This window comes from Hymenobacter sediminis, assembly GCF_003231285.1.
GTDB lineage: Bacteria > Bacteroidota > Bacteroidia > Cytophagales > Hymenobacteraceae > Hymenobacter > Hymenobacter sediminis.
In genome coordinates this window covers 1-57671 of record NZ_QKNS01000005.1, presented here as the reverse complement: position 1 = coordinate 57671, position 57671 = coordinate 1, and the positions used below count along the sequence as shown (strand labels likewise).

At 56.2% G+C, this 57671-nt stretch carries 47 protein-coding genes and 4 tRNA genes (1 of these 51 running past the window's edge); 20 read left to right on the top strand and 31 right to left on the bottom strand.

Annotated features, from left to right (window positions below):
• On the top strand, positions 1-276 hold the end of the coding sequence (gene chrA, locus DNI29_RS14160) for a chromate efflux transporter (protein ID WP_110978780.1). The gene continues 954 nt to the left of window position 1, outside the view; 276 of the gene's 1230 nt are visible here — the last part of the coding sequence; its start codon lies off the left edge, out of view; it ends in the stop codon at positions 274-276.
• A gap of 82 nt (positions 277-358) precedes the next feature.
• Here the strand turns inward: chrA and rfbA are convergent, their stop codons facing one another.
• From rfbA to prmC, 7 genes are all read right to left on the bottom strand, one after another.
• Positions 359-1237: a glucose-1-phosphate thymidylyltransferase RfbA gene (gene rfbA, locus DNI29_RS14155; protein WP_110978779.1), complete on the bottom strand. Its 879-nt coding sequence runs from the start codon at positions 1235-1237 to the stop codon at positions 359-361.
• Positions 1238-1284: 47 nt separating this feature from the next.
• Positions 1285-2292, bottom strand: coding sequence for an SDR family oxidoreductase (locus DNI29_RS14150; RefSeq protein ID WP_110978778.1), 1008 nt, complete (start codon positions 2290-2292; stop codon positions 1285-1287).
• Between the two features lie 101 nt (positions 2293-2393).
• Positions 2394-3446, bottom strand: a complete 1053-nt coding sequence (gene rfbB, locus DNI29_RS14145) for a dTDP-glucose 4,6-dehydratase (RefSeq protein ID WP_110978777.1) — start codon at positions 3444-3446, stop codon at positions 2394-2396.
• 83 nt (positions 3447-3529) lie between these two features.
• Positions 3530-4567 carry a UDP-glucose 4-epimerase GalE gene (gene galE, locus DNI29_RS14140; protein ID WP_110978776.1) on the bottom strand — a complete coding sequence of 346 codons (1038 nt, stop codon included), beginning with the start codon at positions 4565-4567 and terminating at the stop codon, positions 3530-3532.
• Between the two features lie 86 nt (positions 4568-4653).
• Complete coding sequence (locus DNI29_RS14135; protein ID WP_110978775.1) at positions 4654-5952, bottom strand: nucleotide sugar dehydrogenase; 1299 nt, start codon at positions 5950-5952, stop codon at positions 4654-4656.
• Positions 5953-6027: 75 nt separating this feature from the next.
• Complete coding sequence (locus DNI29_RS14130) at positions 6028-6660, bottom strand: acyltransferase (protein ID WP_317048757.1); 633 nt, start codon at positions 6658-6660, stop codon at positions 6028-6030.
• A 94-nt stretch (positions 6661-6754) separates the two neighbouring features.
• A complete protein-coding gene (gene prmC / locus DNI29_RS14125) occupies positions 6755-7612 on the bottom strand; it encodes a peptide chain release factor N(5)-glutamine methyltransferase (RefSeq protein WP_162303614.1) in 858 nt (285 codons plus the stop codon).
• A gap of 104 nt (positions 7613-7716) precedes the next feature.
• Here prmC and ribD point away from each other — a divergent pair, with 104 nt between their 5' ends.
• From ribD to DNI29_RS14110, 3 genes are all read left to right on the top strand, one after another.
• Positions 7717-8760: a bifunctional diaminohydroxyphosphoribosylaminopyrimidine deaminase/5-amino-6-(5-phosphoribosylamino)uracil reductase RibD gene (gene ribD / locus DNI29_RS14120; protein WP_110978773.1), complete on the top strand. Its 1044-nt coding sequence runs from the start codon at positions 7717-7719 to the stop codon at positions 8758-8760.
• A 177-nt stretch (positions 8761-8937) separates the two neighbouring features.
• Positions 8938-9420 (top strand): free L-methionine (R)-S-oxide reductase MsrC, encoded by a 483-nt coding sequence (locus DNI29_RS14115; protein ID WP_110978772.1) that lies wholly within the window; start codon positions 8938-8940, stop codon positions 9418-9420.
• 108 nt (positions 9421-9528) lie between these two features.
• Positions 9529-10107 (top strand): dihydrofolate reductase family protein, encoded by a 579-nt coding sequence (locus DNI29_RS14110; RefSeq protein WP_110978771.1) that lies wholly within the window; start codon positions 9529-9531, stop codon positions 10105-10107.
• Between the two features lie 84 nt (positions 10108-10191).
• Here the strand turns inward: DNI29_RS14110 and DNI29_RS14105 are convergent, their stop codons facing one another.
• The 4 genes from DNI29_RS14105 to DNI29_RS14090 all read right to left on the bottom strand — a co-directional run bounded on the left by DNI29_RS14105 (position 10192) and on the right by DNI29_RS14090 (position 14792).
• Positions 10192-10872 (bottom strand): phosphatidylserine decarboxylase family protein, encoded by a 681-nt coding sequence (locus DNI29_RS14105; protein ID WP_110978770.1) that lies wholly within the window; start codon positions 10870-10872, stop codon positions 10192-10194.
• A 264-nt stretch (positions 10873-11136) separates the two neighbouring features.
• A complete protein-coding gene (locus DNI29_RS14100) occupies positions 11137-12426 on the bottom strand; it encodes a Glu/Leu/Phe/Val family dehydrogenase (RefSeq protein ID WP_110978769.1) in 1290 nt (429 codons plus the stop codon).
• Positions 12427-12766: 340 nt separating this feature from the next.
• On the bottom strand, positions 12767-13699 hold the full coding sequence (locus DNI29_RS14095; protein ID WP_123823250.1) for a phosphatidate cytidylyltransferase: 933 nt from the start codon (positions 13697-13699) through the stop codon (positions 12767-12769).
• Positions 13700-13766: 67 nt separating this feature from the next.
• Positions 13767-14792, bottom strand: coding sequence for a CPBP family intramembrane glutamic endopeptidase (locus DNI29_RS14090; RefSeq protein WP_123823249.1), 1026 nt, complete (start codon positions 14790-14792; stop codon positions 13767-13769).
• Between the two features lie 137 nt (positions 14793-14929).
• Here DNI29_RS14090 and dusB point away from each other — a divergent pair, with 137 nt between their 5' ends.
• Both dusB and DNI29_RS14080 read left to right on the top strand, forming a co-directional pair.
• Positions 14930-15919 carry a tRNA dihydrouridine synthase DusB gene (gene dusB / locus DNI29_RS14085; RefSeq protein WP_110978766.1) on the top strand — a complete coding sequence of 330 codons (990 nt, stop codon included), beginning with the start codon at positions 14930-14932 and terminating at the stop codon, positions 15917-15919.
• Between the two features lie 162 nt (positions 15920-16081).
• On the top strand, positions 16082-17041 hold the full coding sequence (locus DNI29_RS14080) for a DMT family transporter (protein ID WP_110978765.1): 960 nt from the start codon (positions 16082-16084) through the stop codon (positions 17039-17041).
• Between the two features lie 82 nt (positions 17042-17123).
• On the opposite strand, the gene proA is transcribed toward DNI29_RS14080, so the two are convergent.
• Positions 17124-21968 carry an anti-phage protein ProA gene (gene proA, locus DNI29_RS14075; protein ID WP_110978764.1) on the bottom strand — a complete coding sequence of 1615 codons (4845 nt, stop codon included), beginning with the start codon at positions 21966-21968 and terminating at the stop codon, positions 17124-17126.
• A 155-nt stretch (positions 21969-22123) separates the two neighbouring features.
• Complete coding sequence (locus DNI29_RS14070; protein ID WP_238388096.1) at positions 22124-23902, bottom strand: amino acid permease; 1779 nt, start codon at positions 23900-23902, stop codon at positions 22124-22126.
• Between the two features lie 313 nt (positions 23903-24215).
• Between DNI29_RS14070 and DNI29_RS14065 the strand changes: the two genes are divergently transcribed.
• A complete protein-coding gene (locus tag DNI29_RS14065; RefSeq protein ID WP_162303613.1) occupies positions 24216-24827 on the top strand; it encodes a carboxypeptidase-like regulatory domain-containing protein in 612 nt (203 codons plus the stop codon).
• Positions 24828-24879: 52 nt separating this feature from the next.
• Entirely contained in the window at positions 24880-25989 is a 1110-nt protein-coding gene (locus DNI29_RS14060; protein ID WP_110978762.1) for a lipocalin-like domain-containing protein, read from the top strand.
• Position 25990: 1 nt separating this feature from the next.
• On the opposite strand, the gene DNI29_RS14055 is transcribed toward DNI29_RS14060, so the two are convergent.
• Positions 25991-27211, bottom strand: a complete 1221-nt coding sequence (locus tag DNI29_RS14055) for an ATP-binding protein (RefSeq protein ID WP_110978761.1) — start codon at positions 27209-27211, stop codon at positions 25991-25993.
• 243 nt (positions 27212-27454) lie between these two features.
• Between DNI29_RS14055 and hemA the strand changes: the two genes are divergently transcribed.
• Positions 27455-28726: a glutamyl-tRNA reductase gene (hemA, locus tag DNI29_RS14050; RefSeq protein ID WP_110978760.1), complete on the top strand. Its 1272-nt coding sequence runs from the start codon at positions 27455-27457 to the stop codon at positions 28724-28726.
• Positions 28727-28824: 98 nt separating this feature from the next.
• Here the strand turns inward: hemA and DNI29_RS14045 are convergent, their stop codons facing one another.
• Positions 28825-29133, bottom strand: coding sequence for an ArsR/SmtB family transcription factor (locus tag DNI29_RS14045; protein WP_044003755.1), 309 nt, complete (start codon positions 29131-29133; stop codon positions 28825-28827).
• A 332-nt stretch (positions 29134-29465) separates the two neighbouring features.
• Here DNI29_RS14045 and DNI29_RS14040 point away from each other — a divergent pair, with 332 nt between their 5' ends.
• Together DNI29_RS14040 and DNI29_RS14035 are read left to right on the top strand one after the other, a co-directional pair.
• Positions 29466-30695: a Glu/Leu/Phe/Val dehydrogenase dimerization domain-containing protein gene (locus tag DNI29_RS14040; protein ID WP_110978759.1), complete on the top strand. Its 1230-nt coding sequence runs from the start codon at positions 29466-29468 to the stop codon at positions 30693-30695.
• 114 nt (positions 30696-30809) lie between these two features.
• Positions 30810-31955, top strand: coding sequence for a mechanosensitive ion channel family protein (locus DNI29_RS14035; protein ID WP_123823248.1), 1146 nt, complete (start codon positions 30810-30812; stop codon positions 31953-31955).
• 93 nt (positions 31956-32048) lie between these two features.
• On the opposite strand, the gene DNI29_RS14030 is transcribed toward DNI29_RS14035, so the two are convergent.
• Positions 32049-32948 (bottom strand): TerB family tellurite resistance protein, encoded by a 900-nt coding sequence (locus tag DNI29_RS14030; RefSeq protein ID WP_110978757.1) that lies wholly within the window; start codon positions 32946-32948, stop codon positions 32049-32051.
• Between the two features lie 179 nt (positions 32949-33127).
• The gene (locus DNI29_RS14025; RefSeq protein ID WP_123823247.1) at positions 33128-35617 is read right to left on the bottom strand and encodes an AsmA-like C-terminal region-containing protein; all 2490 of its coding nucleotides are present in this window, start codon (positions 35615-35617) and stop codon (positions 33128-33130) included.
• Between the two features lie 191 nt (positions 35618-35808).
• Between DNI29_RS14025 and DNI29_RS14020 the strand changes: the two genes are divergently transcribed.
• The 3 genes from DNI29_RS14020 to DNI29_RS14010 all read left to right on the top strand — a co-directional run bounded on the left by DNI29_RS14020 (position 35809) and on the right by DNI29_RS14010 (position 37726).
• A tRNA-Val gene (locus DNI29_RS14020) sits at positions 35809-35883 on the top strand.
• A 25-nt stretch (positions 35884-35908) separates the two neighbouring features.
• Positions 35909-35983, top strand: a tRNA-Val gene (locus tag DNI29_RS14015).
• A gap of 132 nt (positions 35984-36115) precedes the next feature.
• Positions 36116-37726 carry a hypothetical protein gene (locus DNI29_RS14010; protein WP_110978755.1) on the top strand — a complete coding sequence of 537 codons (1611 nt, stop codon included), beginning with the start codon at positions 36116-36118 and terminating at the stop codon, positions 37724-37726.
• Positions 37727-37728: 2 nt separating this feature from the next.
• On the opposite strand, the gene DNI29_RS14005 is transcribed toward DNI29_RS14010, so the two are convergent.
• The gene (locus DNI29_RS14005; protein ID WP_110978754.1) at positions 37729-39030 is read right to left on the bottom strand and encodes a hypothetical protein; all 1302 of its coding nucleotides are present in this window, start codon (positions 39028-39030) and stop codon (positions 37729-37731) included.
• Positions 39031-39143: 113 nt separating this feature from the next.
• Here DNI29_RS14005 and DNI29_RS14000 point away from each other — a divergent pair, with 113 nt between their 5' ends.
• Complete coding sequence (locus DNI29_RS14000; protein WP_110978753.1) at positions 39144-40316, top strand: GNAT family N-acetyltransferase; 1173 nt, start codon at positions 39144-39146, stop codon at positions 40314-40316.
• Positions 40317-40430: 114 nt separating this feature from the next.
• Here DNI29_RS14000 and coaE read toward each other — a convergent pair whose 3' ends face one another.
• From coaE to DNI29_RS13960, 8 genes are all read right to left on the bottom strand, one after another.
• Positions 40431-41024 (bottom strand): dephospho-CoA kinase, encoded by a 594-nt coding sequence (gene coaE, locus DNI29_RS13995; protein ID WP_110978752.1) that lies wholly within the window; start codon positions 41022-41024, stop codon positions 40431-40433.
• Positions 41025-41060: 36 nt separating this feature from the next.
• Positions 41061-42026 (bottom strand): YbbR-like domain-containing protein, encoded by a 966-nt coding sequence (locus DNI29_RS13990; RefSeq protein WP_123823246.1) that lies wholly within the window; start codon positions 42024-42026, stop codon positions 41061-41063.
• A 149-nt stretch (positions 42027-42175) separates the two neighbouring features.
• Entirely contained in the window at positions 42176-42511 is a 336-nt protein-coding gene (gene yajC / locus DNI29_RS13985; RefSeq protein ID WP_110978750.1) for a preprotein translocase subunit YajC, read from the bottom strand.
• 111 nt (positions 42512-42622) lie between these two features.
• Positions 42623-43147, bottom strand: coding sequence for a DUF1573 domain-containing protein (locus DNI29_RS13980; RefSeq protein WP_110978749.1), 525 nt, complete (start codon positions 43145-43147; stop codon positions 42623-42625).
• A 170-nt stretch (positions 43148-43317) separates the two neighbouring features.
• Positions 43318-44322, bottom strand: coding sequence for an isocitrate/isopropylmalate dehydrogenase family protein (locus DNI29_RS13975; protein ID WP_110978748.1), 1005 nt, complete (start codon positions 44320-44322; stop codon positions 43318-43320).
• A 237-nt stretch (positions 44323-44559) separates the two neighbouring features.
• A complete protein-coding gene (locus DNI29_RS13970; RefSeq protein ID WP_110978747.1) occupies positions 44560-44871 on the bottom strand; it encodes a YtxH domain-containing protein in 312 nt (103 codons plus the stop codon).
• Between the two features lie 126 nt (positions 44872-44997).
• Positions 44998-46182 carry a transcription antitermination factor NusB gene (gene nusB, locus DNI29_RS13965; RefSeq protein ID WP_110978746.1) on the bottom strand — a complete coding sequence of 395 codons (1185 nt, stop codon included), beginning with the start codon at positions 46180-46182 and terminating at the stop codon, positions 44998-45000.
• 96 nt (positions 46183-46278) lie between these two features.
• Complete coding sequence (locus DNI29_RS13960; RefSeq protein ID WP_110978745.1) at positions 46279-47370, bottom strand: Glu/Leu/Phe/Val dehydrogenase dimerization domain-containing protein; 1092 nt, start codon at positions 47368-47370, stop codon at positions 46279-46281.
• Between the two features lie 471 nt (positions 47371-47841).
• Here DNI29_RS13960 and DNI29_RS13955 point away from each other — a divergent pair, with 471 nt between their 5' ends.
• On the top strand, positions 47842-49626 hold the full coding sequence (locus DNI29_RS13955; protein WP_110978744.1) for an ABC transporter ATP-binding protein: 1785 nt from the start codon (positions 47842-47844) through the stop codon (positions 49624-49626).
• Positions 49627-49731: 105 nt separating this feature from the next.
• Here the strand turns inward: DNI29_RS13955 and DNI29_RS13950 are convergent, their stop codons facing one another.
• Complete coding sequence (locus tag DNI29_RS13950) at positions 49732-50124, bottom strand: T9SS type A sorting domain-containing protein (protein WP_162303612.1); 393 nt, start codon at positions 50122-50124, stop codon at positions 49732-49734.
• A 277-nt stretch (positions 50125-50401) separates the two neighbouring features.
• Here DNI29_RS13950 and DNI29_RS13945 point away from each other — a divergent pair.
• The 3 genes from DNI29_RS13945 (at position 50402) to DNI29_RS24155 (ending at position 51522) form a co-directional block, all read left to right on the top strand.
• Positions 50402-50475 (top strand) — tRNA-Pro (locus DNI29_RS13945).
• Between the two features lie 111 nt (positions 50476-50586).
• Positions 50587-50660, top strand: a tRNA-Pro gene (locus DNI29_RS13940).
• 166 nt (positions 50661-50826) lie between these two features.
• Entirely contained in the window at positions 50827-51522 is a 696-nt protein-coding gene (locus DNI29_RS24155) for a hypothetical protein (protein ID WP_123823245.1), read from the top strand.
• Positions 51523-51599: 77 nt separating this feature from the next.
• On the opposite strand, the gene DNI29_RS13935 is transcribed toward DNI29_RS24155, so the two are convergent.
• The 4 genes from DNI29_RS13935 to DNI29_RS13920 form a co-directional block, all read right to left on the bottom strand.
• Positions 51600-52124 (bottom strand): hypothetical protein, encoded by a 525-nt coding sequence (locus DNI29_RS13935; protein WP_110978742.1) that lies wholly within the window; start codon positions 52122-52124, stop codon positions 51600-51602.
• A gap of 72 nt (positions 52125-52196) precedes the next feature.
• Positions 52197-53969: an ABC transporter ATP-binding protein gene (locus DNI29_RS13930; protein ID WP_110978741.1), complete on the bottom strand. Its 1773-nt coding sequence runs from the start codon at positions 53967-53969 to the stop codon at positions 52197-52199.
• 123 nt (positions 53970-54092) lie between these two features.
• Positions 54093-54884 (bottom strand): tRNA pseudouridine(38-40) synthase TruA, encoded by a 792-nt coding sequence (gene truA / locus DNI29_RS13925; protein WP_110978740.1) that lies wholly within the window; start codon positions 54882-54884, stop codon positions 54093-54095.
• A 426-nt stretch (positions 54885-55310) separates the two neighbouring features.
• On the bottom strand, positions 55311-56510 hold the full coding sequence (locus DNI29_RS13920) for a thiolase family protein (protein WP_110978739.1): 1200 nt from the start codon (positions 56508-56510) through the stop codon (positions 55311-55313).
• Between the two features lie 91 nt (positions 56511-56601).
• On the opposite strand from DNI29_RS13920, the gene DNI29_RS13915 reads away from it, so the two are divergent.
• Positions 56602-57078, top strand: coding sequence for a DUF4293 domain-containing protein (locus tag DNI29_RS13915; protein ID WP_110979099.1), 477 nt, complete (start codon positions 56602-56604; stop codon positions 57076-57078).
• Positions 57079-57671: the final 593 nt, after the last annotated feature.

Genomic DNA, 57671 nt, shown 5'->3' with positions numbered 1-57671 from the left:
GCCGGCATTTTTATGCCTGGCACTCTACTTATCTTTTTTCTGATCCGGTTCTGGGACCAGCTGAAGCGCTACCGGGTCATTAAAGCCTCTTTGGAAGGCATTAACGCAGTATCGGCCGGACTGGTGTGCGCCGCTACATTTTTGCTCTACCACCCGCTGCCCGACACGCCAGTGAACCTAGGGTTAATTGCCGCTACCTTTCTGGTATTGCTCTGGGACCGCATTCCTTCCTACCTGATTGTGTTGGCGGCCTTGCTAGCCGGTATTGTGTTCTGATGCCTTAACAACTAACGGCCCGCATTTCCACGAAGGAAAAGCGGGACGTTAAGTTTAAAAAGCTGATTGCGTGCTGCTTGGGCTACCCCTTCACCACAAGTTGTTCGGGCAGGTGAAGCAGGTAGTCGCCGTAGCCACTCTTGCGTAAGGGCTCAGCAATCTTGCGTAGCTGATCAGCATCGATAAAGCCCTGGCGGTAAGCTATTTCCTCAATGGAGCCTACCTTCAGTCCCTGGCGCTGCTCAATTACACGAACAAATTCGCCAGCCTGCATCAAGCTCTCGAATGTACCCGTATCAAGCCAGGCAGTACCGCGGCCCAGGATACCTACTTTCAGCTTACCCCGGCGCAGGTATTCCTGGTTTACGTCGGTAATCTCGTACTCGCCCCGAGCAGAAGGCTGCAGGTTGCGGGCAATTTCTACTACCTCGTTGTCATAGAAGTAGAGACCAGGCACCGCGTAGTTGCTTTTGGGCTGCTTGGGCTTCTCCTCAATGCTGAGGGCCTTGTTATTGGCATCGAACTCTACTACCCCGTAACGTTCCGGGTCGTGAACGTGGTAGGCATACACCACGCCACCATCAGGGTTGTTGTTTGCTTTCAGCAATTCTTCCATGCCTTCGCCGTGGAAGATGTTGTCGCCGAGCACAAGGGCTACCTTATCATCGCCGATAAAGTCGGCGCCCAGCACGAATGCCTGCGCCAGACCGTTTGGCACCTCCTGAATGGTATACTGGAAGTTACAGCCCAAATTCTTACCGTCTCCGAGCAGCTTCTGGAATTGCGCCTGGTCGTGGGGTGTCGTGATAATGAGGATATCCTTGATACCGGCCATCATCAGAATCGACAAGGGATAATAAATCATCGGCTTGTCGTAGACAGGCATGAGCTGCTTGGATACCGCCAGCGTGAGCGGATGCAACCGCGTGCCGGAGCCGCCGGCGAGGATGATACCTTTCATCAGAGTTATTGAGGTGTAGTGACGTATTCCGTTTCTAACAGAAGCGCTTAATTCCGCTCTGCAATAAACTCTTGGTTGGCCTTAAACCAAGCCAATGTCTTCTGTAACCCTTCCCGGATGCGGATTTGGGGATTGTACCCCAGCAGGTTTTGCGCTTTACTGATATCAGCCAGCGAATCGCGAATGTCGCCGGGGCGGTCCGGGCCGTATTCAGGGGTAATGTCGGAGCCAGCTTCTTCCTTCAGGATATTGAAGAGGTCGTTGAGGGAAGTGCGGTCGGCTACGGCAATGTTATACACCTGGTTTACAGCTTCCGGATTCTGAACCAGCGCTGCCCGAATGTTCGCCTGCACGCAGTTCTCTACGAAAGTAAAGTCGCGGGTCTGGCCACCATCGCCATTCATGCGGGGACGCTTGCCCTCCAGTACCGCGTCGATAAACAACGGGATAACGGCAGCGTACGCCCCATTCGGGTCCTGGCGCGGTCCGAAGATGTTGAAGTAGCGCAGCCCGATAATTTCCATACCGTAGGTTTTGCCAAACACATCGGCGTAGAGCTCGTTGGCGTACTTCGTAACGGCGTAGGGCGACAGGGGCTTGCCGATTCGGTCTTCTACCTTGGGTAGGGCTTTATGGTCGCCGTAGGTGGAGGAAGAAGCCGCATACACGAAGCGTTTCACACCGGCTTCCTTGGCTCCTACCAGCATATTCACAAAGCCTCCCACGTTCACGTCGTTGCTCGTGATGGGGTCGTTGATGGAACGGGGTACCGAGCCGAGAGCAGCCTGGTGTAGGACTACGTCAATGCCTTGGCAGGCATCAATGCAGGTTTGCCGGTCCCGGATATCGCCTTCGATGACTCGCAGAGCCGGGTTGCCTTCGAACAGCGCCACGTTTTTGCGGAACCCATTCGAATAGTTATCCAGCACGCGCACCTCTTTGGCACCGTATTTCAGTAGGTATTCAACCAGATTTGAGCCGATAAAGCCGGCTCCACCCGTTACCAGAAAAGCTAGGTTATCGAGCGGCTGGTCGTGAAAAGGAGTTTCGTACACGTTGTTTCAGGTTATGAATTTGAATTATGAGTTATGAGCTTTTTCGAGTCGGGCTTATTCGAGTAAGACCAACTCATCATTTCCAACTCATAATTAAACCATTAGCGGTTATACTGCTGCTGGTAGTAAGTTTGGTAGGCACCACTGGTTACATGGTCCAGCCACTCCTGATTTTGCAGGTACCAGTCCACCGTCTGCGAGAGGCCTTGCTCAAACGTTACGGAGGGCTTCCAGCCTAGCTCATTCATGATTTTGCTGGAATCAATAGCGTAGCGCAGATCGTGGCCGGCCCGGTCCGTCACGAAGGTGATAAGTTGGCGCGAGGTGCCTTTTTCTTTACCTGTTTTCTCGTCCAGTGTGTCGCAGAGGAGATGAATGAGGTCGAGGTTCTTCCACTCATTCACGCCACCAATGTTGTAGGTCTCACCTACCTTACCCTTGTGGAACACCGCATCGATGGCCGTAGCGTGGTCTTTCACGAACAGCCAGTCGCGCACGTTCTCGCCTTTTCCGTACACGGGTACAGGCTGGCCGGTCCGGATGCGGTGAATGGCCAGCGGAATCAACTTTTCGGGGAAGTGGTTGGGTCCGTAGTTGTTCGAGCAGTTGCTCAGCTTCACGGGCATGTGGTAGGTGTGGTGCCAAGCCCGCACGAAGTGATCCGACGACGCCTTTGAAGCCGAGTAAGGCGAACGAGGGTCGTAAGGTGTGTCTTCGGTGAACATTTCTGGACCCATCTCCAGGGAGCCGTACACCTCATCGGTGCTGACGTGATAGAAGGTCTTACCCTCGTAGCCCAGTGGCTTCCACAAGTTTTTGGCAGCATTGAGCAAATGCACCGTACCTAGCACGTTCGTTTTCACGAAGGCCAGCGGATCGGTGATGCTGCGGTCTACGTGCGATTCAGCAGCTAAGTGAATAACCGCGTCGGGCTCTTCCGTAGCAAACAACTGATCGACAAATGCTTGGTCTGTAATATCACCCTTCACCAACCGGTAGTTTGGTGCCGACTCAATATCGCGCAGGTTTTCTAGGTTGCCAGCGTAGGTCAGCGCATCCAAGTTCAGAATCTGATACTCCGGATACTTCGTCACGAACAGGCGCACCACATGGGAGCCAATGAAACCGGCTCCGCCGGTGATGATGATTTTCATAAGAGCGATGATAAGATGATGGAGGATGGAGTAAAGAAGTGTTTTGGTGATCAAAGGAGAAAAAATCTCACTTCATCACCTCATTACTTTTTCACTTCACCACCCAAAGAGAGCTGCCACTTCCAAGCACTGGCCAGCGCTTCTTCTAGGGTAGAGGTCGTCTGAAAGCCCAGCTCCTCAGTAGCCTTAGTCACATCAGCGTAAATGGCAGGCACGTCGCCGGGGCGGGGCGGCCCGATGGTATAGTTTAGCTTCTGCCCGGATGCCCGCTCAAACGCCTGTACCACTTCCAGCACTGAGTTACCCCGGCCTGTGCCTACATTAAACGTTTCTACTGCCTCTCCCTGAGCTTCCAGCAAGCGCTGTACAGCCACCACGTGGGCCTTGGCCAAGTCTACCACATGCACATAGTCGCGGATGTTGGTGCCGTCAGGCGTATCGTAGGTGTTGCCGTGAATCGTGAGTTGCTCCCGGATGCCGGCGGCGGTCTGAGTTACGTACGGAATCAGGTTCTGCGGTACGCCCAGGGGTAGCTCCCCAATTTTGGCCGAAGGGTGTGCGCCAATAGGATTAAAGTAGCGCAGCAGGATCGTCCGCAAAGTGTTGTTAGGAGCGGCGGCTACATCGCGCAGGATGTCTTCGCACATCTGCTTCGTAGCACCATAGGGAGAGTTGGCCTTCTTGGTAGGCGTCTGCTCAGTAACAGGCAAAGCATCCGGAATACCGTACACGGTGCAGGAAGAAGAAAACACCAGAGCCTCCACGCCAAACTCGCGCATTATCTGCAGCAGCGTTAGCAAAGAGCCAACATTGTTCTGGTAATATTCCAGCGGCTTCTGCGTGGATTCGCCTACGGCCTTGAAGGCGGCGAAGTGAATTACACCCCGTAGGCTGCCTTCCTCGGCAAACACCGCCCGCATAGCTTCAGCGTCGTTGCAGTCGATGTTATGGAACGGCACCTTCGTGCCTAGAATCTGCTCGATACCACTCAGCACTTTCTCCGATGAGTTGCTGAAATTATCTACCAGGACGGGCTGAAAGCCGGCATTATAGAGCTCTACTACCGCGTGGGAGCCAATATAGCCTGCACCACCCGTAACAAGAATTTTTGTCCGTTCCATCTTTAACAATCAATGAATGAGTAATGGAGCGAATGAGTGGGGTGAACGAGTGCTCTCACGGTCATCACCCATTCATTCACCCATAATTACAAGCTCCAGTAAGCCAAGTCCTGAACTTTACCGCGGAACAAGCCTTTGATATCCACCAGAACAGCGGGCTGCTTGGTAATGCTCTTGAAGTAGGCCTCATCAAGTTGAGTATACGGCTGGTGGCTCACGGCTACAATCACACCGTCGTAGTCGTTGCGCACTTCGCTTTCCGGCGTCAGGCGGAATCCGTATTCGTGGTATAGCTCTTCTGAGTCGGCATGCGGGTCAATGATGTCCACATTCACCGAAAAGTTCTTGAGCTCCTGAATGACATCGGCCACTTTGGAATTGCGGATGTCTTCCACGTTCTCTTTAAAAGTAGCTCCCATAACTAGCACCCGGCTTTTGGAAATATCCTTGCCTTGCTTAATCATGGTTTGCACCGTTTTGCGGGCAATGTAGGCACCCATGTTATCGTTGGTGGTACGCCCCGACAGAATCACTTTGGCATCGTAGCCCAGCTCTTTGGCTTTGTACGTGAGGTAGTACGGGTCAACGCCGATGCAGTGGCCGCCCACCAGACCGGGCGAAAACTTCAGGAAGTTCCACTTGGTACCGGCTGCTTCCAACACCTCGTAGGTATTGATGCTCATGCGGTCGAAAATCATCGACAGCTCGTTCATCAGCGCGATGTTCACGTCGCGCTGGGTGTTTTCGATGATTTTGGCGGCTTCGGCCACCTTGATGCTACTGGCGCGGTGCACACCGGCCTTCACCACCAACTCGTAGGTTTTGGCAATTACCTCCAGCGACTCATCGTCGCAGCCGGCTACTACCTTCACAATGCTGGAAAGGGTGTGTTCCTTGTCACCGGGGTTGATGCGCTCGGGCGAGTAGCCTACTTTGAAGTCGCCGTTGGCGAAGCTCAGGCCTGAGTGCTTTTCCATCACTGGAATGCAGTCTTCCTCAGTGCAGCCAGGGTACACGGTGCTTTCAAACACCACGTAGTCGCCTTTCTTCAGCACTTTGCCTACCGACGAAGAAGCACCTAGCAAAGGCTTCAAGTCGGGTTGGGCGTGCTCATCAATGGGGGTAGGAACGGCTACAATGTAGAATGTAGCCTCGCGCAAGACATCCAGGGAGTCGGTGAACTCAATGTTACATCCCTCAAAATCTCTAGCTTCCAACTCACCGCTTGGGTCAATGTTGTTCCGCATCATCTCCACACGCTTGGCATTGATATCAAAGCCAATAACCTGGAGTTTGCGGGCGAATTCGAGGGCGATGGGCAGGCCTACATAGCCAAGGCCGATGACGGCCAGCTTGGCCTGTTTCTGGAGAAGTTGCTCGTACACGGAAACGAAGATTAAGAACTTGGAGACGTAAGATGGGTAGGAAGCGGAAGAAAATAAACGGGAGTTACCCGCAGGCTAGCCGGGGCTGATACGGGAAACCCGCCCTTCGGTTAGCTGATAGTGCTCCTGACTTTTGGGACAGATGGCATGGCCGGCTTCATCGAAGGTAAGTCGGTGACCATGCGTGCTCATCCAGCCCTGGGCCCGTGCCGGGTTGCCGTACACCAGCGCGTATGCCGGTACATCGTGGGTCACCACGGAGCCAGCGCCCACAAAGGCATATTCCCCGAGGCTGATGCCGCACACGATGGTACTGTTGGCTCCTATGCTGACTCCCTGGGCCAGGCGGGTAGGCTGATAGTGACTGGCACCCCGCCGGGGCACTGCCGCACGCGGGTTCAGCACATTAGTGAATACTGCCGAGGGACCAATGAATACATCATCGGCACACTCAACGCCGCTGTACAGGCTCACGTTGTTCTGAACCTTGACGTTACGGCCGAGCTTTACTCCCTCAGCCACAAACACATTTTGACCAAGGGAACAATCGGGGCCCAGCTCAGCTCCGGCACTCACGTGGCAGAAATGCCAGATGCGGCACCCTGTACCAATGCGGCAGCCTTCGTCTAGGACGGCAGTTGGGTGCGCATAGTAACCAGAAACGTCGGGCATGCCGGGAAGCGTGATGGGCAGAATTCCAGCCGGCAAAGGTAGGTGTTTTGGAAGTCTGTTGAGAATTAATTGCCACACTCCCGCCTGAGTATTAAATAACCGTCGGGTTATCTTTCTGTGAACGCAACCCCTACCCCGCCCAGGTAGCCCGAACCATTCGGGCTTTCCCAAAGAAATCGAGGCGGGCGCCGGCCGCTTGGTAGCCCAGGACGTCCAGCATTTCAACGGTTTCGGCCGAAAACTGCTCATTGATTTCGAAGTACACTACCCCCCCAGTTCCCAGCATTGTTCGGCCCAGCTCAGCAATTCGCCGATAGAACAGCAACGGGTCGTGGTCAGGTACGAACAGGGCGGTGGCAGGCTCATAGTTAAGCACGTTGGGGCGCATGAGCGGGCGCTCCTGCTCCAGTACATAAGGCGGGTTACTAACCAGCACCTGCAGCGGCGCTTCGAGGCGAGGGGCTTGCCGCAGAATGTCTATCTGCTGAAAATCAACTGCGACGCCGTAGGTAGCTGCATTGCGTCGGGCTACGGCTAGCGCCTCCGCCGATACATCTACGGCCACCAAGTGCGGCGATACCAACTGTTGGGCTAAAGCCAGCGGGATACAACCGGTGCCCGTGCCTACATCCAGCACCTGCAGGTTGGGGCGGTTGCCCTGTTCAGCTACGATAAGGGCTACCAATTCTTCAGTTTCGGGGCGCGGAATCAGGGTAGCGGGGGTTACTGCCAACTCCAGCCCGGCGAAGTGCGCCACGCCCAACACATACTGCAAAGGCTCGTGGCGAAGCAGGCGCGCCCGCAGTGGCTCCAGCGTCTGTAGGGTATCGGCGGGCACGGGCTGGTTGGCCTGCATGCGGCGCTGCAGGGGGCTCAGGTTCAGCAGGTGTTCCAGCACTTGCCCGGCTATGGCCTCTGCCTCGGCAGGGGGGTAGAGGGCGGTCAGGTCAGCCGTCAGGCTGATGGTGAGCTGGCGAAGTGTGGGCATGAGCATACAACAAAAGTACGGCAGATTGATGGCTGACTTGCCCCACGCCGGTTTCCGGGGGAACTGTATCTTCACCGCCTGACCCACCGCCTACCCTCCCACCCATGTCAAACTCTTCTTCCGATTTCGATCAACTCATGATGCGCCGCGCCCTCGATCTGGCCCGGCTCGGCGCTGGCCACACCCGTCCTAACCCCATGGTTGGCTGCGTCATTACTTATGAAGGCCGCATTCTGGGGGAAGGCTGGCACCGGCAGTACGGCGGGCCGCACGCCGAGGTGAATGCTGTGGCGGCCGTGACAGAGCAGCACCTACTGCCGCAGAGCCGCGTGTACGTGACCCTGGAACCCTGCTCACACTTCGGCAAAACGCCCCCCTGTGCCGACTTATTGATTGAGAAGCAGGTAGCAGAAGTGGTGGTTTGCAATCTCGACCCCAACCCATTAGTGGCGGGCCGCGGAATTCAGAAGCTGCGCGACGCCGGCATACGGGTAGAAACCGGGGTACTGGAAGCGGAAGGCCGCTGGCTGAACCGCCGCTTTTTCACATTTCAGGAGCAGCAGCGGCCGTATGTGGTACTAAAGTGGGCCGAAACTGCCGATGGCTACCTGGCCGGCCCCTACTTTCAGCCCGTGGCTATCAGCGGCGATCTGGCGCGAGTGGCTGTGCACCAATGGCGCACTGAGGAGCACGCTATTTTGGTAGGCACGCGCACTGCCCTCCACGACAACCCGCGCCTAAACGCCCGCGAGTGGCCCGGCCTCAGCCCCATCCGCCTTGTTATTGATAAAAACCTGAGCTTGCCCCCTACCCATCACCTCTTCGATGGCAGTCAGCCTACGATTGTTTACACCTACCGCGAACGGGCCTCTAAAGATAATCTGACATTCACGACCCTTTCCGAAGCCGAAGACCTGTTCCCGCAGATTTTGCAAAGCCTTCACCAACAGCAGGTGCAGTCGGTGTTGGTAGAGGGCGGGCCCACGGTGCTCAACTCTTTGTTGAAAGATGGGCTCTGGGACGAAGCCCGCATAATCCGTAGCGCCCGGCAACTGGGTGGGGGCGTGGCAGCCCCACATATCGGCCTCAAAGGTCTACGCGAGCAATTCCGCCTGGGCGATGATCAAGTATTCGTGTATATGAAGTGATAAAGTAAATTGTGACAGGTGAAGGGAAATGCGGTTTGAGGACGACGAGGGGGTAGGGCCGGGCCAGTTCAGGAAATTGAAAGCCGGCTACCTTTGTTCACTAAGTATTTGTGGTGGTTGTAGAGCCTCTCCTCACCCTATCATCACCTTTCACCTTCTTTCCTCGCTCACCTTACCATGGCTGAAGAACTTCACCTCGATACAACTCTTACCAAGGCCGAACAATACCGCCAGCTCCTACCCCAGATTGAAGCCCTAACCTCCAGTGAACCGGACCTGATAGCTAACCTTTCCAACACAGTGGCTGCTCTGCGCCAGGCGTTCGGGTTTTTCTGGGTGGGCTTCTACCTGGTTAAGAATGATGAACTGGTGCTGGGTCCGTTTCAGGGCCCTATTGCCTGCACCCGCATCCGGCGCGGCAAGGGCGTGTGCGGCACTTCCTGGGAGCAGGCCGCCACTATTTTGGTGCCCGATGTAGAGCAGTTCCCCGGCCATATTGCCTGCAGCTCCGACTCCAAATCGGAAATTGTGGTGCCGGTGCTGAAAAATGGAGAGGTAGTAGCCGTACTGGATGTGGATAGCGACCGGCTCAACGACTTCGACCAGGACGATCAGCAGGCGTTGGAACAGCTTATGCCGCTGGTAGCCGGGTGGTTCTAGGAGGCTGAACGGGAAGTATGACGTAGCATAAAGTCGTGGGGTGTGGTGGTTCGCATTGCCAGAGCGCTTAACTTACTACGCACAACCCGTTCCATCCCACCCCCACCCATGCGTAAAGTAGTTTTATACATTGCGACGAGCCTCGACGGCTACATCGCCTCCCCCGACGGCTCCGTAGAATGGCTCCCTACCCCGCCCCCAGGCGAAGACTATGGCTATGCCAATTTCGTGGCCACGGCCGATGCTACCCTGCTCGGCCGCGCTACCTATGAGCAGGTTCTGAACTTTGGCGAGTGGCCTTACCCCACCCTCACCAACTATGTGTTCACCCGGCGGCCGCCCATAGAGCCGGCTCACTCTTCTGTTCACTTCGTAACCGAAGACCCGGCGCAGTTTGTAAGCCAGCTCAAGCAAGAAGCAGGCAGCACCATCTGGCTGATTGGGGGTAGCACCCTGGCTGCCCCCCTGCTGGCTGCCGGCCTGATTGATGAGCTGATGCTATTCATTGTGCCGCAACTGCTGGGCTCCGGCATTCCGCTGTGGCGGGAGCAGCCCCGGCCACGCACCCTGACTTTGCAAAAAACGCAGACCTGGCCCGATGGCACTACCTTGCTCCACTACCTACTGCCTACTATGGAAGGGCAGCAGCCAGTAAGCCCCGAAGCACCCGCCGCTTTGGCTAACTAACGCGAGTTCCTATCCCCGAAAAGCCAGTGAGGCCCCAGCTACCTGTAGCTGGGGCCTCACTGGCTTTTAATAGAAGAGCACTAACTAGAAGATAGAAGGAGCATCGGTTTTGAGCTGGGCAATTACGGTCTGGCCGCCTTTCACCTTCTCCCCAATCTGCACTTTCACTTCCGTATCCAGCGGCACGAAAATATCCACGCGGGAGCCGAACTTGATGAAGCCGAACTCTTCACCCTGGCTTACTTCGTCGCCTTCGTTTACATACCATACAATGCGGCGGGCCATGGCGCCGGCAATCTGGCGGAACAACACGAACGGCCCGGCTTCTGACTCCACTACTACCGTGGTACGCTCGTTCTTGGTGCTGCTTTTGGGGTGCCAAGCCACCAGATAGTTGCCGGGATGGTATTTAAAGTAGCGCACAATACCCGAAATAGGGTTCCGGGTGATGTGCACGTTAATCGGCGACATAAAAATGCTGATCTGCTTGCGCTCGTCATCGAAGTACTCAGGCTCGTGCACGTTTTCGATAACCACTACCTTCCCATCAGCCGGAGCAATAACTAGGTCTTCGTGGGTGAAAAGGCGCCGGGCCGGGCTCCGGAAAAACTGCAGCAGCGTCAGGAAGACGATAACTGAAATAACGGCGAAAACCTTGTTGAAACCGTCGTTTTCGGCATTATAACGGAACAGCAGCAGGTTCACGGCCAGCAGGGCCAGCAGTGTAAAGAACAGAATACGTCGTCCTTCTTTGTGGATCTTCATGAATCGCTGATTTGCGCTGATTACGTTGATTTCGCTGATTCAGACGCTCTTTCCTAAAAAATAATGTAGTTCCCAACTGCCCAGATCAGGCAAACTGCCGGCTAAACTACACAAAGATAGCCCGAGCCACCGGCCCGGGCTATCGAAAGCAAATATAATGAGGAGTTAGGAGACAGAAACTAGCTCCTGCCTAACCCAGCCTATTCAACCAATTGCGGCCGGAAAAAATAGCGCAATCAGTTCAGTCGGTGATAATCCGTGATCCTAGAAGCCGCCGCGGAACTTGTAGGTCTGGGCTACTTTATCAATAGCAACTACGTAGGCGGCAATACGCATCGGGATGTTATACTTCTGAGAGGTAGCGTACACTTTCTCGAAAGCTTCCGTCATGATGCGGTCGGCGCGCTCAGTCACCATGTCCTCGCTCCATTTGAAGCCCTGGCGGTTCTGCACCCACTCGAAGTACGATACCGTTACCCCACCAGAGTTGGCCAGGATATCGGGCACCACCATAATGCCCTTCTCGTTGATAATAGGGTCAGCGGAAGCCGACGTGGGGCCGTTAGCACCTTCCACAATCAGCTTGGCCTTGATTTCATGAGCGTTATGTTCGGTAATTACGTCCTCCACGGCGGCGGGCACCAGCAGGTCCACGTCGGCGAGTAGCAGGTCGTTGGCGTCGCTCATGAGGGTAGCGCCGGTGAAGCCATCGAGGCGGCCTTTGTGCGCATTCTTATAAGCTACGGCTTCATCGATGTTGATGCCGTTTTCGTTCCAGTAAGCACCGCTCACGTCGGACACGCCTTTGATTTTTACGCCCTTCTCGCTGAGCAGCTTGGCGGCCCAGGAGCCCACGTTGCCGAAGCCTTGCACGGCCGCCGAGGTCTGCGTAGGGTCCATGCCCAGCTTCTTCATGGCAGCCAGCGCCGATACCATCACACCGCGGCCGGTAGCCTCGGTGCGGCCCAACGAGCCACCCATTACCAGGGGCTTGCCCGTTACTACGGCCGGCGAGGTAGCGCCTACCGTCTTGCTGAACTCGTCCATGAGCCAAGCCATTTCGCGGGGGCCAGTACCCATGTCGGGAGCCGGAATGTCGCGGTCGGGGCCGAACACGTCCTTCATGGCCAGGGTGTAGCCACGGGTCAGGCGCTCAATTTCGCCGGCGCTCATAGTGGTCGGGTCGCAGATGATACCGCCCTTGGCACCGCCGTAGGGAATATCTACCACGGCGCACTTCCAGGTCATCCAGGCAGCCAGGGCCTTCACCTCGTCGAGGTGAACATTTTTATCGTAGCGAATACCGCCCTTCGAAGGCCCCAGAATGGTGTTGTGCACCACGCGGTAGCCCTCAAATACGCGCACCTTGCCGTTGTCCATCGTCACGGGAATGTGCACGATGATTTGTTTGTCGGGCGCCTTCAGGACGTCGTAGGTTTCATCATCAAGCCCCAGGATTTCGGTTGCCACGTTGAAACGCGACATCATAGATTCCAGGGGGTTTTCGGCATCAACGCGAGGAGCCGGTTCTTTGTACACCGTGGTGGCAGCCATACGGGTAAGGAGTTGGGTGGGTGAGAATGAATATTTGGCGACCTTAAGTGGTGGGAGCCAATAAAGCCGCGCGCAGGGAAATTTGGGTGGTCAAAGGTAGTAGGTTTATGCCATACGCAGCCTACCCCCACGAGGGTGTGCAAACCGCCTTACGAGCCTACTATCTGGGTTTATAATGCAAGCCAAAAACTGCTGTAAAACTTGCTAGCATCAAGCCCAGATTTTGCCGACGTTTATAAAATCTGCCGGTATTATTTCTGTCATAAAAAAAGCCAGGCGACTCTTGACAAGAGGTTGCCTGGCTTTTTGTGAATACATACAGCAAGGAGCCAGCGGCTGCCTACCCCATCAGGAGCTGCAAAAGTGCCAGCACGGGCAGAATAAACAGAAAAGCATCAAACCGATCCAGCAGCCCCCCATGGCCTGGCATGATGCGGCCGGAATCTTTCACATCGACACTACGCTTGAGCATGGATTCGGCTAAGTCGCCGAGTGGGCCGAATACGGCTACTACTCCAGCTACCACCAAGCGGTAAGTCAGGGGGAGTTCAGGCAGCAAGTAGCCCAGAGCCCAACCCATACCGAGTGTTAGCAGGAAGCCCCCAATAGCGCCCTCCCAGGTTTTGCCGGGAGAGATTTTTGGGGCCAGCTTGTGCTTACCGAGGGTTTTGCCCGCCGCGTACGCCCCAATATCCGAGGACCACACCAGCAGCAGCAGCGCGAAGATGCGGCGGTAGTCGTAGCCTTGCGGCGTGAAGGCCAGCACGTTCAGCAAACTCATCGGCAGACTCACATAAAGCAACCCCAGCAAGGCCACGCCTACGTTGGAGAAGGGCGAAAACTGCTGGTTCTCCCGTGGCCACGCCGCCATTTCGCGCAGAATGAGGATAATAGGTAGAAGTACTACTAAAGCAGTAGTTGCTACTGATAGTATTGTTCCATAACCTCGAAAGTCTAATGCATCAAGCTTGGTGGCGCCTTCTATCCGCATTAGAAAAAAAGTAAAAAACAAGACGAAACTCAATCCGCCACCCAGCAGTGCCGCTGGCTTGTAGCCTACCTCGCGCATCATGCGGTAAAATTCCCAGAGCATGCGCATCTGTACTACCCCAAAAAACAGCGCAAACGTCCAGGCGCTGTACCACACGCTACCCAGCAACAACACGGCCCCAATAACGCCGAATATGAGGCGCTGAGACAGGTTCGACATGGGCGGCTTACCGGCCGGCGGCTCGGTAGTGGTGGGTACAGCGGGGGCGGGAGAGGACGACACGAATGGGAGAGAATTAGGGGAGAGTTAAAGCAAAGGGCAGAGGTAGGAAAGCCCCGATTCAGCGGGGTTACTCGGCGCGGGTGGTGTCTACCCCGTCGTGGCTGAGGGTGCGGGCAACGGGAGGAGCAGCATTGGGGTGCCGAACAGCTACGCCCGCGCCACCCAGGGTGCGGAGCTGGGTAGGCAACTCATGGGCGCTTGGCTGCTGCATCTGGCGGTACAGCTGCCACAGAATAGCCGCGCAGATTGCCATAGAGCCCAGCACCAGATACCAAGGCAGAATTTCCGTCGAGTCAGGGTCGTACTCAGAAGCCGTCCACTGGTGCTGAGCATTATATAGCAAAACCAACTGGAAAGCATTCTGGGCAAAGTGGGCGGCCATAGGTACCACAATGTTGCCGCTCCACTCATACAGGTAGCCGAGTACTAGGCCCAATACAAAACGAGGCACGAAACCCAGAAACTGAAAGTGAATAGCGCTGAAGATGGCAGCAGCCAGCCAGATACCAGCGTGCCGACCAGCCCACTGCACTAGGTTGCGCTGCAGTACTCCGCGGAAAAAAAGCTCTTCGCTCACGGCCGGCACAACGGCCATTACCACTACCCCTATTACAAAGCGCAGGGGCGAGGAAAAATTGGTCAGCACCTTCAACGTTTCCTTGGCCTGCTCTTCTTTCATGAGCATCCATTCGGGCAAATCCCAGCTGGCATTCCAGGAAAGCAGCACCGACATAGCTGGCAAGCTTACAATTATCAGCAGCCCTGCTAGCAATGGCCAGCTAATTGGCACCGGACGCCGCGGCATAAAGTAGTCAGCCACTTTGTTGCCTGTGAGGGCGGCCAATGCCATAGCAGCTCCACCAAGTCCTCCTAGCAGCAGCACACCTTGGCTTAGCATAGAAACACCCCAGCCATTAGGGTAATCAGCCGGGTGCTGCGTGACGTTGCCCATTTCCTGCATTCCTACCCCAAAAAACAGGTAATTGAATACCATCACCAAGAAGCTGGTAATACAGAAGCAGGCCAACAGCAACACGAGCAGTAACCCCAAATTAGCCAGAGGATGCAACCGGCTGGAGACGAAACCTTTCATGGGGAATTTGTGCTTAGAGCGTAGGATTTGGTGCTTAGCTGCTATTTCTGCGGACACAAGGCCCAGGTGCCAGGCACCTGCCACTTCCGACTAAGGACTAAGTCGTAAATTTGCGCAAAATACTAGAATAGACTGCCGTGGTACACATCCGCAACATTGCCTTGCCCGATTTCCCTTTGCTGCTCGCGCCCATGGAGGACGTGTCGGACCCACCGTTCCGGGCCGTGTGCAAGCAGGGTGGGGCTGATTTGATGTACACCGAGTTTATTTCCTCGGAAGGCCTGATTCGGGCCGCCGCCAAGAGCCGGCAGAAGCTCGACGTGTTCGACTATGAGCGGCCCATCGGCATTCAGCTGTTTGGCTCCGATGTAGAGACGATGGGCGAGTGCGCCCGCATCAGCACTGAAGCTGGCCCCGACCTCATCGACATCAACTACGGTTGCCCCGTGAAGCAGGTAGCCTGCCGCGGCGCCGGCGCTGCCTTGCTGCGCGACATTCCTAAGATGGTGGAAATGACCTCTGCCGTGGTAAAAGCCACCCACCTGCCTGTAACGGTAAAAACCCGCCTGGGCTGGGACGACTCAACCAAGAATGTGGAGGATGTAGCTGAGCGCCTGCAGGATATTGGTATCGAGGCCCTCACGGTACACGGCCGCACCCGCGTGCAGATGTACAAGGGCGAGGCTGACTGGGAGCTGATTGGCCGCATCAAGAATAACCCGCGCATCAAAATCCCCATCTTCGGCAACGGCGACATCGATTCGCCCCAGAAGGCCGTGGAGTACCAAAACCGCTACGGCGTGGACGGCGTGATGATTGGCCGCGCCGCCATTGGCTACCCCTGGATTTTCCGGGAAGTGAAACACTACGCCGCCACCGGTCAGCTCTTGGCCCCGCCTACCGTGGAAGAGCGGGTACAGGCCTGCCGCATGCACTTTGAGAAAAGCCTGGAGTGGAAAGGCCCCCGCGCTGGCATCTTTGAGATGCGCCGCCACTACGCCCAGTATTTCCGCGGCCTGGAAGGTGCCCGCCAATGGCGCACCCGCCTCGTGGAAAGCAACGACCCGGCGGAAATCCACGCCATTATGGACGAAATCATTGCGGCCGAGCCGGTGCTGGTGGCCTAGCGTTTCTTCGGACCGTCATGCGGAACCTAATCGACGCATCTACCCCTCTGGCTAACCGAAAGGCCTAGCGATGAGGTAAAAGATGTCGGCGGTGTTTCGCATGACGGTTTTTTCGTGGGGTGTTCATCCCTCGTTCTATTCTCCCTCCTTACTTTTCCCCTCATGCCCACCGCTCCTGCCCCGGCTGTAACGGCTGCTCCCGAAACAACGCCGGTGGCCTCGCCCCCACCCCACCGTACACCAGCCTCGGCCTGGGTGCTATTGGTTACGCTGGCTACTATTTGGGGCACCTCCTTTATCCTGATGAAGAAGGGTTTGGTGGTATTTTCGGCCTTGGAGTTGGGCGCTACTCGGGTGAGCGTGGCGGCGCTGTTGCTATTACCTTTTGCGCTTCGGCACATTGGCAGGGTAGAGCGCAGCCGGTTTAAGTGGCTGGTGCTGAGCGGGGTAGTTGGCACCCTGATTCCGGCCTTCTTGTTTGCTTACGCCGAAACCCGTTTGGCCTCCGGACTGGCGGGGGTGCTCAATGCCCTCACGGCTGTATTTACCTTGGTAGTAGGCGCTGCCCTGTTTGGGCAGAAGCTGACGGGCCTGCGGGTGCTGGGCATCGGCCTCGGCTTAGCGGGCACGGTGGTATTGATGTTACTCGGCGGCAGCGGCGGCGATGCTACCCCCTCGGGGGAGAGTAATGCCTGGTACGGCCTGTACATCGTGCTGGCTACGCTAGGGTATGGCGTAAGCGTAAACGTGATTAAGCACCACCTGCACGGCATTCCTTCCCTTGCCGTAACGGGGCTGCTACTGCTGTTTATTGGTGGTCCGGCGCTGGCCTACCTGCTGCTGGGCACGGAGTTCTTACACAAGCTTGCTACTGTGCCCGGCGCCTGGAAAGCCTTCGGCTACATTGCCCTGCTGGCCACCATGAGCACCGCCGTGGCGATGGTGTTATTCAACAAGCTTATTCAAAGCTCCACAGCATTATTTGCCGCTTCTAATACGTATCTGGTGCCCATTATGGCGCTGGGTTGGGGCTTATTAGATGGAGAACAGTTTAACCTCTGGCACCTGCTAGGCATGCTCATTATCCTGGTCAGCGTCGCCATTATTCACCGGGCAAAGTGATTTAGGGTGAATAGGTAGAAAGCACGTCATCCTAAGAAAATTCATGCAGAGAGTTGAGCAGAGGGCGCCGGGCTGTTCTGGATCAGACTGGCCGAAGGATGCCGTTTACTTCGGCTACCTCTCCTTTTTCCAGCAACCCGGCTAGTACGGGCTCCAGTTGCTGACGCATTTCCTCTGATAGGCGACTAAAGCCAAGCAGGCGGACGGTGGGCAGAAACACGGCTTCGCGGGGTAAGGCAAAGCTCTGTTCTACTACGGTGCGGAGGGCTCGGGCTAACTCTTCGGGGGCTACGAAGGCCAGTTTGCGGGAAATGGCAGGCAGTTGGCTTCGGTCGCGGAGGGGCGGTTGCTGCATGGTGATGTCCCAGAGGAAGTCGCCTTGCTGGCGCAGGTGGCGCAGGTTAGCGGCCAACAGCGCTGCGTCGCGGCCGGCTTTCCGCATGCGCGCCCCTACTTGGGTGGCCCCGCTGGCCTGGGCCAGGCGGCGCGTAGCTTCGTCGAGGTGAATGGGGCTTTCAATGCGTACTATCTGGGTAAGCCAGTTCGCCAACTGGCCTAGGCTGTGCTGGTGCAGTTCGCGGTGACCTACGGCAGCGGGCAGTTGCGCTACCTGGTAAGGCTCGGTTAAAGCTTGGTCGGCCGCAGACAACTCTTCGCGCTCAATATCACTGGTTTCCAACACTACCTCAGGTTCCACCGGCTCGTTGGGGTCGTCATGGGTGGTTTGGAGGCAGGCTTTTTCAATTGCCTGCACCACACGTTCGGTTTCGCGCTGGGGGTCGCGCAGCCAGTCGGTACTCCAGATGCGGTGCAGGCGCCAACCCACGGCTTCCAGCACCTGCTGACGCAGCCGGTCCCGGTCTCGGGCCGAGCGGGCGGAGTGGTACATGGCTCCGTCGCACTCAATACCCAGCACATAGCGGCCGGGCTGGTCAGGGTCTACTACTGCCAAATCAATGTAAAAGCCCTGACTGCCAATTTGGGGGCGCACCTGATAGCCGCGGGCCGTGAGGGCACGGTATACAGCCTCCTCAAACGACGAATCCATGGCGCGGCCCGTTTCTTCGTTTTGGTTCAGGCGGCCGTGCTGAGCAAAGTTCAGGAAGGTTTTGAGTGCTGCCACGCCCTTGGCGCGGGTGCGGTTGAGGTCCAGATCATCGGCGGTGAGGTTAGTGAACACTTCGCAGCGCTGCTTGGCTCTGGTAATGAGCACGTTCAGGCGCCGCTCGCCTCCTTCGCCATTTAGCGGCCCGAAGCTCATGGTGAGGTAGCCATCCTTGGTGCGGCCGTAGCCCACGCTGATCAGAATGACGTCGCGCTCATCGCCTTGCACGTTTTCGAGGTTCTTGATAAAGAATGGCTCGTGAGGATGGCGGTTGAAAAACGATTCGGTTTCGGGGTGCTGGCGCCGCAGCTTCTCCAGCGTGTCCTGAATGGCTTGGCGCTGGGCCGTGCTGAATGCCACTACCCCCAGCGTGAGGCGCGGAGTGGTGCGGGCGTGGTGCAGTACGGCTTCGGCCACGTATTGAGCTTCCAGCGGATTGGTGCGGGTAGTACCTCGCTCATAGTAGGTTCCGGGCAGGTGGTGGTACACCAGCCCCAATTGCCCCTGCCCGCCGGGGCTAGGAAAAATCACCAGCTTGTCTTCGTAAAACAAGTGATTGGAAGCGGCAATCAGGCTTTGGTGCAAGCTGCGGTAGTGCCAGCGCAACATCCGCTCAGGCATCTGGCGGGCTTTGCATAGTTCCAGAATGCTCTGAATATCGGCCGTCACGTTCTCCTCGTCGGCCTCCTCGCCACTCCCGGTCAGGGAATCGAAGAACGAGGTAGGCGGTAGCTGCTTGGAGTCGCCAACTACCACCAACTGCTTGCCCCGTACAATGGCCCCCAGCGCATCCACGGGCTTGACCTGCGAGGCCTCATCAAACACTACTAAATCGAACTCCACGGCGCCCGGGGGCAGGTAGCTAGCTACCGACAGCGGCGACATCATAAACACCGGCTTGATAGCCTGCACCGCCTGGCCGGCTTGCTGCATGAGCTTGCGCAGAGGCAAGTGTCGGGTCTTTTTGGCGAACTCATTGCGCAACAACAGCATCTGGCCGCCGGCCTGTGGGTGCGGTAGGCCCTCGTGATGCTGACGTAGGGCCCGGATGCGGTTGTGGTAGAGCGAGTCTTGGTCGGCTTGGCGGAAGCGGGCGGCCATTTCTTCGTGGCTGGCCCGCTCGAACTGCCGCAGGGCCGGGTACTGCTCATAGGCTTGGCGCTGCAGAAACTCCAGCCAGCTCTGGCGCACGGCGGCGGCCAGCAGGTGCGAGGCGGCGGGCCAGCTTTCAGCCAAGAGTAGCAGCTCCGGCAGTTGCTCGGCCTGTGCGGCGGCCGCTACATTGTTCCAATCCGTAATCAGGCGAAGGGCAGGTAAGTCGGCGGCCCAGGCGGCCAGGGTACCTTGCTGGGCATCGAAGGGCTGGAACTGCAGCCGTCCGGCCGGTCCGAAACGGCGCGCTTCGTTGAGTTGCAGGGCATCGGCTACGGCTTGCACGGCAGCACGGTGCCGGGCCAGGGCAGTTTCCAGATTCGCCAGGGGTAGGGAGATGGCGCCAGGGTTGGTTTCGTGCTGCAGATAGCTGAGCAAGGCGGCAGGTAGCTCCCCGCGCGCAATCCGCTGATGGGTAAGGGTTAAGTATTCTTGAATTTTGAGCAGCGTAGGCCAGTCGGAGCGCTCCGCCTGCCAGCCTGTTCCGAACAACTGGTGGCCTAGGCTATTTCCTTCGGCCACAGTTTTGGCATGGCGGGCTGCTTCGTGAATAGCATCCACCACCGCAATTAGCCCTCCCGACTCTTTGGGCAAAGGACCGCGCCAAAGGCTTTGCAGGCGTTTCCGGGCGCGGCGGTAGTCGCCGTTGAGGAAGTTCCACCACTTGTCGCCGACGGATAGCAAGGTAGCCCGCTCCGCCAGAAGCTGCTGGCCCCAGGCCTCGGGCAGCAGGGTTGCCTCGTGCTGCTGGCGCAACGTGTTGTAGGCTCGTCCGGCTTTCAGTATTTCCTGGATGCGCCCTGTCTGCTGATGCCAGGCCGTATCAACTATGGTTGCCCCGAGCAGCGGTGGCGCCAGCTGGGCGTGGCGGGCGGCAGGCAAGAGCTGCTCCGCGGCTGTGCGTTCCGTGGGCACTGGTAAACCCAACAGTTGGCCTAGAACGCGGCTGGCTTCCTGCAAACCCGCTATGGCTGCTTGCGCCCCAGCCAGTTGAACTGCCAGCGCCGCTTGGTCGGCGGGCAGCAGTACTGTCAGCTCGCTACCCCAAAACAGCAGGTCCTTGGGCGCGCCGATTTTCTGGAGGGTGGCCTGCAGACGGGTAGCCAGAGCTTCGGCGTTAGCAGCAGTGGCATCCGTCCAGGTGGATAGGGTAGGGAAGGCAATGCGCGGTAGCTCCGTGGAGCCGCGCTCCTCGGCTAGGAGCAATAATTCTCCGGCTACCTGCTGCGCGGTGCGGCGGCTACGCCCGATGGGTGCATTCACGGCTAGGGCGTAATCGTTGAGCGCTTGGCGGTAACGCGGCAGCTGAGCCATCTGGTCTTCTACATTAGCTACGGCAGTGGGCCGACCCAAGGCTAAAGTGGCTTTCAACTCATCGTGAAGGGCTCTTTTGTTGGTTTTGTGGCTGTGCAGCTCCAGGCAGGCGGCGCCCAGACCTAGGCTGTCGAGGCGGCGCTTTACTACTTCCAAGGCGGCCATTTTCTCGGCCACAAACAGCACCTTCTTCCCTGCCCCAATGGCTTCGGCTAGCAGGTTGGCAATAGTCTGCGACTTACCGGTGCCGGGGGGACCCTGCACTACCAGGTTGCGGCCTTCCTGCACCGCCAGTAGGGCCAGCAGTTGAGAACTGTCGGCATCGAGGACTTGGTGTAGCTCGTGGGCAGTGCTTTCAGTATCGAGGAAAGCTGTGTCGCTCACGGTGGGTGGTGCATTGCGGAAGCCGGTGTCGCCCAGTAGGGCCTGCAGGGCGGAGTGGTCGAGGAGAGTAGCATCGCTAGGCCAGGTGGCGGGGTCCAGGTCGCGGTAGAGCAAGAATTTCCCGAAGGAGAAAAAGCCCAGTGCAATCCGGTTGTCTTCAACCTGCCAGCGCGGCAGTCCTCGCACGGCTTCGGCCACGGCCGAGAGGTAGGCGGCCACCCCGGTTTCTTCGTCCCACTCTGGTAAGCTCAGCCCGAAGCTGGCTTTCAACTTGGCTTGCAGGGATAAGTTGGCTTCCACTTCGGCTCCGGTATGGCGCAACTTGAACCGCTCGGTGGCAGTGCCGCGTTCCAGCAGCACAGGCACCAGCACGAGCGGCGCGTAGCGGGGCTCCTCGCTGCTGGCAGCCTCATACCAGGTCAGCATGCCTAGGGCCAGGTACAAGATATTCACGCCTTGCTCTTCCAGGCTGGTGCGGGCAGTGTAATAGGTATTTAGTAGGCGGCTTTCCAGTTTGTCTACTGGTTCGTCGGTTTGCAGTTTGGTGTCGGTGAGTTGGGCGGCCCGCTCTGCTTCTGTGAGCTCCGCCGGGGTAGGAACCGGCTTCTGGGCAGCCTCATAGTATTCATCCCGACGGGCCTGAGCCTCAGCAGCACCCAGGTTCAGATTATCGGCTTCCAGGTGTGCAAAGCCACTCATAAACTGCACTGATTCAGGAGCCTTTATGACCTTTTTGGAGCCGGGCGCCCCCTGCAGATACATGGTTTTGCCCTGCCGTACCAGCACCTCATACACTGCCCCCGACTCTTCCCGCACTACTAGCACGCCCCGCGCCGGTGAGGGGCGAAAATTGAGCAGTGGGTTGCGCAAGCCTAGATCCAGCAGTTCCTGGCGGGAAGCCTCAAGGCGGGCAGCAAGGGAAGGTATGGCTTGCGGTGAGGTACCAGCAGAAACCGGGGAATCTGAATGCATAAAAGTTGCCGAGCAGAAAGTATAGCGAGCGGGTACTCAAGTTACAGCCGTAGGCTTTGCCGACCAATTACGCCCTACCCCTGCCTTTACGCCAAACGCCCCAGCTACTTGCTCAGCAACCGGGGCGTTTGGTATAGAATAAAACGACTTGCAGACTACGCTCGGCGCTGGCCGTTCGGCAGAACTTTCAGCCCCAGCTTACTGTGCTTGAAGCCGTAGTTGAAGTACAAAGCCAGCCCGATAATCAGCCAGCCAAAGAACAGCAGCCAGTTGTTGATGCCCAACTGAGTCATGAGGTAGAGGTTAGTGAGCAGGCCCAGCACCGGCAGCAGCGAGAGGCGCTTACGGAACGACAGCCACGCCAAGCCTAAGCAGAACAGGAAGAATACCAGCATCGGGATGTAGTGGCGGGCTTCCTCGTAACCGCTGCCCAGCGCCTGCTGAAACTCCTGAATGCCCGCTTGGTTGTACAAAAACAGCAGCACCGCACCCGCCAGCAATACCAACGGCACCAGAAACTGCCCGTTGATATAGGGCACCTTAAAGCGGGCATCTGATTGGCCGTGGGGGTCAATAATGAGGATGCCGCCGCACACCAGCGCAAACGCAAACAAGGTCCCGATAGAAGTCAGGTCAATCACCAAGTCCATGTTCAGCAACATGGCCGGTACTCCCACGAAGAAGCCGGTAACGATAGTGCTGAACGAGGGCGTGTGGAACTTGGGATGCACCCGCGAGAAAACGGGGGGTAGTAGTCCATCGCGGCTCATGGTCATCCAGATGCGGGGCTGCCCGATCTGAAACACCAGCAGCACCGAGGCCATGGCCAACACCGCCGATACGGCTACCACGCCGCCCAGCCACTTCACGCCTACTTTGTTGAACACGTAGGCCAGCGGGTCACCCACAGCCAGCTCTTTGTAGTTCACCATGCCCGTGAGTACCAGCGTAATAATCACATAGAGAATTGTGCAGATAATCAGGGCGTAGATCATAGCCCGAGGGAGGTCGCGCTGGGGGTTTTTGCATTCCTCGGCCGTAGTAGAAATAGCATCGAAACCGATGTAGGCGAAGAACACAGCCGACACGCCTTTAAGCACGCCGCCAATGCCGTTTGGGGCGAAGGGGCTCCAGTTTTCGGGCTGTACGTAGAAGGCTCCTACCAGAATTACCACGGCCACTACCACCAGTTTCAAGGCTACCAGCAGGTTAGAAGCGTTTTTCGATTCCTTGATGCCCACATACACCAGCGCCGTAATGGCCAGAGTGATCAGGCCGGCGGGCAGGTCTAGCACGAGGCGCAGGCCACCCGGTAGCTCCGGGGCAGCACTCCAGGCTCGGTAGCCTTCCAGCTGGGCCGCCGAGGCTTCGGCTAAGGGCTTGCCAGCCTGCATCAGCTCTAGTACCTCGTTATAATGCTTATGAGCACTTTGCATGCCCATGGTAAGCCAGATGGGCACATTGACCCCTACCCCCTGTAAAAGCCCCGTAAAGTAGTCGGACCACGATATGGCTACCACAATGTTGCCCACGGCATACTCCATAATGAGTGCCCACCCGATAATCCAGGCGGCTAGCTCCCCAAAAGAGGCGTAGGCGTACGTATAGGCTGAACCTGAAACCGGAATGGTAGCAGCAAACTGCGCGTAGCACAGCGCCGAGAAGGCGCAGGCAATAGCTGTAAACACGAACAGCAACGATACGGCCGGACCACCATCGTGAGAGGCATTGCCGATGGTGCTGAAGATGCCGGCCCCAATGACGGCTGCAATGCCCAGCGAAGTCAGGTCGCGGACGGTGAGGTGGCGGGCCAGTCCGCCCGTATCGCCGGGTCCGTGGCCCTCGGCATCGGCAGGCGGATTATGTAAAATATCAGTCAGGCTTTTGCGGCGAAACAGGCCGCTCAGGCGCGAGGGCGGAAGAGGCGTAGACAATGCAGTAGTGAGAGGTTAAGAGGGGCAAAAGATACAGAATAATGCGTGGGGCTGCACGCTGTAGCACAGGATGGCTTTTTCGAGCCTGATACACAACCAGGCCGCCCCTACTCCTTTCATGAAAGAATTTCAGCCACACGGTGTGGAATATGACGCCATGCAGCATCAGCATAGCAAATCATTATCCTTCGCTATGCCTCGCCCTACCCTCTCCGTACCCCATCCCTGCCACGAAAGCTGGACCGCTATGACTCCCGCCGCTCAAGGTCGGCACTGCGCCGCTTGTGATAAGGTGGTCATAGATTTTACCCGTATGACAGACGCAGAGATTGTGACTTTCCTAAGTCAATCAACGGGAAAGAGTTGTGGGCGCTTTCGGCGGGAGCAGTTGAACCGACCGCTGGTTGAACAGGCAGATATATGGCGCACGCGTTGGCTGGCGCTGGTCACGCTGCTAGGTTTTGGTGTTGCAGTAACCTCTCCGGCCCAGGCGCAGCAGTTACCTGAACCAGCCATTCTTCCTCAGGCTGTCACCGTCGGTATGGTAGCTACCCGGCCAACGGCACCACCCCCTTCAGTTTCAGAACCGCTGCTGACCATACGCGGGGTTGTAGCAGAAACGGGAAGTCAACAACCTCTACCCGGCGTAACAGTACTCGTGAAGGGCACTCCTATCGGCACATCCTCGGCTAGTGATGGCACCTTTGAGCTGCAGGTACCAGCTGGCCAATCAACTGTATTACTTGTCAGCAGCATTGGCTATGAAACTCAGGAGCTGACTTTGCGGCCCACTGCACACCAATCCATGGTAAGTGTTATGCTTACTATGCAACCAGATGTGAAAGGGGAGTTTATTGGCACTGCCCTACCCTGGTACACCCCGCGCAGCTTATGGTGGCGCCTCACGCGGCCCTTCCGACGGTAGTAAAACGCAGCCGTAGCAAACCTTTCGGCCCCGAAAAGCCTTATTCCGAGGTATGAAGAATTTGCTGCTCGCTACCCTTGCCCTTCTGCTTGCTACCTCCGGTTGCGCCCTGAAACCCACTAATAAGCACGACGTTTTTCAGGAGCGGGCTCAGCTACCGCAGGAAGAAGCTCCGCATAAGCAAAACTCCCTGGAGTGGTGGTATTTCACGGGCCACCTGCGCGACAAAGCTACGAGCGAGCAATTTGGGGTGGAGTATGTGTTCTTCCACTTCAACGTAACGGGTAAGAAGGACTGGCAAATGGTCAACTTCGCCCTTACTGATCCGCAGCAAAAGCAGTTTCGCTACGATTATAAGGTGGAGCGCCTACCCCAGTTGCTGGCCCCAACCCTGCCGCTGAACCTGAGCATGCAAAAGCAGGCCCAGCGCTGGACACTCACCGGCCAGGAAGGCAGCTACCACTTGCAGGCCCGCATGACCGCGCACACCGGCCACGCCATCGACCTGCAAACAACGCCCGCTAAACCCGTACTGCTCCACGGCGGCACGGGCTACGAGCAATATGGCCCCACGGCCAAGGCAGGCTACTACAGCTACCCCCGCATGACGACTACTGGAACCATTGAAATCAATGGCAAGAAGCGACAGGTAGAGGGCGAATTATGGTATGACCGGCAGTGGAACTGCAACAGCGTAATGGCCAAGGACCTAGGCTGGGACTGGTTCAGCATTCAACTCGATGAGCCGCGCGAGGAAATCATGGCCTATCAGCTCTACAACAAAGTTACGGGCGAGGGCATTGGGGGTGGCTCTCACTACGGCACCCAGGCTCAGAATACTCACCTCGACCAAAAGGATTTTCAGCTGGAAACCCTGGCGTATTGGACCAGCCCGCACTCCAAGCTGCGCTACCCCAACAAGTGGCGCCTGCGCATTCCCAGCCAAGGCTACGACCTTACCATTACACCCGTAATGCAGGACCAGGAGCTAACCCTGAAGCTGTTTGCCGGCATCCGGATGCACTACTGGGAAGGCATGTGCCGGGTAGAAGGCACCCACCACGGCAAGCCTGTGAAGGGCAACAGCTACGTGGAAATTACCAACCGCTCGGAGGTGAAGAAAGTACGGGAGGTGGCAGACGAAGTGACGGCCAAGGAATAGCCTACCCGTTCAGCAGAATCCGGAAGGTAGTACCGCGCCCTACCTCGCTCCACTTCACGAAGAGGCGGCCGCGGTGGTAGTTCTCGATGATACGCTTTGCCAGGGCCAGGCCCAGACCCCACCCGCGCTTTTTGGTAGTGTAGCCGGGTAGGAATACACTTTCCAGCTTGGTTTTCGGGATGCCTTTGCCGGTGTCGGTAATATCAATGGCAATCTGGCCTTTGTTACGGACGGGGCGGCGCAAGTGAATGGTGATGCTGCCACGGCCATCCATAGCATCCACGGCGTTCTTGCAGATGTTCTCAATTACCCAGTCGAAAAGCGGGATGTTGATTTGAGCCGGCGTATCCAGGGGGAGGTCCGTCTTCACTTCAAAGCTGACTTTCCGCGACACCCGGCTTTGCAGGTAACTGATGGCATTGGTTGTGACGCGGTAGATGTTCTCGTCGTTGAGTACGGGCACGGAACCGATGTTGCTGAACCGCTCCGTAATAATTTCCAGCCGCCGAATATCCTTGCCCAGCTCTTCCACAATGGGCTCGCCCCTAAACCGCTCCGACTCCCGCAGGTAAGCCTGCCAGCCTACCAGGCTGCTGAGTGGCGTACCCAATTGGTGGGCCGTTTCCTTGGCCAGGCCCACCCACACCCGGTTCTGCTCGGCACGCCTTGAGTAGCTGAACGCGAAGTAGGCAATAACCGCCAGGCACCCAATAATAGCAAGCTGCACCAGGGGGTAGTAGCGCAGTTGTGTCAGGAGCGACGACTCCTTGTAATAGATAAAGTTGCGCACCCCGCCCCCGATTTCAATAACAATGGGCGTGTGCTGCTCCTTCATCTTCAGCATTTCCTGCTGCAGAAACGTTACCCGTGCGGTTTCGCTCAGGCCTTTCGGCACGGGCAGGTTCTGGGCGTCGAGAGGGTAGCCGCTGTCATCGGCCCAAATTACCGGAATAGTGGTATTGGCCTCGATAATCTCATCGTAGAGAAACGACACGTTCGACTCTTCCTCGGTATTGATGAGGTAGCGCTGGGTTTTGGCGTACAAGTCAATCTGCTTTTGCTCCCGCTCCGAGAGCTGCTGCACCAGCAGGTTGGTGTAAATAACCGTAGCTGCCCCAATCAATAAGGCCACGCCCACAATAATGAGCTTGATGCGAGACTTTTGGTCGTAGATGGGGATGGGCAGCACGAGCGGAAACAGACGAATGGCAAGGTGCAGCATACGGCCCGCACCCCGGCGAAGATACGAGGGCCCGCAAAGGGTAGCACAACCGTAAGGCCGCGGCCACAACTCCGAGGAAATGATTTTCGTCAGGATAAACGAGAAGAAGTTTGCTTTAGCCTGTTTAAACCGGTGTTTTAACCTGATTCTGGGTCTGCCCGAACCTGTAGACCTTAGCAACTGTTTTCACGCTAGCAATTTGTACTGTATTTTTGCCTTCTGATTTTCGCACTAGCACAAGCTATGCTCCATCCATTTAAGGCCGTCAGTCTGTCATTCAAGAAAGCTCCCCTCGAAATTCGGGAGCTGATTGCTCTGGACGAAGCTGCGTGCCGCCGATTCCTGCACACCTTGCACCAAGAGCTGGGCCTTACCGACCTGCTCGTGCTAAGTACCTGCAACCGCACGGAAGTGTACTATTCCGCTGAGCGTGACCAGAGCCCCGCTATTATTGAGGCCCTGGGCCAGCTCAAGAACCTGCCGGAGGTAGCCGAGTACTTTCCTTACTTCGATATTCTCGATCAGCATTCCGACGCCGTACGCCACCTCTTCGAAGTAGCTATGGGCCTTGATGCCCAGGTAGTTGGCGACATGCAGATCAGCAACCAGGTAAAGCAGGCCTACCAGTGGTCGGCCGATGCCGATGCGGCTGGGCCGTTTCTGCACCGCCTGTTGCACACCATCTTCTTCACTAATAAGCGCGTACAGCAGGAAACCTCGTTTCGCGACGGGGCCGCCTCTACTTCCTACGCCGCGCTGGAGCTGGTAGAAGAACTGACGGCCGACGTAGCCAATCCGCGAGTACTGGTAGTGGGCCTAGGGGAGATTGGGGCAGATGTGTGCCGCCACTTCGGCGACAGTAAGCTGTTTCAGGACGTAACCATCTGCAACCGCACCCGCTCTAAGGCCGATGTACTGGCGGAAGAGTGTGGCCTTAAGGTTATCAACTTTGAGGACCTGGTGCCCGGCCTGAAGGATGCCGACGTTATTATCAGCAGCATCTCCCGCGAAGACCCGTTCTTCACCCGCGACATGGTAGAGCACCTGGACGTGCTGAGCTACAAGTTCTTTATCGACCTCTCGGTACCCCGTAGCATTGCTACCGATGTGGAACAGGTGCCCGGCGTGCTGGTATACAACATCGACGCCATCCATAGCAAGGCTTCCGCCGCGCTGGAGCGCCGCCTGGCCGCTGTGCCTCAGGTGCGGGCCATCATCGAGGAAAGCATAGTTGGCCTTCAGGACTGGACCAAGGAAATGATGGTGTCGCCTACCATCCAGAAGCTCAAGAACGCCCTGGAGCAAATCCGCCTAGAAGAGATGGACCGCTTCCAGAAAAAGATGAGCCCTGAGGAAGCCAAGCGCATGGACGACATTACTCGCTCCCTGATGCAGAAGATTCTGAAACAGCCTGTACTCCAACTGAAAGCCGCCTGCAAACGCGGTGAGGCCGACCAGCTTATCGACGTGCTGACCGACCTGTTCGACTTGGAGCGGCAGCCGGACGTAGCTTAGTCGAGGCTCCCTACCCCCCTTTTATACAAAAAGCCCTGCTGGTGTCGCCAGCAGGGCTTTTTGCTTTACGTACCGTTGGCATCTCCGAAGCCCGGCGCTTACATGGTGTCGCAGCAATCCTCTAAGGAATCGATGACGTCCAGCAGTTTAGGGATGGAGAGGGAGTAGTAAATTTTGGTACCGACTTTGAACGAGGACAGGATGCCGCGGTCTTTGAGGGTGATGAGGTGCTGGGAGGCAATGGCCTGGGGCAAATCGAGGGAGCGGTAGATTTCCGTAACGGTCATCTTCTCCTCTTTACCCAATAGATCGACGATGGCTAGGCGCTTGGGGTGAGCCAGCACCTTCAGCATGGCAGCCGCCTTATCTACTTTTTTGGACTCTACTCTTGAAAGCAATGGTTTCATATGTCGTTGCAACGGTGGTACCGGGAGAAAGCATGCAGGAATATGGCTAATACGATATTCTGAGTCTGCATAGTTCCTTTTAACGCACCCTGAGCGGAAAAAATTTACGAATCCGGGAATATTGTACACTTCCTACCCTTAACGCAACGAATAACCCAAAGGCTGAGCTTACCATAATACAATCTGTTTCTCAGGCAGTTATTCACGTTTGCCTTTTCATCATCCTTCAGGCCTATTTCCTGCCCATCTCAAATGCTTCAGGTGTGGTGAGCAGACGAGCTGCGTACCTTTGCGTCCGAACATTCCATCCCACCCTATCTGCCTGACTGCTGATGAAAGACCTGCTGGCCACCTTTGAAAATAAGCGTCCCGAAATCGTTTTTGAATGGAAAGACTCCGAAACCGAAGCCGAGGGCTGGGTAGTCATTAACTCCTTGCGCGGCGGGGCAGCCGGTGGCGGCACCCGCATGCGCAAAGGCTTGGACAAGCGCGAGGTAGAAAGCTTGGCCAAAACCATGGAAGTGAAGTTCACCGTGTCGGGGCCGGCTATTGGTGGGGCTAAATCAGGCATCAACTTCGACCCTCAGGATCCGCGCAAACGCGGCGTGCTGGAGCGCTGGTACCGGGCCGTTATTCCGCTGCTGAAAAACTACTACGGTACCGGAGGCGACCTGAACGTGGACGAAATTCACGATGTAATTCCGATTACCGAAGACTACGGCCTCTGGCACCCCCAGGAAGGCATCGTGAACGGCCACTACCGCGCCACTGAGCCTCAGAAGATTCAGAAGCTGGGCCAACTGCGCCAGGGCGTGGTAAAAGTGCTGGAAGACGCCAGCTTCTCGCCCGACCTGAGCCGCAAATACACCGTAGCCGACCTGATTACGGGTTACGGGGTAGCCGAAGCTGTGCGCCATTACTATGAGCTGTGGGGCAGCCGCTCGGTGGCCGGCAAGCGCGCCATTATTCAGGGCTGGGGCAACGTAGGTGCGGCTGCGGCCTATTACCTTGCCACTCAGGGTGCTCGCATCACTGGCATTATCGACCGGGCCGGGGGCCTGATCAAAGAGGACGGCTTCTCGCTGGAGGAAATCCGGACGCTGTTCCTGGAGCGCGACGGTAACGCTCTGGCCGCCGATAATCTGTTGTCGTTCGAGGAGGTAAACCAGCGCATCTGGAGCAGCGGTGCTGAAATCTTTATTCCGGCGGCTGCTTCTCGGTTGGTGTCGCGGGGGCAAGTAGAGCAACTGGTAGCCGGAGGCCTGGAAGTTATTTCCTGTGGCGCCAACGTGCCCTTCCAGGACCCCGAAATCTTCTTCGGCCCGACCGGTGAGTTTGCCGATGCTCACACCAGCGTCATCCCCGATTTCATTGCCAACTGCGGTATGGCCCGGGTATTTGCCTACCTCATGGAATCCAACGCCGAAATTACCGACCAGGCCATCTTCCAGGACACTTCAAAAATAATTCGGGCGGCGCTGGAGCGCACCCGCCACCAGGGCGAAGCTACCACTGGCATTGCCCAGAAGTCGTTTGAAATGGCGCTGCGGCAGTTAGTATAAGTAGGAAATACAGGAAAGGTGATAAGGTGGGAAATGTAGTTGCTCTGACAACAGCTCCCACTTTGTCACCTTTCTTCATTCCTATTGTCCGGCCACCTTCTGCATATTTCCTTCATGAGTCTTCAAGAAATCCTTCAGTACCGTTTCCTGGGCAACAACGTAGGGGCTTACCTGACGTGCCTGGGTATTCTGCTGTTCGGCTACGCGTTTAAAACACTGCTGTCCCGGCTACTGTCGAAGCTGGTATTCCGCTTTATTCGTAGGCGCACCGAGGGCGTCAGCGAGCTGCAGTTTCAGGCCCTGCTGATTCAGCCCGTATCGGTGGTTATCTTTTTGTTCACGGCCTATTTTGCCTTTCAGGTGCTGGACTACCCCGTGCGCAGCGCCGATATCACCCGCAATGAACCTTGGCCACAGGTAGCGCTGTTTCGCCTGTTTCAGTTGGCGGTTATCTGGGGGGTAGGCTGGATATGGCTACGCATCATCGATTTTCTGGTGATGGTGTTTCAGCGCCGGGCCGAAGCTACCCCTTCCCGCCTCAACAATCAGCTGATTCCCTTCGCCAAAGACTTACTTAAGGTGCTGGTGCTCACGCTCACGTTTCTGGTGATGCTGAGCAAGGTGTTTGGGGTGAATGTGACGGCCCTGATTGGGGGTTTGGGCATTGGCGGTTTGGCCGTGGCCTTCGCTGCCAAGGAGAGCCTCGAAAACCTGATTGCCTCCTTCACCATTTTCCTCGACCGGCCCTTCGCCGTGGGCGATTTGGTAGAGGTAGGCGCCGTGACGGGCACCGTAGAGAAAGTAGGCTTCCGAAGCACCCGCCTCCGTACGGCCGAGAAAAGCTACGTGACGGTACCCAACAAGAGCATGATTGATAAGCCCCTTGATAACTTGTCGTTGCGTACAGCCCGGCGCGTTAGCTTTACGTTGGCCCTCAGCCACGCTACCACCAGTCAGCAGCTGCACCGTATTGTGGAGGAAGGCAAAAAAGCCCTGGAAGCCAATCCGCTCGTCACCAAAGAGGCGCAGATTCAGTTCGCCGCCCTCACGCCGGTAGCCAAGGAAGTAACGGTGCAGTACTTCGTGGAAACCACCAATTACGACGAATACCTGCAAGTGAAAGAAGAGCTGAACTACCGGCTGGTAGAAGTAGTAGAGCAAGCCGGCGGCTCCTTTGCCAGCACGGGCAATACCGTAGTACAGCTAACATCTGGCAGCCACCTCGATGGTTTGAATTCGGCTCCTACCCCCGTCGTGTAGCCAAAGCTCTTCTTAGCTTCTTTCCATACAAAAAGCCGACTACCCTGTGACAAGGTAGTCGGCTTTTTGTATGGGAATAGATAGCAGGAAGGCCTAGCGGCCGCCCAGCAGACCGCCGAGCAAGCCGCCCATGCCGCCGTTCATAAGGCCGCCTAGTCCGCCGCCGCCGGCACTGCGGGGCTGCATGTTGGGTTGTCCGCCTAAGCCACCTAGGATTGACATCAGGGAGCCGAGGCCGCCGCTACCAACGTGGGAGCCTTGCTGCGGGTAGTTGCCGTAGGAGCTTTGCTGGCCCCCGCCGCCCATCATACCACCCAGCAAACCACCACCCAGCAAACCGCCGAGCAGACCGCCCATACCGCTTTGAGCCGCGCCGCCCATCAGGCCGCCTAGGTTTCCGCCGCCCATTAGGCCACCGCCCCCGGCCATGCCAGCGCTGCCGCCGCGGTTCATCACTTTTGAAATAACCATGGGGGCTACTACCCCCAGCAAGCCGGCCATCAGGGCGCCTTTCGGAATGCCTACGCTGGAGAGCTTATCCCCAATGCCGCCCAAGAAGCCTTGTTTGGCTGGGTCGCTGGCATCGTGCGGAACGTGTGCGGCCTGGTCAACTACTTGCTCCAGAGCCTGGGTCTGCTGCTGGTTGATGCCTAAATACGCCGCAATTTTATTCACCATTTCTTCCTCCGTGTTGGAGTAGGCGCCATCGGCGCGGGCGAAGCTGATCAGGTCCGTTACCAAAGAAAAGCGCAGGTCGCTGGAGCGCAAGGTATCCAGGTTGGTCTTGATGCTTTCATTGGTGGCATCTTTGGCCGCAGCCAGAACCTGCTGGGTAGCGCCCCCGCTGAGGTTGGCTTGGTGGGCGAGTTGCTGCAGGAATTCTATTTCGGCGGCCGAGGCCTCGCGGTCGGCGGAGGCTAGGCTGGCTATTACGCTCAGGTAGGCGGCTTTTTCCTGGTCGGAGTAATTCTGCAGGAGTTGTGTATCGTTCATGACAGAGAGTAGATGGGTGGAAATAAACCAGCTACCTTAACGCAAGCTCTTCTGATAGGTTAGGGTTGCTGCCTCATCCGGCTATTTCTCGTTGCGTCTCCCCCATGCTCGTTCTTCCTACTGTCTTGCTCTGGCCCAAAGCCACCCAGGCTTAAGACGCCGTCTTGACCTGAACCCGACTAGAAATCAAAGTATTCTCCGGTTTGGGGCTGAGCTGGCTTCTTGACGGGCTTTTTTAGCTCGAAGCTAGGTTTGGCCACTGGTTTAGGGGTAGCAACTTTTCCGGCCTCGCTGGCAGCTCCGCCCCCTGGCTGACTGGTTCCAGCGGGTCGCGCCACTACCGGCCGATTTGGTGCTTCCCGCGGCGCCCGCTCGTACCGAATTGAAAAGTCCCGCTCGTTGCCCTGAATTGCCAGGCGTAGCATGGGCCCGTTAGCGCTGGCCAGGGCTTGGGGTAACAAACCGGGTAGCAACGGAATCCGAACATGATAGTCCATCTGCTGGTCAAACGTGTGGGTACCCGTCACCCGAATCAGGGAGGCAGCTTTTACGTTGGAGCGAATGTCCATTTCGGGCACGTACACCGTGCGGCTTTGCACGTAGATGCGGTTTTGCAGCTCCGCAAAGCGTAAATGGCGCAGAGTAGCCCGGCTGGCCAGAAAGCTCAGCTTCTGCATGGGCTCGAAGTTGAGCAGTTCCCCATTGCGCACGGTAGCGTGCACCTCCGCTTCCAGCTTGTCAGTAAGCGGAGTCAGGTGTTGGTCGAAGTAAGAGTCTACATCGGCAGTAGCAGTCAGGCGCCCGCGCAGGTGGCGCTGGGTAATAAACTGCTGACCAAAGTTTTCGAACACGTAAAACAGGCTATCTAGGGGCACCTGTTGGCAGCTTACTACCGTGCTGGCTTTCAGCAGCTGAGGCTGGCGGGCATCTACGGTTCCGCGCACACTGGCCTTGCCACCCGCCGCCAGCAGCGTCAGGTCCGGAGAGCTGAAAACCTGCCCCTGCAACCGTAGTTTGCCTCGTAGCTGGCGCCCGCGCAGCCTCCGGAAGCGCACCTGATCGGCTGTGGCCTGCACGTCTACTGCCAAATTAGCGGGTACCCGCAAGCCCGATGGTGCCTGATTAGCTGCCTTCGCGCCTACCCTACCCGCGGCAGGCTGATACGCATAGAGCAATTGGTTGAAATCAAGCAGATGACTGGCCACCACTGCCTCTAGCCGTAGCGGTTGCCCGGCCCGAAGAGCCCAACTGGTCACGTTGCGAAGCGTGCCCCACCCCCGGAAATCGGAGTTACCGAGCCTGCCGCTTAGGGCCGGCACCAGCACGTTGGTTCCCTGGAGCTGCAGCCGGCCCGTTAGGCCCGTAAAGGGCTGCCTGAAGTCGCGCAGCTGCAGGTATACATTCCGGAGCATCAGGTCGCCGCTAGCCTGATCGGGGGTAGGGTTGCCGCGCAGTTCCCGCACCAGGCCGTTGAGCTGCAGGCTTAGCACCGCACTGCCACGGGCCTCGCGAACGGCAGCCAGTGGAAAGAAACGCATAGCCCGCGCTACGTCCACATCGGCTTGGCACTTTAGCTGCAGGCGGGGGGTAGCAAAGTTCTCCAAGCGCAGCGTACCGCTAAAAGGCCGCCCGCTGAGCTGTCCCCGAACATTGTTCAGGCTTAGCACTGCCGTGCGGCCCGACTGCGTAGCCCCGTTGGTGAAGGAACCGGTCAGGCTTACTTGCTCAATGGCCTGCTGGTAGCGCGGATGAAAAAACGAAGCATCCTGACAGCCAAACCGTACGGCTACCTGTGGATTCCGCTGCCCAGATAGCTCGCCTCGCACTGTTCCGCCGAAATACACCTTGCCCCGGCTGCGGTACCCGGCTACTGGCCGCGTCAGGCGGGGCGGTAGCAGCGCCAACACCGACTGTACATCGGCCCCAGTTGCCTCGCAGCGCAGATCAAGCACGGCAACCCGCTGGTAGTTGATACTGCCGCTCACCGCATACGCCGCCGGCCCCACCCGAATTTCCGAGGGCTCAAGGGTAAGTTGCTGCCTGGCACGGTCTATTAACAAGTTGGTGCGCAGGGTGAGTTGCTTATCCCGAAAGTATTCATCTGAACCCAGCTGTAGGGTTTCGACCTGCGCTACCCCCTGGGCCGCAATGTGCAGTTGAGTATCGGTGATGGTGAGGGCCGCCTGCAGCTCTGGGGTCTGGAGGCGGAAGTGCTGCTGCCGGGCAGCATCTTCGTAGAGTACCCGCACCCGCTCCAGCTGAATCCCTTCCAGCTCCATCCCGAAAGGCTCATCCTCGGCATTCGTGGTAGTATCAAGCCGGAGTACGTGGTAGTTTCCTATCCCGTGGGCGTTGCGGCGCACCCGCACCTGCGCATCGGCCAAGGTAACGGCCCGGATGTGGTAGCGCCCAGCCAGCAGGTCCCAGGCATCGAAAGCGCAATACAAGCGCCGGGCGCGGGCCAGCTTTACAGTATCGGTGGGCTCCGAGCCGGACACCACTACGTCGTGCAGGGTCACGGACAAGCGCGGAAACTGGTCGAGCACGGACACCTCTAGCCGACTGGCCTGCACCGGCACCTGCAGGTACTGGTTTAGGGCCTGCACGAACATGGCAATAATTCGGTCCTGCCCTAACCACACTCCCGCTACCACGCTGCCGAGCAGCACGAGCAAGGTTAAAAAAGAATTTTTTAAAATTTTACTCACCGTCTTTACATCCCCGAAACTTCTGATTGGCAACTACTTTCCTATCCAACGCAGGCTTGCCAGCAAAATTTCTCAGCTCAAAGATGCTACAAAGTGTTGCGTATTCGAAAATGACCTCCCATATTTGCCATCCCAAACGGGATACGCCCAACGGGAGATTAGCTCAGCTGGTTCAGAGCATCTGCCTTACAAGCAGAGGGTCACTGGTTCGAACCCAGTATCTCCCACTTTTCTATTACGCATACCCCCCTCGGGAGATTAGCTCAGCTGGTTCAGAGCATCTGCCTTACAAGCAGAGGGTCACTGGTTCGAACCCAGTATCTCCCACAACTAAAGGACAGTCGGTAACGGCTGTCCTTTTTTGTTTTCACCCTATTCCAGCCTGCCTTGCTTGGGGAAGCTAGGCTTGGTTGGCTACTGTGGGGTAGCGATGTTTGTATTGCGGCTATATCTTCTATCATGACAACTTCGTCCCCCATTCGCTACGCCCCGCGCTGGGTTGCATGGGTCTTTTTTGGGCTACTACTGACCCTGGGTTGCAGCATATTCGCCGACTACGGCGTTTCCTGGGACGAACCCGCCGACCGCCGCAACGGGCTGGTAAATTTGCGCTTCCTGGCCGAACTCCTGGCGCCATCCTGGGCCGCCCGCCAGCCACTCTTACAACAGGCCCCACCTTTGTTCGGCTACACCGATAACGACCACGGCGTACTGTTTGAGATTCCTATGGCCCTGTACGATGTGCTTCGGCCTAGTACCGACGCCCGAAGCTATTATTTAGCACGGCATTTCTGTATTTTCCTTATCTGCTTCAGCGGTACTTGGGCACTGTACCGTATTGCGCTTCTTCGCTTCCGGAATGAGTATCTGGGCCTGCTCACGGCTGCACTATTGGTATTATCGCCGCGCCTATTTGCTGACTCGTTTTACAATGCCAAGGACCTCGTGTTTCTGGCTTTGTTTACAGTAGGCATCTACACGTTACTTCGGCTGCTGGCTCGCCCTACCCTTCTGCGCGCCATAGTACATGGGCTGGTCACGGCTGCCGTCATTGATGTACGCGTGCCTGGTGTATTGCTTATCCCGTTTACTTTCACGCTGCTGTTACTGCAAACCCCTGACCTGTCTACAAGCAGTGTTCGTCGACGGCTGATTAGCTTGGCAAGTGTGTATCTACTGACGTCGTTGGTAATAATGGTAGCCGGCTGGCCATATCTGTGGGCACACCCCCTGACACATTTCCGGACAGCTTTCGGCAGCATGAAGAGCTATTCCTTTATGGGCAATGTGCTGTACCTGGGTAAGCTGGAGCCGGCTCGGCATTTGCCATGGCACTACATTCCGGTATGGCTGCTGCTTACTACCCCAATAGCCTATTCCGTAGCAGCTATTGTAGGGGTAATGATGGTGGGTGCAACCCTAGCGCGCAAGCCGCTACAGATACTTCAGTCTTCTACCCTTCGGCTAGATGTGCTCTTTTCGGGGTGGTTTCTGCTGCCTATTATCTTAGTTATCTTCTTCAATTCTGCCCTCTACGATGGGTGGCGGCACCTCTATTTTGTTTATCCAGGGCTGCTGCTACTGGCGGTTCGGGGTGGCTGGGGCCTCTGGCAGTGGGGCCGCGGAAGAGGCATAGCGCACGCCGTGGTAGTGGCAGCAGTAGCAATGGCAGGGCTGGAAGGAATCTATACCGCAGCGCGAATGATAGCCATGCACCCGCATCAACAGGCCTTTTTTAGCTTTTTGCCCGCCCAACATGCAGAGAGGCTTTTCGAGCGTGACTACTGGGGCTTGTCGTTCCGGCAGGGCCTGGAGCAGTTGGTTCGGCATCAGCCAACCGGCCCGATTTACCTTGATACGCCTTCGCCTCCACCCTACGAAAACAACAAAATCTGGCTGAGGCCCGCCGATCAAAAACGTCTTATTATGGCAGCTCCAGCACCGGGCCACTACCACCTAAACGTTTACCGGACCGTGTCGCCGGAGGCGCATGACACAATACCGGGACAGGAAGCTCTGACTGTACGAGCGAACGGAATAAAGATTTTATCGGTGCTACGCCGACAATAGTATTAGCCTACGGCCTCGTTGTTCGTACGCGAGCCTTTAGTTCTTTCCCTTAACCGCTGCGCCACAATAAGAGGGAACAGTAGCAGGGCTGGCTCAGCAAAGAACCGCCACCGGAACCCCACAAAAAACACCAGGCTCAACAGCCAGACGGCTACCAATGGAGCTAGCAGAAGTGCATCCTGACTTTTAAAGCGCAGACCGCGGTAGCGAACCACCGTCAGCAGAATCGCCGCGAAGAAGGCTATGTGCACTAGCGCAGTAAAGGGGTTCCAGGAAGTGCGGGGCGCATCGGCAATGAAATTTTCAGGCGAGAAAAACAGAAAGGTCTTGCGGATCAGCAGCTGCGCTTCTTCCCATGGGTGCGTAGCTACCCACTGCCGGGCCAGGCGGGCGCGGGCCTGACTTTCCTGGTACTGATCCAGAGAATCGAGGGTAGGAACTGCGGCGCGCACGTACTGGTCGAAGGGTCCAGTACGCTCATCCCAATCGAACATAAAGCGGCCTTTAGCTACCGGATTATGCCCTTGCAAGAGCTCAAACCCGGCCTGGTTGCTTAAGGTGTATGCCCCAAATTGCCTGTGGTTTTTCAGCAGAGTAGGCACATGCGCTACCCCCAGCACCAGCATCAAGCCTAAGCTCAGGCCCCAAGCAGCCGGCCGCTGAGCCCGCGCCGACGGCCGCATCGATAGGGCCAGGAACGCCAGAAACACTACCCCATACACGCCCAGCAGATACCCCCGCACTAAACACGACAGCACTACTAAGCCGATGATAATGGCGGCATCATGGGCGCGCAGAGGCCGACCGCCCTGCAGGCGCAGGAGCTTGTACACTACCACAATCAGCAGGGGTAGGGCAATATTCTCGTACCACCAGAAAGCACCAATGTAGTACACCACTCCCGGCGACACAGCCCATAAGCCTGCTCCGGCCCAGGCGGCGCCGAGCCCCAGGCCGAAGTAGCGCAGGGTACGCTGCACGTACAAGCCACCCAGCAGGTAGCAGCCGGCGGCGGCGGCATACACCAGCAAAGTCAGGTAATGACGCGGCAGCCCGGCCTTGCTCCAGCCAATATATACAAACACTGGAAAACTGGCGTGAAAGGAATCGGGGCGCAGTTGCTTGCGCTCCGGGTCGATGCTGACGTAGCCCCGTCCGGCTAGGTAATTATCGGCAATGCGGGCATTGCGGCGCTCATCGTAGTTGAATTCCAGCTCCGGGTTTAGCCCTAAGTTCAGAGCCAGCCGAACAACCAGCAACAAAGCCGCAATGGGCCAGATGAACCGAGGAATGGAGCGTAGCACTGGTAAAAGGCGTAGGTTGAGAATGAATTGCCGAATTTAGCCCCGTTTTCTGCTTTCACTACCCCTAGCAGAAGCGGTAACCCTCATTCCAGACTCTGCTTATCCCCTCTTGAATGCCTCTGCTTGAAGTTACTACTGCGCAGCACGTTCGTCAGTTTCTCGATCTGCCTTCGCGCCTCTACCAAGATCAGCCCAACTGGATTTCCCCCCTCGACCACGAGGTAGAAGCCGTTTTCGACCCCAAGCGCAACCATAATTTTGCCCACGGCGAGGCCATTCGCTGGATCCTGACCGACGAGGCGGGGGTAGTAATTGGACGGGTAGCGGCCTTCATCAACCACGAAACACCCCAGACTGACCCTACCCTTCCGGTGGGCGGCATGGGCTTTTTTGAATGTATTGATGACCAAAGTGCCGCGAATATATTGTTCGAAGCCTGCCGGGTGTGGCTGGCTCAGCGCGGTCTGGCAGCCATGGACGGGCCCATCAACTTTGGGGAGCGTGACCGGTACTGGGGCCTGCTGACGGTAGGCTTCACGGAGCCGAACTACGGCATGTTCTACCACCTGCCGTATTACCAGCAACTCTTTGAAAATTACGGCTTTCAGGTGTACTTCAAGCAGTATACCTGCTACCGCGAGGTGGCCGTACCGCTGCACGAGAGCTTCAGTAAGGCGGCTACCAAGTATGCTCAGCAGTACCCGGAGTTCCGCTTCGAGCACGCTAGCAAGCGCAATGCGGAGAAGCTAGCCCGCGACTTCCACCACGTTTACAACCTAGCCTGGGCCAACCACAGCGGCGTCAACCCCATGCCTTTGGAAAAGGCCCGCGACCTGGTGCGCGAAATGAAACCCGTGGTGGATGAGCGCCTACTCTGGTTTGCCTATCATAACGACGAGCCTATTGCTTTCTTTGTTAGCCTACCCGAGCTTAACCAGATATTTAAGCATGTAGGCCGCAACTTTAACCTGTTGGGTAAGCTGCGCTTCCTGTGGGAAAAGCGGAAATACGACCAACGCTCCGATAAAAAGATGTTCGGCGTCATCTTCGGGGTAGTACCCGAATGGCAGGGCAAAGGCATCGAGTCGGCCATGATGGTGCACGCCCGCGCCCAGTTTATGAGAGCTGGCTATACAGACATTGAGATGAATTGGATTGGCGACTTCAACCCGCGCATGCTGGCTGTTACGCGCTCCATCGGGGCCCGCATCCTCAAAACCCACGTCACGTACCGCTACCTCTTTGACCGTACCCGACCCTTCGAGCGCAGCCCTATCATTCGGTAGACAAGAAGTGAATTAGCGGGCTGTTATGGCAAAGCCCCCATGAGACCAATAAAATCAACAGGCCCTTGCTGCGTACGCGTAGCAAGGGCCTGTTGATTTTCGGGAGGTAAGAATTTAGCGTTTGAACTCCTCATCCAGCCGCAGCACCTGCGGGATAAGGAGGTGCTGGTCGTCGTTGTGGATGACGTAGTCGGCGCGCTGTAGCTTTTCGTCTTCGCTCATCTGCTTACCAATGATGTTCTGAATGTCATCGGCGGTGCGGTGCGGGTCGCGGAGCAGCACCCGCGCCTGCCTAATTTCCAGCGGGGCGAATACGGTGATAACATGGTCCAGCTGCTTGTAGGCCCCCGACTCATACAGTAACGCGGCTTCCTTCAGAATATAGGGGTAGCCCTCAGCCTGGCGAGCGGCAACCCACTGGGAAAAGTCGCGGCCAACGTGGGGGTGAACCAGCGCATTGAGCCGGGCAAGCTGGGCTGGGTCAGGGAAAGCCACCCGCGCCAGATAAGTGCGGTTAAGCTGCCCTTGCGCGTCGAAGGTTTCAGGGCCGAAAGCAGCTATGAGTTCATCGCGCAGGAACACGTCGTGGGCCATTACCCATTTAGCGCGGGCGTCGGAGTCATATACTGGCGCTCCCAGCACCTGAAACAGCCGGCACACTACGCTTTTACCCGAGCCTATTCCGCCCGTAATTCCAATTTTCAGCATTGCACGTTCAGGAGTAATAATCTTCTGGGCAGCCCATTATTTTTCCACCGCGTGTACCTGCACCCCGCGCGTGAGGACCAGGTAGCCACGGGCCCGCGCGGGCTTTTCAGCCAGAAAGGGCTGCAGGCTGGAGTCTTGATTGATAAACTGCCCGAAGTGCAGTTGCACCCGCACCTGCTCTCGCCGGAAGCCTGCCGTATCTTCGGGGAAGAACTGCAACTGTACCCGCACCGTGCCCGGCGAGAACTGGTACTGTTGCCCTTCGGGAGCATCCAGCAGCTCCGGCACTACCTCAACCGGCACAGTTACCACGGGGCGACGCAGCAGGCGCACCCGCACATCCTGTACATTAGTCTGCACCAGATCTGGCCCGCCAATGGGCACTCTAATGTCGCCAGTTGAGGAGCCGGCCGGGGCTTGCGGCAGGTGCACGGGGTAGGGATTGGGCAACCGACTCACCTTGCTGGCCGGCCCCCGAAACACCACGCTGGCCGGCTCGAAGTGCGCATCATAAGGCAACGCCGAACCATTGGTGGCCGGGCTTAGGCCCAGAGGGAGGCGCCGGCTCACAAGTTGATCCAGCTCAACCCAGAGCGTATCGGAAAGCAAATAGTTGAACTGCAGGCCTTCCATAGCCTGCTGTAGAGCTGGCCGGATGGCGCGCGCAGTAACGTAGCGGGTGGCGGCCGGTGTGCTCAGGGTTAGCTCCGCGGGCTTTACATCCAGCATCAGCTGCCGGCGCAGCAGCTTCCAGCCTCGGCCGGTTACATTCACAGGCACCTCCTTGGGTAGGGGCTGCACTGGAATAAACCGGCTTTCATCGTAGCGCCACGCCAGGGGGTAGGTAATGCGGGTAGTGTACGTCTTGTTGAGCGCATTAAGCAGCCAGAACGTGCTGGCCACCAGAAAGCACCCTACTACGGCCCGCCAATAGCTTCGTTCCTGCCCGAAAAACGGGGTGATGAACCAGCGCAGCATACGGACGGGGCGTACAGAGGGCACAACGCAAAGAGGTAAAATGAGAAAAAGAATATCCCGAAGCAGCACCACGGGCACCACACCCGCCCAGCACTATCGCCCCGACAAGGTACTACCCCTGTCGTTCTGACGCACGCTGAAAATGCCGCTTCGGGATACTTCTGCAGTAAAGATTACGCAGCCGGTGCAGGAGCCGGAGCAGAGTTTTTGCCGGCTACTTCGCGGGCAATAGCCGAGCGGTCGAAGCGCAAACGAACGCCCTTGTCCACCTCCACGGTTACGGTTTCCTCGCTCACGTCCACAATCTTGCCGTGCAGCCCTCCAATGGTTACCACGTTGGCACCCTTAGCCAGCGAAGCCCGGAATTTTTTGGCCTCTGCCGAGCGGCGCTGCTGGGGCCGGATCATAAAGAAATACATCACCACTACCATGGCCACCAGGGGCAGGTAGGAAAGCAGGCCTCCTGAAGTTGTAGCGGGGGCAGCTTGGAGTAGAAGCGTAGCAAACATAGGGTTTGGTGTGCTGAGTAAGGTAGAAAAGAAAAAAGTAGAAGGCTGAAGCCCGACTAGCCTACACCAGTCTAAACTTCAACCTTCTAACTTCTTAACCTCTAAAGTTAGTTAGCGCGTCGGGCCATTCTGGCCGTCGGAGAGAATGTTGGTTTTGATAACCACCTTCGTGATGCTGGGCTGGGTGTTGGCCTGAATGGCTACCTCTTTGTTCTGGATGCCCGATTTGCCATGGGAGTCAAACTGCACATCAATGGTGCCTTTCGCGCCGGGAGCAATGGGTTCTTTGGTCCAGTTGGGGGTAGTGCAGCCGCAGGAAGCCGTAGCGTTTTCAATCAGCAGCGGCGACTTGCCAGTGTTGGTGAACTCGAACGTGTGCTTTACCACGTCGCCGGGCTTAATGTCGCCGAAGTCGTGCTCCGATACAGCGAAGGTCATCACCGGAGCATTGGGGTTCGGGGCTTCGGTTTCGTTGGTTACGTTGGGGTTGTCTACCACCGGCGCAGCTGTAGCGTCGTTGGCATTGGCCGCGGCGGCGTTCATGCCCTCGGCACCAACCTCTGCCTTGTTATTGTTGCAAGCGCCCAGCAGCAGCGCGCCGGAGAGCAGGAAAGCTGAAAACAGATTGCGTTTCATGATAATCGGAAAAAGGCGCTGACTTGTGTGCGTCAGTCGCTTACTGAAAAAAGAAGTTTACTACCCGTGAAAGTACGGCATAATTCGTTGCCGGTGAGTAGTTCAGGCTGTCATCCCGCCGGAAGAAAGAAGCGTAGCCTCCTACCCCCGGTCAGGATGACAACCCGTCATTACTTGTTCAGGTTCTCAATGATAGCCTGCGCGAATTCGCTGGTCGAAGCCGAGCCGCCCAGGTCGCCGGTGCACTTGGCTTTGTCCTTCAGGGTAGCTTCCAGGGCCCGCTCGATGTTGTTGGCGTGCTCATGCTCCCCAATGTGGTGCAGCATCATCAGGGCCGAGCGCAACAGAGCCGTGGGGTTGGCTTTGCCTTGGCCGGCAATGTCCGGAGCCGAGCCATGCACTGCCTCGAAAATAGCCATTTCGTCGCCGATGTTGGCGCCGGCCACTACCCCCAGGCCACCTACCAAGCCCGCGCACAGGTCCGAAAGGATGTCGCCGAACAGGTTGGTGGTTACAATCACATCGAACTGCTCAGGCTTGCCAACGAGCTGCATGCACATGTTGTCGATGATCTTGTCTTCGTACTGAATTTGCGGATACTCGCGGGCAGCTTCCTGAGCAGCATCCAACATAATCTTGCCGGGCACTTTCAGGATGTTTGCTTTGTGGGCCAACGTTACTTTTTTGCGGCCATGCTTGGCAGCGTAAGCAAACGCTGCGCGGCAGATTTTGCGCGCCCCAGCTACCGTTACGCGGGCAATAGAGTCGCCAATGCCGTTGTGCTCATCCCACACCTCCAGGCCTGCGTACAGGCCTTCGGTGTTCTCGCGGAACAACACCAAGTCAATGCCCTCATAGCGCGTCTGGATGCCCTCAGTAGTTTTGGAGGGGCGTACGTTCTGGTAGAGGTCGTACTTCTGGCGCAACGTTACGTTGATGCTCCGGAAGCCCTTGCCGACGGGGGTAGTGATGGGGCCTTTCAGGGCTACCTTGTTCTTTTCCAGCGACGTGAGCAGAGCCTGAGGCAGCAGCTCACCCGATTGGTCGAAGGTCGTCTGGCCCGCGTTCTGCTCCTCCCATTGCACCGGCACTTGCGCCGCCGCGAAAATATCGGTTACTGCTTTCGTGATTTCGGGGCCAATGCCGTCGCCGGGGATGAGAGTGATGAGATGCATTCTATTGAGTTGGGGTTAATGGGCAAGTGGGGGTAGGCAAGGGCCTAAACGGCCGCCTCGTTATTCCAGTAAGTGGCAGTAGTTTCTAGACTGTTTGATCAGGTACCGAAAACCATTGCTTACGGGCTGCAAAGGTACCCACGATTGGCGGGTAGTAAAAATGATAATGTGCTGACGCGCTGGCGGCAGTTTCCTGTCCATCAGCACATCAGCACATTAGCGCATCAGCATGGTTGCTTAAATCGATTTCCGAGAGTTGATCTGGTTGATGAGTTGATCAACATCGCCGAGGAGCTGTTCCGCCTTGCTCTTAGCGTCCTGAATCACGCGCTGGCCTTCGCTTTTGGCGGAGCTAGGTCCCTGGTCGGCGCGACTCGTAACCAGGTTCTCGGTCAGGTCAGCCAGGGTTTCGCGGTATTTCTCCAGCTGATAGCTCAGCCAGCTACGGGTTTCGCGACCTTTTTCAGGTGCGTACAGAAGTCCGATAACGGCCCCAGTGAGGGCGCCGCCGGCGAAGCAGAGGATGCCGGTGGTGGTTTTGCTACTCATGATGCAGAGAAATGAGTACGAGGGTGGAAAGTAAGGATGGGAGTGATGGTAACTACGTAGAACCGCGCCGCAGGATATAGAAAATTCAGAATATACCTATCTTCTCTTGCCCCTGCTCGGCCGGTCTTACTGGTTATCCAGCAACCCACGACCTGACTTGCGGATGGCGCCGCTGGCCGTCAGATCCTGCGCCAATTTATCCAGAATCCCGTTCACAAACTGCTTGCTCTTGGGCGTGCTGTACATCTTGCTGATTTCGATGTACTCGTTGATGGTCACTTTCACCGGAATAGCCCGGAAAAGGTGCATTTCGCAGAGGGCCATTTTCAGCAGAATCTTATCGGTGAGAGCTACACGCTCCACATCCCAGTTCTGCACCGACTCAGCAATCAGCTTCTCATACTTCTCGTCGTCGGCCAAGGTCTGCTTGTATAGGCTTTCAGCAAACTCCTTGTCTTCCTGCCAGTTGGCGGAAAGCGACATCAGCACCAGGTTTTCATCGGCCGCCTCGTCGAGCATCTTGACGGTTTTCACCACCAGGTTCTTCACGATGGCGCGGTTTTCCTCCCAGTTCAGGTCGTCCTCCTCAATATAGGCCGGCAGGCTTTCGCCCTTGAACACATACGTTTTATAGATGTGCTTCAGAACTTCCTGGTCCTCCTGGTAGTTGCCAGCCGGGGCGGCCAGGTAGCTCAGCAGCTCCGGATCCTGCTTCATCTCGTTGCGCCAAGCGTTGCGCAGAGCGTCCAACTCGTCCTCGCCGTGCCACTTCAAGGAGCGGCGAATAGTGAGGTCCTGCAGCTGAATGTTGTTGATGAGCTTTTCGATTACCGGGTTTTCCTGCAGGCGCGTGGCGTCCAGTAGGGGCTCCTTGGCTGCCGTAAAGCGGCGCGAGTCGCGCACTTTTTCCTCCTCAATTACCTGCAGCAGCGCCTCCGGGATATTGAGCAAGTGAATGTACTGGTCGTGGATGCTCTCGGCGGCGTGCACCATCTGTCCACCGTAGAAAGAAGCATCTTTGGCTACGGCCTGCTGGTAATACTTAATGGCGTCGCGCACGGCATCATTCACCTCCGCGTCATCGGTTTTCTCCGGCTCCTCGGCAGTCTTGTGCCATTCTTTAAAAATGACCTCGGCCATTTTCCGCTGGCCCTGCAACTGCTTGCGGTCCTGGGGCTCCGGCGAGTTCAAATCGGGCGCGAAGGCATCCGCAATCTGGTCAATAGCCAATAAAAAATCGGACCCTACGGCCTGATGATAGGCGTACAGAGCCTGCATGACCTTGATGCGAAGCGTGCGACGGTTGAGCATGGGGTTGAGTTGTCAGTTGCCAGTTGCCGGTTATCAGTTGTTTGTTCGGTGAGCTTGCTCCTGAACGATACTGATAACTGGCAAATGGTAACTTAATTAGTATGTTGATTTAACCTTGCCGATGGCAGCGATGCGCTCCTCGGCCTGGCGGGTAGCAGCGGCCTGGGGGTGGCTGCCTTCCTGCTCGGCTTTGTTGAGCACCTGGGTAGTAATGTCGTAGATGCGCTCCGTTTGGGTCATGACCGATTGGCGGTTGCCGCCTTGTACCTCGGAGCATACATTGATCAGGCCACCCGCGTTGATAAGGAAGTCGGGGGCGTAGATGATGCCGCGCTCTACCAGGGCCGGACCGTGCACGTTCTCATCGGCCAGCTGGTTGTTGGCGCAACCGGCTACTACCTGGCACTTCAGGCGGCGGAGCGTGTCATCGTTCAGGGTAGCACCCAGCGCGCATGGCGAGTAGATATCTACATCCTGGTCGTAGATTTCGTTCAGGCCCACAACTTTTGCGCCGAAACGAGCAGCCGCCTCCAGGGCGCGGTCTTCGTAGTAATCAGTGAGGACCAGTTGGGCACCTTCTTTCTGCAGATATTCCAGCAGGTAAGTGCCTACATGGCCTACCCCCTGCACGGCAATCCGCTTGCCAGCCAATGAATCGGAGCCGAAAGCTTTCTTGGCAGCCGCTTTCATGCCCATGTAGGTGCCGTAAGCCGTTACCGGCGACGGGTCGCCGCTACCTCCCATGCTCTCGGGAAGGCCCGACACGTGCTTGGTTTCCATCCGGATGTACTCCATGTCCTTGGTGGTCATGTTCACATCCTCGGCCGTGATGTACTTGCCGTTGAGGTTTTGTACGAAGCGGCCGAACTTACGCAGTAGGGCCTCCGTCTTCATGGTTTTGGCGTCGCCGATGATGACAGCTTTGCCCCCGCCCAGGTTCAGGCCCGAAATAGCCGCTTTGTACGTCATGCCGCGCGAAAGACGCAGTACGTCGTTCAGGGCCTCGGCCTCGGAGGTGTAGTGCCACATCCGGGTGCCACCCAGCGCCGGCCCGAGCACCGTGTTGTGGATACCGATAATGGCCCGTAAGCCCGTTTCGTGGTCATGGCAGAAAACTACCTGCTCATGCTGATACTCGGCAATCTGCCCAAAGACCGACGATTCGGTCAACACGTTCGTTTCTACCATGCCAACTATGGAGGTGAAGGGGGTGGGGTGGTTAATGTACCTTTGCGGCAGCTTCCGCAGGTAAAACTTGCTACCCGGTTCACTTAAACGAGTGGCAACGCCCAGTGGCTATTTCTCGTCGTTCAATGATCCGTGCCGCTTAATCACCTTGCTGAAGGCTTCCACAATGCGGGTGCAAAAGTACTCCGATTTTCCGACTTCAGCCACCCCGAATCTATCTTTCCCTTAGGTTTAGAGGTTTGTATTCGAACAGCTTAGCTTGCCTGCAATAGCCAGACTAAAACCCTTTCGCAGTGTTTTAACTTTCTAGTTGCCAAACTGCTACTCTTTTGTGCCCGCTGTTGCAAATCTGACGAGCAACAGGGTCTCAACGGACCGGTTTTCTTCCTTATGCCATTGGCGGCATAACTCCTACCCCACCGGCAACGGTCAGACGTTTCTGTCCGTCTTTGTACATCTAACTTCTCCTTTGTGCGCGCCCTCTCCGCTACCAATAAGTATCTGATTCGCTACAAATGGCACTTCCTCGGTGGGGTTCTGTTTGTAGCCCTGAGCACTCTGCTGGCCATCTTCCCGGCCCAAATTGTGCGCTATGCCTTCGATTTGGTCAGTGAAGGCATCGACCTTTATCACCTGTATGCAGGCACCCAGGCCCAGAGTGGTGTGTACGAGCTATTTGGGCGCAATGTGCTGCTCTATGGCATTCTAATTCTGGTGATGGCCCTGCTGCGCGGCATCTTCTTATTCTTCATGCGCCAGACGCTTATCGTGATGAGCCGGCACGTAGAGAATGACCAGAAAAACGAAATCTACCAGCATTACCAGTCGCTGCCGCTGAGCTTCTACCGCCGCCACAGCACCGGCGACCTGATGTCGCGGATATCAGAGGACGTAGGGCGGGTGCGCATGTACATCGGGCCGGCGCTTATGTACTTCATGCAGCTTGTCATCTTATTCGTGCTTATCGTGCCGCTCATGTTCATGGTGAACGTGAAACTGACGATTTACACTCTGCTGCCGCTCCCCATTCTGAGCGTGAGTATCTTCTACGTCAATAACCTGATTGAAAAGAAGTCTGATGAAATTCAACGCTCCCTGGCATCCATGACCACCTTCGTGCAGGAGGCCTTTTCGGGCATTCGGGTGCTGAAGTCGTTTGTGCGGGAAGAAGATTCGCACCGGCAGTTTGCGGAGGCCTCGGAGCACTACAAGGAGAAGTCGCTGAGCCTGAACTTTGTCAACTCCCTGTTTTTCCCGCTGATTCTGTTTTTGATTGGTTTAAGCACCATTGTTACTGTGTGGCTGGGCGGTCAGGAAGTTATCCGCGGCACTATCACCACGGGCAGCATTGCAGAGTTCCTGATCTACGTGAACCTGCTCACCTGGCCCGTAACGGCCCTTGGCTGGACCAGCTCTCTGGTGCAACGGGCCGAGGCCTCCCAGGCCCGCATCAACGAGTTTCTGCACCAGCAGACGGATATCATGTCTCGCCAGAACCTGGAACTGGACATCAAGGGCGACATCGTATTTGACCACGTTACCTTTACCTACCCCGATACTGGCATCCAAGCCCTCCGCGACGTATCATTCCGCATCCGGCCGGGCCAGACCCTAGCGGTTATCGGCAACACCGGTGCCGGCAAAAGCACCGTGGCGGCCCTGCTTTCTCGCCTTTACGATGTAACCAATGGTAGCATTCTGATTGACGGCGTAGATGTGCGCGACCTTTCCCTACGGGCCTTGCGCGGCCAAATCGGCTACGTGCCTCAAGACGTTTTTCTGTTCTCTGACTCCATCCGCAACAACATCAACTTTGGCCTCGATGAACCGAACGAGGAGAAGATGCTGCAGGCCGCCAAGGATGCTAACGTCTATGAAAACATCCTGCGTTTCCCCGAAGGGTTCGACACCAAAGTAGGCGAGCGGGGCATTACGCTGTCGGGCGGCCAAAAGCAGCGCGTGAGCATTGCCCGGGCCCTGGTGAAAGAGCCCAAGATTCTGATTCTCGATGATGCCCTATCGGCGGTGGATACTAACACCGAAAACGCCATCCTGGGCGCCTTGCAGCGCATCATGCACAACCGCACCAGCCTCATCATTTCGCACCGTGTGAGCAGCGTGAAGCTAGCCGATGAAATCCTAGTGCTCGACGACGGCCAGATCGTACAACACGGCACCCACGAAGACCTGATGCGCGACGAGCAAGGCTTGTACCGCGCCCTCTATGAGCGGCAGTTGCAAAGCGAGGAAGCTTAAATTATTACAAGCCAAAAAAAAGAGCAGGCCTACCACATTTCGTGTGGTAGGCCTGCTCTTTTTTCGGCTTGTACAGCCAAATGGTACTGGTTTATCAGTGCGAATTTATTGACCGATTACTACACGCTTTATCCCGCGCCGCTCTCCCGAAGTGCATTGCACGATGTAGGAGCCGGCCGGCAGGTTGCTCACGTCCAGTACGGCCGCGGCATCGCCCGAAATCAGGTCCCGAGTTATTACCGGACGCCCGTCAGTACCATTTACTTCTACCCGGGTAGGGCCGGTGGCATTGGTCCGGACGGTGAGGCGCTTGGTCAGGGGGTTAGCTTCGGCCCGCACCTTTAGAGCATCGGTATTGGGAGTGGGGTCTGCCATTTTATCGGTAATCAGGGCCGGAGGCGTAGCAGCCGAAGCCGTAGCACCGCCCTGAGCCCACGCAGATTGGCCACCCAGTGCAAACAAAGTCAAGAAGAAACCTAAAAAGGTAAACGTTTTCATACGCAGCCTTATGCAAAGAGTGTGAACGATACGGTCGTAGCAAAAGTAAAAAAGATCCACCCCAAACTGGGGTAGCTGAACGGTAGCAAGAAACGAGCCAGGCATTTTTTTATTTTATACCCAGCCTCGCCTACCTATCCTAACTAACACAAAGATAAGACACTATCCCGTTAGAAACTATGCTTACGCGTCGTCTGGCTAGTGCCGCACAAGAAAAATACTAGGATACGCTTGCGTAATAGCGGCGCGAGTGCTTACATTTGTGCCACAATTCTATCGGGGTGTAGCGTAGCCTGGTATCGCGCCAGCATGGGGTGCTGGAGGTCGTAGGTTCGAATCCTGCCACTCCGACGGAACAGTTTACTGTTCGGGAAAGCCGCTGAACTTAGGTTCGGCGGCTTTTTTAGGCAGTAAGCTGAAAATACAGAATACCTCGTATGTGCTCAGGCTAGCACATATTTTCGGGGTGTAGCGCAGCCCGGTAGCGCGCTACGTTCGGGACGTAGAGGCCGTAGGTTCGAATCCTGCCACCCCGACTCTGGTATTCTCTTTTATAAAAAAACCGCCCGCTGAACTCTGGTTCGGCGGGCGGTTCTGTTTTATATATTTTCCATAGGCTATAATCTATGCTTGCTGTTAGCGTTAAGCTGCCATCTGTACAGAAGTACAGAATATATCCTACTCTTTCCCATTATCCTCAGTATGAAGAAATTCTGCCTTCTTACCACTACGCTCAGTATGGCGTTGGTAAGCGTACAAGCACAGATTCCTAAGGGCACCAAGCTGATTGGTGGTACGATCAACTATAATCGAACTTCGGTAGATCAGACATACACCTATCCCTACCAAGTACCTAATCAGCGAAAGCTCGAGTCAACTCAGCGGACGTTTACTGTAAATCCGCGTGTTGGTGCATTCATCTCAGAGAATTTAGCTGTAGGGCTTGCAGCAGCCTTTAACTCTAATAAGCATGTTTCTCCCTATTATACCGCTGCTGGAGATCTAGGGAAGCAGGTTAATACAAGTAAAGGCTTCAGTGTGGCTCCTTTCCTACGCTATTATTATATGCCGACTGAAAACTTTGGGGTATTTGGTGAATTAACTGCTGGGTACTCTTATCAAAAAGGAAAAACTCGGGCTGATTCATCTGACGTTTATCAGACAACAGGCTTTTCAAAAGGCGGATTTGCCCGTATCACTCCAGCCCTTGTTTTCTTCCCAACGAATAAACTGGGAGTTGAACTGAGTTTTGGCAGCATTGGCTATTCTCGCAACCACAATGAGCTTAAAGCCTTGCAACCTAACCAATCTGCTAGTGATAGCCGTGAAAACAGCTTTGGGGCTAGCTTTGGGTTGGATTATCTTTCTTTAGGTGCCTCTTTATATTTAGGTCGCTAGTCTTACTCACCCCCTCTTACGAATAATAGCCCGTCCCGATATATATATCAGGACGGGCTATTATCTACTTTGGGTTACTACTTTATCACGGCCAATACCTCGGGCTCACCTTTATCCGGGAAACGCTCCAGGTACACGTTCTGTAGGCTGAGCTTGTTAGTAGCTGCGTATTCCTTGATGCCAGTATAGAGCTTGTCGGGAGCTAGGAGGTAGCTGGCATCAATACGGGCGTGTACTACCTTCTGTCCGGCGGCAAAGGTGCGGTAGCGGTAGTTGGCGGGGAGCTGTTGCGAAACTGTATCTGCTACCACAATGCCCACAAATACTTTGGCCGCATCGCGCGAGCTCTCTGGGCTGTTATAAAAGATGTTGCCAAAGTCGCCGCGAATCTTGCCGTCTTTGCGGAGCTGGTAGGCCTCGCGGGTTAGGTCGCCAAAGGCTTCGTCGTTGGCAGGGCCTTCATAATAGCGGCCAGCCAGAAAGTATGGCTGCGTGGTAGTTTCAAGCGCGATGGTGGGAGCTTTGAGGCCACCCATCTTCCAATAGGCTACTGAAAAGCCGACAACTAATAGCAGGGCCAGCGCCAGAAAAATCTTATTCATGTAAGTGAAAAAGTGCGGTAAAAGGACGTGTACCAACAAAGGTAACCATCAGCCCGCGCCTACCCCTGTTTCTTACGACAACACCCCTTTGTACTGCATCTGGTAAAGGTTGGCGTAGAACCCCTGATGGCGCAACAATTCCTCGTGGGTGCCCGCCTCCTTGATTTCTCCTTTATCCAGCACAATGATCTGGTCAGCCTTTTGAATGGTGCTGAGGCGGTGAGCGATTACCAGGGAGGTACGGCCCTGCATCAGCTTCTCAATGGCCTGCTGAATCAACTCTTCGGTTTCAGAGTCAACGGAAGAGGTAGCCTCATCCAGAATAATAATGCGTGGCTGGTACACCATGGCCCGCACGAAGCTGATGAGTTGGCGCTGCCCTACGGAAAGGGTTGCCCCGCGCTCCATCACCTGATAATCGAGGGCGCCGGGCAAACGCTCAATAAAACGGCGAGCACCTACCAAGTCAGCTGCTTCCCATATCTGCGCGTCGGTAATATCGGTTTTGCCCAGAGTGATGTTGTCGCGGATGGTGCCGGCGAACAGAAACACATCCTGCAGTACTACCCCAATGTGGCGGCGCAAGTCCTTGAGGTCATACTCGCGCAGGTCGTGCCCGTCAATGCGAATGGTGCCCTTGTTGATTTCGTAGAAGCGGCTTAGCAGGTTGATGATACTGGTTTTGCCGGCGCCAGTGGCCCCAACAAACGCATACGTCTGGCCGGCTTTGATGGAAAAGTTGACATCGCGCAATACCCATTCCTCGTCGTTGTACGCGAACCACACATGCTCGAAGTTCACATCACCGCGCAGGTCAGCGGGGGTATAGGTGCCATTATCGGCTATCAGCTCCTTGCTATCCAGCAATTTCAGCAGGCGCTCTGTGCTTACTAGCCCCAGTTGCAGGGTGTTAAATCGATCGGCTATCTGACGGATAGGACGAAAAAACAGAGCGTTGTACATGATGAAGGCAATCAGCGCCCCCTTCGAGATAGTGCCCTCAATCTGCCCCTGGGCGGCGTACCACACCAGCAGCCCTACCCCGGCCGCGGCCAGCACCTCGGCCACCGGAAAGTAAATGCTGTAATACAGGACCGAGCGGATGTTGGCGCGGGTGTGCTCTTGGTTGATGGCCTTGAACTTGCGGAGCTCCCGCTCTTCGTTGTTGAAGATCTGGACCACGTTCATGCCCGTCAGGTGCTCCTGCACAAAGGAGTTCAGGTTGGCTACGGCCGTGCGCACTTCCTGAAACGACTTCTTCACCTTTTCCTTGAACACATATGTGCTAAACAGTAGCGGCGGAATCACGGACAGGCTCACCAGCGTCAGGCGCCAATCAATGTAAAACATGAATGACACGATGAATACCAGCTGCAGGATGTCGCCAATCATGGCTGCTAGCCCTTCACTGAACACGTCCGACAGGGTTTCCACATCGGATATATTCCGGGTCACCAGTACGCCAATGGGGGTCTTATCGAAAAACTTCAGACGCAGGTCCAGAATGTGCTTGTATAAGTCTACCCGAATGTCGCGCACTATGTATTGGCCCAGCCAGCCCCCAAAGTATGTTTGGAGGTAGCTAACAATGGCATGGGCCACCAATAGCACCAGCAGCAGCCCGAACATACGGTTTAGGCCCGCCCAGTCGCCCTGCTCAATGGTTACGTCAACCATCCGCTGAATCAGGAACGGACGCAGCGTGCCTAGCACGGCCGTCGCCACTGTCAGAAAAATCAGGAAGTAAAAGATGCGCTGATATGGCCGCACATACGCCACAAGCCGCCGCAGCACCTGCCAGTCGAAGATGTTGCCGCTTTTGGTGGCCGTAGTAGCTTGCTCCATGGGTTGAGGGTAGCGTTGGTAATATGATGAAGTAACAGACAAGGCCGGAGATTGTGAGGCTGTGCATCCGGTGGAAATGGCCAGATACGACATCAACAGCTTTGCACTAAGCCCCCACCCCACTTACACTCGTGAGAAGTACGGTAAACCGGCCGGCAGCGCTACATCTTGCAGTAACTCGGCAGGGTATTCCACTCGGCATAGAAACAGTCCATTGGCCAGGGCTGCACCGCTGGCATGCACTCGGTTGAGGCTACGGAATATTTCACCGAATTCCTGAGGGCTCATTTTGCCTCGTCCAACAGTTAATAACGTCCCGACCACCAGGCGCACCATACCGCGCACAAACCGGTTAGCCCGAATTCGAAATACCAGCCCACCCGGTACTTCATGCCAGCCGGCTTCAAAGCAAGTGCAGAGGTAGTGCTTCTCGCTTCCTTTCACTTTTGAAAAGCTGGTAAAGTCATGCGTGCCCAGCAGCATGGAGGCTGCTTCGTTCATAGCTGCTACATCTGGCGCGCGGTCCAGATATAAGCTGAAGTTAGGGGCAAACGGGTCAGGCGTGAGCCGCACATGGTACTCATAGGTTCGGGCTGTGGCATCAAAGCGAGCATGCGCTTTATCCGGTACTGGGTGCAGCACCTGGGCCCGGATGTCGCGGGGCAGCGCCCGATTTAGGCGGTAAAGCAGGGTAGGCAGGTCAAGTCCTTCCGGCAGGTCAGCATCAAAGTGGGCTACCTGATGACTGGCATGTACACCCGAGTCGGTCCGGCCGCTTCCCAAAGAATATACCGGCTGCCGCAACACCTGCGAGAGACACCGATCTAATTCCTGCTGTACGGTGAGGGTACGGGGCTGTATTTGCCAACCATGATACTGGGTACCATCGTAGGCCAGATGAAGAAAGTAGCGCACGGGTTAAGAAAGAAAAATAAAGTTTCAGCTAGATGACAAGCGCAGCAATCCTCACAGGATAGCCCTTTCTATCGTCCCCTTCAAACAGCTGAAACCTACAACCAAGAGTTTAACATTTGGCTGCTCTTGATTCTATTGCGACGTAGGCAAGTTTGCCGGTACTTAGGCCGGGTAGTTACCGAAAACTACAGTGCGCTTACAGCCTGAACGGATTAATGACAGCCCTTGCTTTCATTGCTTGCGGGCTTACCAACAGCCAACCATAGTCATTGACAAGGCAAACCAAACTTGCACCACCTGAGAAAAGTCAAGGATAAAGCCAACCGCCGGAAATGGCATTTCAAATACAGCGCTTTAAACCGACGGCTTTATATGCAAGAGCGCCACAGTGCTTAACGGGTTACGTGCACCGTGGCGCTCTGCTATTTACAGCTTCTCGTAGATAACCGCAGCACCTTGGCCTACCCCTACGCACATTGTAGCAAGCCCGTAACGCACATTATCGCGGCGTTGCATCTCGTGGAGCAGCGTAGCAGAAATCCGCGAACCACTAGCTCCCAATGGGTGCCCAATAGCAATAGAGCCGCCATTCACATTCACTTTGCTTGGATCTAGATCCAAGTCGCGAATGCACGCGATGCTTTGCGCCGCAAAAGCCTCGTTCAGCTCAATCAAGTCCATGTCGTTTAGGGTGAGGCCGGCACGTTGCAGCACTTTTTGTGTAGCTGGTACAGGTCCCAGGCCCATGTACGCCGGATCAACGCCCGCTACTGCCGATGCTACTACCCTTGCCATCGGCTTGAGGTTATACCGCTTTAGCGCATCCTCTCCTACCAGCAGAACAGCAGCGGCACCATCATTAATGCCGGCCGAGTTGCCTGCAGTCACAGTGCCATCCACCTGGAATGCGGGACGTAGCGTCGCCAGTTTTTCCAGGCTCGATAGCCGCGGAGGCTCGTCATGATCGAACAAAGCGGTGTCACCCTTTGGCTGAGGAATAAACACCGGCACAATTTCCCGACGAAAACGCCCCTTCTCAAAGGCACGCTGATACTTTCGCTGCGAGTCGAATGAGAATTGGTCTTGCTCTTCCCGGCTTATACCATAGCGGCGGGCTACGTTCTCAGCAGTTTCCCCCATGGCGTAGGGGTGGTGCATCTTCGTAAGCTTCGGGTTGATGAAACGCCAGCCGAGGGTCGTATCATGCGCCGTAAAGTCACGAGCAAAGGCCGTAGATGATTTAGCCATCACGAAAGGTGCCCGGGTCATGCTCTCGGCTCCTCCAGCCAGGTACACGTCACCTTCGCCAGCCTTAATAGCTCGTGAAGCATCCATGATGCTCTGCAGCCCCGAGGCACATAAGCGGTTCAGGGTTACTCCAGGAACTGTTATAGGCAGCCCTGCCAGTAGAGCTGCCATACGCGCTACGTTGCGGTTATCTTCCCCTGCCTGATTAGCTGCGCCAATCAGCACGTCTTCTATCGCGCTTTTGTCTAAGGAAGGATTACGGCGTATCAGCTCGCGCAGCACATGAGCGGCCATATCATCAGGGCGTACGCTACTCAAAGCGCCACCAAATTTACCAATAGGAGTGCGGACGGCGTCCACGATGTATGCAGTAGGCATTGCTTATAATGCGGTTATTCCAGTTCTAGTTGGCTACTTTTGCCAGTCGTATAGACGCTTAGCTTGTAAGCCGAACATCCAAAACACAAAGATGATACAAAGAATCCAAAGCGTATTCCTGCTGCTGCTGGCTATAGCCATGCTTAGCGTTCTGTTCTTACCTATCTGGAGTAAAACAGACCCTGTTAGCCAGCAGACATTGGTATTGACTGCTACTAAGCTAGCCTTTGCTAACCCTACGCCTAATAACGCTGCATCAACAAATACTTGGGCTATAGCAGCACTAGCCGCAGCATCAGCAGCTGTAGCCTTATTCGAAATTTTCCAATACCGCAATCGGTTCTCACAACTCAAATTAGGTGCGCTAAACTTGCTCTTGATAATAAGCACGCTTGGAGCCGGATTTTATTATTCCAGCGTTGGGGAACAGATGCTCAATATCAAAATGATTGGGCACTTCGAGGCCGGTTATTACCTACCTACCCTAGCTTTACTACTCAACCTTTTGGCCAACCGCTTTATCCGCCGCGATGAGCAACTGGTTCGCAGTATGGACCGCTTACGTTAGGAAACCAACTATAAAAGAAAAGCCCGTCACTGCTACTAGTGACGGGCTTTTCTTTTATAGTTGGTTTGATGAAGACTAGACCTATCAATGTCATAGCTCTTGCATCTGTACAGCATAGAGCTAAATGAATTTTATGGAGATGCGTACTCCCCTAAATACTGCCTACCCCAAGCCACCGATAAAAAGTAATTTCACTGTTCCAGCTACATGATGAATAGCATGTTCTGAAGACGTGTATTATCATTCATAATATCATACTGTAAGCTGCCGGCTTATAGCTTAGTGGAAAGACTCACATGCACATATAGCAACTACAAATTGCTATATGGTATTAAAGAATCTCGTACACTATTCTAACACGCCACACCTCCTAGTATCGCCTGTTAGCCACTAATCCTCTCCCAGACGTTACAAATAGGAACAATAGCATGATACCAACCCAAGCTGAGAGCGAGGGCGGGGCGTAACGGGGGGGGGTAAACGCAGAACGCCCCCCTGCAGCACGAAGTCGCAGGGGGGCGTCAGGAAATGATAAGGTTGGCGGCGACCGACTCTCCCGCCGGTGAAGGCAGTACCATAGGCGCTCCGGGGCT

Coding starts and splice junctions, on each gene's coding strand:
- rfbA (WP_110978779.1), bottom strand. CDS start 1,237: ATGAAAGGTATCATCCTCGCCGGCGGCTCCGGCACGCGGTTGCATCCG.
- rfbB (WP_110978777.1), bottom strand. CDS start 3,446: ATGAAAATCATCATCACCGGCGGAGCCGGTTTCATTGGCTCCCATGTG.
- galE (WP_110978776.1), bottom strand. CDS start 4,567: ATGGAACGGACAAAAATTCTTGTTACGGGTGGTGCAGGCTATATTGGC.
- prmC (WP_162303614.1), bottom strand. CDS start 7,612: ATGCCCACACTTCGCCAGCTCACCATCAGCCTGACGGCTGACCTGACC.
- ribD (WP_110978773.1), top strand. CDS start 7,717: ATGTCAAACTCTTCTTCCGATTTCGATCAACTCATGATGCGCCGCGCC.
- DNI29_RS14115 (WP_110978772.1), top strand. CDS start 8,938: ATGGCTGAAGAACTTCACCTCGATACAACTCTTACCAAGGCCGAACAA.
- DNI29_RS14110 (WP_110978771.1), top strand. CDS start 9,529: ATGCGTAAAGTAGTTTTATACATTGCGACGAGCCTCGACGGCTACATC.
- DNI29_RS14105 (WP_110978770.1), bottom strand. CDS start 10,872: ATGAAGATCCACAAAGAAGGACGACGTATTCTGTTCTTTACACTGCTG.
- DNI29_RS14100 (WP_110978769.1), bottom strand. CDS start 12,426: ATGGCTGCCACCACGGTGTACAAAGAACCGGCTCCTCGCGTTGATGCC.
- DNI29_RS14090 (WP_123823249.1), bottom strand. CDS start 14,792: ATGAAAGGTTTCGTCTCCAGCCGGTTGCATCCTCTGGCTAATTTGGGG.
- DNI29_RS14080 (WP_110978765.1), top strand. CDS start 16,082: ATGCCCACCGCTCCTGCCCCGGCTGTAACGGCTGCTCCCGAAACAACG.
- proA (WP_110978764.1), bottom strand. CDS start 21,968: ATGCATTCAGATTCCCCGGTTTCTGCTGGTACCTCACCGCAAGCCATA.
- DNI29_RS14065 (WP_162303613.1), top strand. CDS start 24,216: ATGACAGACGCAGAGATTGTGACTTTCCTAAGTCAATCAACGGGAAAG.
- DNI29_RS14060 (WP_110978762.1), top strand. CDS start 24,880: ATGAAGAATTTGCTGCTCGCTACCCTTGCCCTTCTGCTTGCTACCTCC.
- DNI29_RS14055 (WP_110978761.1), bottom strand. CDS start 27,211: ATGCTGCACCTTGCCATTCGTCTGTTTCCGCTCGTGCTGCCCATCCCC.
- hemA (WP_110978760.1), top strand. CDS start 27,455: ATGCTCCATCCATTTAAGGCCGTCAGTCTGTCATTCAAGAAAGCTCCC.
- DNI29_RS14045 (WP_044003755.1), bottom strand. CDS start 29,133: ATGAAACCATTGCTTTCAAGAGTAGAGTCCAAAAAAGTAGATAAGGCG.
- DNI29_RS14040 (WP_110978759.1), top strand. CDS start 29,466: ATGAAAGACCTGCTGGCCACCTTTGAAAATAAGCGTCCCGAAATCGTT.
- DNI29_RS14035 (WP_123823248.1), top strand. CDS start 30,810: ATGAGTCTTCAAGAAATCCTTCAGTACCGTTTCCTGGGCAACAACGTA.
- DNI29_RS14030 (WP_110978757.1), bottom strand. CDS start 32,948: ATGAACGATACACAACTCCTGCAGAATTACTCCGACCAGGAAAAAGCC.
- DNI29_RS14010 (WP_110978755.1), top strand. CDS start 36,116: ATGACAACTTCGTCCCCCATTCGCTACGCCCCGCGCTGGGTTGCATGG.
- DNI29_RS14000 (WP_110978753.1), top strand. CDS start 39,144: ATGCCTCTGCTTGAAGTTACTACTGCGCAGCACGTTCGTCAGTTTCTC.
- coaE (WP_110978752.1), bottom strand. CDS start 41,024: ATGCTGAAAATTGGAATTACGGGCGGAATAGGCTCGGGTAAAAGCGTA.
- yajC (WP_110978750.1), bottom strand. CDS start 42,511: ATGTTTGCTACGCTTCTACTCCAAGCTGCCCCCGCTACAACTTCAGGA.
- DNI29_RS13980 (WP_110978749.1), bottom strand. CDS start 43,147: ATGAAACGCAATCTGTTTTCAGCTTTCCTGCTCTCCGGCGCGCTGCTG.
- DNI29_RS13975 (WP_110978748.1), bottom strand. CDS start 44,322: ATGCATCTCATCACTCTCATCCCCGGCGACGGCATTGGCCCCGAAATC.
- DNI29_RS13970 (WP_110978747.1), bottom strand. CDS start 44,871: ATGAGTAGCAAAACCACCACCGGCATCCTCTGCTTCGCCGGCGGCGCC.
- nusB (WP_110978746.1), bottom strand. CDS start 46,182: ATGCTCAACCGTCGCACGCTTCGCATCAAGGTCATGCAGGCTCTGTAC.
- DNI29_RS13960 (WP_110978745.1), bottom strand. CDS start 47,370: ATGGTAGAAACGAACGTGTTGACCGAATCGTCGGTCTTTGGGCAGATT.
- DNI29_RS13950 (WP_162303612.1), bottom strand. CDS start 50,124: ATGAAAACGTTTACCTTTTTAGGTTTCTTCTTGACTTTGTTTGCACTG.
- DNI29_RS24155 (WP_123823245.1), top strand. CDS start 50,827: ATGAAGAAATTCTGCCTTCTTACCACTACGCTCAGTATGGCGTTGGTA.
- DNI29_RS13935 (WP_110978742.1), bottom strand. CDS start 52,124: ATGAATAAGATTTTTCTGGCGCTGGCCCTGCTATTAGTTGTCGGCTTT.
- DNI29_RS13930 (WP_110978741.1), bottom strand. CDS start 53,969: ATGGAGCAAGCTACTACGGCCACCAAAAGCGGCAACATCTTCGACTGG.
- DNI29_RS13920 (WP_110978739.1), bottom strand. CDS start 56,510: ATGCCTACTGCATACATCGTGGACGCCGTCCGCACTCCTATTGGTAAA.
- DNI29_RS13915 (WP_110979099.1), top strand. CDS start 56,602: ATGATACAAAGAATCCAAAGCGTATTCCTGCTGCTGCTGGCTATAGCC.